Source organism: Verrucomicrobiota bacterium (assembly GCA_037139415.1).
Lineage (GTDB): Bacteria > Verrucomicrobiota > Verrucomicrobiia > Limisphaerales > Fontisphaeraceae > JBAXGN01.
On sequence record JBAXGN010000039.1, the window covers coordinates 1 to 46,133 of the forward strand.

General features: G+C 57.2%; 38 protein-coding genes. 16 read left to right on the top strand and 22 right to left on the bottom strand.

The features are described from left to right. Positions 1–450: 450 nt before the first annotated feature. The 5 genes from WCO56_08830 (at position 451) to WCO56_08850 (ending at position 4,978) form a co-directional block, all read left to right on the top strand. Positions 451–1,548, top strand: coding sequence for a type IV pilus twitching motility protein PilT (locus WCO56_08830; GenBank protein MEI7729665.1), 1,098 nt, complete (start codon positions 451–453; stop codon positions 1,546–1,548). A gap of 81 nt (positions 1,549–1,629) precedes the next feature. Then, entirely contained in the window at positions 1,630–2,835 is a 1,206-nt protein-coding gene (locus WCO56_08835) for a PilT/PilU family type 4a pilus ATPase (GenBank protein MEI7729666.1), read from the top strand. Between the two features lie 11 nt (positions 2,836–2,846). Next, positions 2,847–3,314 carry a hypothetical protein gene (locus tag WCO56_08840; protein MEI7729667.1) on the top strand — a complete coding sequence of 156 codons (468 nt, stop codon included), beginning with the start codon at positions 2,847–2,849 and terminating at the stop codon, positions 3,312–3,314. Next, the gene (locus WCO56_08845) at positions 3,311–4,093 is read left to right on the top strand and encodes a TlyA family RNA methyltransferase (protein ID MEI7729668.1); all 783 of its coding nucleotides are present in this window, start codon (positions 3,311–3,313) and stop codon (positions 4,091–4,093) included. The genes WCO56_08840 and WCO56_08845 overlap by 4 nt, the downstream gene beginning before the upstream one ends. A 3-nt stretch (positions 4,094–4,096) precedes the next feature. Then, positions 4,097–4,978 (top strand): NAD(+)/NADH kinase, encoded by an 882-nt coding sequence (locus WCO56_08850; GenBank protein MEI7729669.1) that lies wholly within the window; start codon positions 4,097–4,099, stop codon positions 4,976–4,978. 67 nt (positions 4,979–5,045) lie between these two features. Here WCO56_08850 and WCO56_08855 read toward each other — a convergent pair whose 3' ends face one another. The 4 genes from WCO56_08855 to WCO56_08870 form a co-directional block, all read right to left on the bottom strand. Beyond that, positions 5,046–6,065, bottom strand: a complete 1,020-nt coding sequence (locus tag WCO56_08855; protein MEI7729670.1) for a sigma-70 family RNA polymerase sigma factor — start codon at positions 6,063–6,065, stop codon at positions 5,046–5,048. A gap of 495 nt (positions 6,066–6,560) precedes the next feature. Continuing rightward, positions 6,561–8,000 (bottom strand): sigma-54 dependent transcriptional regulator, encoded by a 1,440-nt coding sequence (locus WCO56_08860; protein ID MEI7729671.1) that lies wholly within the window; start codon positions 7,998–8,000, stop codon positions 6,561–6,563. Between the two features lie 115 nt (positions 8,001–8,115). Beyond that, complete coding sequence (locus WCO56_08865; protein MEI7729672.1) at positions 8,116–8,481, bottom strand: hypothetical protein; 366 nt, start codon at positions 8,479–8,481, stop codon at positions 8,116–8,118. 90 nt (positions 8,482–8,571) lie between these two features. Beyond that, on the bottom strand, positions 8,572–9,483 hold the full coding sequence (locus WCO56_08870; protein MEI7729673.1) for an alpha/beta hydrolase: 912 nt from the start codon (positions 9,481–9,483) through the stop codon (positions 8,572–8,574). A gap of 198 nt (positions 9,484–9,681) precedes the next feature. Here WCO56_08870 and WCO56_08875 point away from each other — a divergent pair, with 198 nt between their 5' ends. Both WCO56_08875 and WCO56_08880 read left to right on the top strand, forming a co-directional pair. Further along, entirely contained in the window at positions 9,682–10,206 is a 525-nt protein-coding gene (locus WCO56_08875; GenBank protein ID MEI7729674.1) for a 4Fe-4S dicluster domain-containing protein, read from the top strand. A gap of 39 nt (positions 10,207–10,245) precedes the next feature. Beyond that, on the top strand, positions 10,246–10,782 hold the full coding sequence (locus WCO56_08880; GenBank protein MEI7729675.1) for an NADH-quinone oxidoreductase subunit B family protein: 537 nt from the start codon (positions 10,246–10,248) through the stop codon (positions 10,780–10,782). Positions 10,783–10,786: 4 nt separating this feature from the next. Here WCO56_08880 and WCO56_08885 read toward each other — a convergent pair whose 3' ends face one another. From WCO56_08885 to glgP, 5 genes are read right to left on the bottom strand one after another with little or no spacing between them, the layout of a single operon-like run. Continuing rightward, positions 10,787–11,113, bottom strand: coding sequence for a rhodanese-like domain-containing protein (locus WCO56_08885; GenBank protein ID MEI7729676.1), 327 nt, complete (start codon positions 11,111–11,113; stop codon positions 10,787–10,789). Positions 11,114–11,122: 9 nt separating this feature from the next. Beyond that, positions 11,123–12,058 (bottom strand): thioredoxin-disulfide reductase, encoded by a 936-nt coding sequence (gene trxB, locus WCO56_08890; protein MEI7729677.1) that lies wholly within the window; start codon positions 12,056–12,058, stop codon positions 11,123–11,125. 7 nt (positions 12,059–12,065) lie between these two features. After that, on the bottom strand, positions 12,066–12,686 hold the full coding sequence (gene hisH / locus WCO56_08895; protein ID MEI7729678.1) for an imidazole glycerol phosphate synthase subunit HisH: 621 nt from the start codon (positions 12,684–12,686) through the stop codon (positions 12,066–12,068). Between the two features lie 43 nt (positions 12,687–12,729). Next, positions 12,730–13,893, bottom strand: a complete 1,164-nt coding sequence (gene rlmN / locus WCO56_08900; protein MEI7729679.1) for a 23S rRNA (adenine(2503)-C(2))-methyltransferase RlmN — start codon at positions 13,891–13,893, stop codon at positions 12,730–12,732. Positions 13,894–13,935: 42 nt separating this feature from the next. Beyond that, positions 13,936–16,149, bottom strand: a complete 2,214-nt coding sequence (gene glgP / locus WCO56_08905) for an alpha-glucan family phosphorylase (GenBank protein ID MEI7729680.1) — start codon at positions 16,147–16,149, stop codon at positions 13,936–13,938. A 289-nt stretch (positions 16,150–16,438) separates the two neighbouring features. Here glgP and WCO56_08910 point away from each other — a divergent pair, with 289 nt between their 5' ends. Further along, the gene (locus tag WCO56_08910) at positions 16,439–16,669 is read left to right on the top strand and encodes a hypothetical protein (GenBank protein ID MEI7729681.1); all 231 of its coding nucleotides are present in this window, start codon (positions 16,439–16,441) and stop codon (positions 16,667–16,669) included. Between the two features lie 253 nt (positions 16,670–16,922). Next, positions 16,923–18,155 (top strand): adenylate/guanylate cyclase domain-containing protein, encoded by a 1,233-nt coding sequence (locus WCO56_08915; protein MEI7729682.1) that lies wholly within the window; start codon positions 16,923–16,925, stop codon positions 18,153–18,155. A gap of 6 nt (positions 18,156–18,161) precedes the next feature. Here the strand turns inward: WCO56_08915 and WCO56_08920 are convergent, their stop codons facing one another. Next, on the bottom strand, positions 18,162–19,511 hold the full coding sequence (locus WCO56_08920) for a Gfo/Idh/MocA family oxidoreductase (GenBank protein ID MEI7729683.1): 1,350 nt from the start codon (positions 19,509–19,511) through the stop codon (positions 18,162–18,164). A gap of 95 nt (positions 19,512–19,606) precedes the next feature. Between WCO56_08920 and WCO56_08925 the strand changes: the two genes are divergently transcribed. Beyond that, positions 19,607–22,429 carry an FAD-linked oxidase C-terminal domain-containing protein gene (locus WCO56_08925; GenBank protein MEI7729684.1) on the top strand — a complete coding sequence of 941 codons (2,823 nt, stop codon included), beginning with the start codon at positions 19,607–19,609 and terminating at the stop codon, positions 22,427–22,429. A gap of 909 nt (positions 22,430–23,338) precedes the next feature. Here WCO56_08925 and WCO56_08930 read toward each other — a convergent pair. The 7 genes from WCO56_08930 to efp form a co-directional block, all read right to left on the bottom strand. Further along, the gene (locus WCO56_08930; protein ID MEI7729685.1) at positions 23,339–23,974 is read right to left on the bottom strand and encodes a hypothetical protein; all 636 of its coding nucleotides are present in this window, start codon (positions 23,972–23,974) and stop codon (positions 23,339–23,341) included. 96 nt (positions 23,975–24,070) lie between these two features. After that, complete coding sequence (locus WCO56_08935) at positions 24,071–24,466, bottom strand: hypothetical protein (GenBank protein MEI7729686.1); 396 nt, start codon at positions 24,464–24,466, stop codon at positions 24,071–24,073. 494 nt (positions 24,467–24,960) lie between these two features. Beyond that, on the bottom strand, positions 24,961–26,349 hold the full coding sequence (gene glmM / locus WCO56_08940) for a phosphoglucosamine mutase (GenBank protein ID MEI7729687.1): 1,389 nt from the start codon (positions 26,347–26,349) through the stop codon (positions 24,961–24,963). Positions 26,350–26,409: 60 nt separating this feature from the next. Beyond that, positions 26,410–26,805, bottom strand: coding sequence for a CdaR family protein (locus tag WCO56_08945; GenBank protein MEI7729688.1), 396 nt, complete (start codon positions 26,803–26,805; stop codon positions 26,410–26,412). A gap of 4 nt (positions 26,806–26,809) precedes the next feature. Beyond that, positions 26,810–27,661 carry a diadenylate cyclase CdaA gene (gene cdaA / locus WCO56_08950; protein MEI7729689.1) on the bottom strand — a complete coding sequence of 284 codons (852 nt, stop codon included), beginning with the start codon at positions 27,659–27,661 and terminating at the stop codon, positions 26,810–26,812. Next, positions 27,654–28,499 (bottom strand): dihydropteroate synthase, encoded by an 846-nt coding sequence (gene folP, locus WCO56_08955; protein ID MEI7729690.1) that lies wholly within the window; start codon positions 28,497–28,499, stop codon positions 27,654–27,656. Before folP ends, cdaA begins: the two co-directional genes overlap by 8 nt. A gap of 159 nt (positions 28,500–28,658) precedes the next feature. Continuing rightward, complete coding sequence (gene efp, locus WCO56_08960) at positions 28,659–29,216, bottom strand: elongation factor P (GenBank protein MEI7729691.1); 558 nt, start codon at positions 29,214–29,216, stop codon at positions 28,659–28,661. Between the two features lie 474 nt (positions 29,217–29,690). On the opposite strand from efp, the gene WCO56_08965 reads away from it, so the two are divergent. Then, complete coding sequence (locus tag WCO56_08965; protein MEI7729692.1) at positions 29,691–31,181, top strand: oligosaccharide flippase family protein; 1,491 nt, start codon at positions 29,691–29,693, stop codon at positions 31,179–31,181. 165 nt (positions 31,182–31,346) lie between these two features. Here the strand turns inward: WCO56_08965 and WCO56_08970 are convergent, their stop codons facing one another. Next, positions 31,347–32,048, bottom strand: coding sequence for a class I SAM-dependent methyltransferase (locus WCO56_08970; protein MEI7729693.1), 702 nt, complete (start codon positions 32,046–32,048; stop codon positions 31,347–31,349). Between the two features lie 193 nt (positions 32,049–32,241). Here WCO56_08970 and WCO56_08975 point away from each other — a divergent pair, with 193 nt between their 5' ends. Beyond that, the gene (locus WCO56_08975) at positions 32,242–33,186 is read left to right on the top strand and encodes a PmoA family protein (GenBank protein MEI7729694.1); all 945 of its coding nucleotides are present in this window, start codon (positions 32,242–32,244) and stop codon (positions 33,184–33,186) included. A 34-nt stretch (positions 33,187–33,220) separates the two neighbouring features. On the opposite strand, the gene rfbB is transcribed toward WCO56_08975, so the two are convergent. The 4 genes from rfbB to rfbA are packed head-to-tail and all read right to left on the bottom strand — an operon-like array spanning position 33,221 to position 36,556. Further along, on the bottom strand, positions 33,221–34,234 hold the full coding sequence (gene rfbB, locus WCO56_08980; protein MEI7729695.1) for a dTDP-glucose 4,6-dehydratase: 1,014 nt from the start codon (positions 34,232–34,234) through the stop codon (positions 33,221–33,223). Then, positions 34,231–35,115: a dTDP-4-dehydrorhamnose reductase gene (gene rfbD, locus WCO56_08985; protein MEI7729696.1), complete on the bottom strand. Its 885-nt coding sequence runs from the start codon at positions 35,113–35,115 to the stop codon at positions 34,231–34,233. The genes rfbB and rfbD overlap by 4 nt, the downstream gene beginning before the upstream one ends. Before the next feature lie 9 nt (positions 35,116–35,124). Next, complete coding sequence (gene rfbC, locus WCO56_08990; GenBank protein MEI7729697.1) at positions 35,125–35,670, bottom strand: dTDP-4-dehydrorhamnose 3,5-epimerase; 546 nt, start codon at positions 35,668–35,670, stop codon at positions 35,125–35,127. Positions 35,671–35,674: 4 nt separating this feature from the next. After that, positions 35,675–36,556, bottom strand: a complete 882-nt coding sequence (rfbA, locus tag WCO56_08995; GenBank protein MEI7729698.1) for a glucose-1-phosphate thymidylyltransferase RfbA — start codon at positions 36,554–36,556, stop codon at positions 35,675–35,677. A gap of 324 nt (positions 36,557–36,880) precedes the next feature. Between rfbA and WCO56_09000 the strand changes: the two genes are divergently transcribed. From WCO56_09000 to WCO56_09015, 4 genes are all read left to right on the top strand, one after another. After that, the gene (locus WCO56_09000) at positions 36,881–40,648 is read left to right on the top strand and encodes a beta-ketoacyl synthase N-terminal-like domain-containing protein (protein MEI7729699.1); all 3,768 of its coding nucleotides are present in this window, start codon (positions 36,881–36,883) and stop codon (positions 40,646–40,648) included. Further along, the gene (locus tag WCO56_09005) at positions 40,645–42,948 is read left to right on the top strand and encodes a beta-ketoacyl-[acyl-carrier-protein] synthase family protein (protein MEI7729700.1); all 2,304 of its coding nucleotides are present in this window, start codon (positions 40,645–40,647) and stop codon (positions 42,946–42,948) included. The genes WCO56_09000 and WCO56_09005 overlap by 4 nt, the downstream gene beginning before the upstream one ends. 85 nt (positions 42,949–43,033) lie before the next feature. Then, the gene (locus WCO56_09010; protein MEI7729701.1) at positions 43,034–44,989 is read left to right on the top strand and encodes a hypothetical protein; all 1,956 of its coding nucleotides are present in this window, start codon (positions 43,034–43,036) and stop codon (positions 44,987–44,989) included. 141 nt (positions 44,990–45,130) lie between these two features. Next, positions 45,131–46,129, top strand: a complete 999-nt coding sequence (locus WCO56_09015) for a site-specific DNA-methyltransferase (protein MEI7729702.1) — start codon at positions 45,131–45,133, stop codon at positions 46,127–46,129. Positions 46,130–46,133: the final 4 nt, after the last annotated feature.

The following is a 46,133-nucleotide window of genomic DNA, read 5'->3' on the forward strand; positions in this document are numbered from 1 at the left end:
TCAAACCGTTTTTTTAAGAATCTTTATGTAGCGTTATTTATGCGCTGCTGTATAGTTTATCCATGCTCTCATAAAAGGCTGTATTTCCGAGCTTGTACATGGTGGAGTGATAAACAACCACTGACAAACAAGCAACACCCCTCCAGAAATCAAGGCTTGCGTACCGAGGCGGTTGAGCGCTATTAGGCGATTTCATTTCAGCGAAATTGATAGCAGGAAATTGCTTTTTCGCCGCACTTGACACGCTGCGGTCAAATAGAATTGACTTCTTATCTCATTCATAATGACTAAAAAATAAACTAAAAACGACACGAATGTCAAAAAAAATGAGGGAATAATTGGAGACGAAAAGGAAAAGGTCAAAAAAGGGGTTATTTATTGCGTTTGAACTTGCGGTTTTCAAAGAAAACAGCTAAAGGTAACGCGAATTGACAACGATGGTGAAATTTTATGGCAAAAATTGACTCATTTTTCAACTTGATGTTCGAGCAAAAGGCTTCCGACCTGCATCTTTCTTCCGGTAACCCGCCCATTCTACGCATTAGCGGCGAATTGCACCGGGTGGATTTCCCGCCATTGGAAAGTGACCAATTGAAAGCCATGCTCTACGAAATCACGCCAGAGTATAAAGTAAAACAGTTCGAGGAAACTGGCGACGTGGATTTCGGTTATGAGATTCCCAACGTTTCCCGGTTCCGCGCCAACTTCTTTATGCAGAAATATGGCGTGGCGGCCGTGTTTCGTCAAATTCCGTCGAAAGTATTGTCGTTCGAGGACTTTGAAAAATTCGACGCACCGCTGCCGGCGGTACTCAGGAAATTCGCCATGTTGCACAAAGGCTTGGTGTTGGTCACCGGACCGACCGGGTCGGGCAAATCCACCACGCTGGCGGCGATGGTGGACTACTGCAATAAAAACCGCAAAGACCACATTTTGACGGTGGAAGATCCCATCGAATTCGTGCATGAGAGCAAAAACGCGCTGGTCAATCACCGGGAAGTGGGCATTCACACCAAGTCGTTTGCTTCGGCACTACGCGGCGCGTTGCGGGAAGACCCGGACATCATTCTGGTTGGTGAAATGCGCGACTTGGAAACCATCGAACTGGCACTGACGGCGGCGAGCACCGGGCACTTGGTTTTCGGCACGCTCCACACGCAAAGCGCTGCCAAAACGGTAGATCGCATCATCGACGTGTTTCCCGCCGACCAGCAGAACAAGATTCGTGCCACGCTTTCCGAGGCGCTGAAAGGGGTCGTGGCGCAGAACCTGTTCAAACGCATTGACAAGAAGGGGCGCGTCGCCGCGCTCGAAATCCTGGTATTCACCACGGCAGTCGCCAACCTGGTGCGCGAGGGAAAGACGCACCAGATTCCCGGCATGATCCAGGTGGGTAAACGCATCGGCAACCAGCCGCTGGATGACGCCATCATGGACCACCTAAAAATGAAACGGATTTCGCCGGAAGAGGCCTATGACAAGTGTCTCGATAAAAAGAAATTCCGCCCGTTTCTACCGCACCCGCCCGAGGATGATGATACCATGTAACTGGTGGCGGGCGGGCGGCCAGTCCTGCCGAATTGAAACCAGACCGAAACCATTTAACATTCAACCAAATGGAGCCGCTGTATGCGACGCAATGACCTTGATTACATTCTGAGCACGATGTTGGATTCACACAAGGACGTGTCGGACCTCAACATAACGGTGGACAAATCGTTGCAGGTTGAGACCGAAGGGCAATTGGCCCCGGTAGCCATCGATCCAAACGTGGAGAAATTGACGCCCTTTCAGACCGAAATGGTAACGCTCAACCTGATCAGTGGCAACCGCCGGTTGCTTGAGGATTTGCTGCAAAAGGGGTCGTGCGACTCCTCATACAGTCTCACCGGCAGGGCGCGGTTCCGGGTGAACATCTTTAGCCAGCGCGGCAATTATTCGTGCGTGCTGCGCAAATTAAACACGAAAATTCCCACCCTCGCCGACCTGAAAATGCCTGAGATTTTTCTCCAGGTTGCCAAGGAAAAAACCGGGCTAGTATTGGTAACGGGAGCGACTGGTTCCGGCAAATCCACCACCCTGGCGGCCTTGCTGAACGAGATCAATGAAACCAAGTCCATTCATATCATCACATTGGAGGATCCGGTCGAATTTGTGCATCCGCAGAAAAGAGCGACGTTCAACCAACGGGAGATGGGGAACGATTTCGACTCCTTTTCCAGCGGGTTGCGCGCCGCATTGCGGCAGGCGCCGAAGATCATCCTGGTGGGCGAAATGCGCGACCGCGAAACTGTGGAAATCGGGCTGAGCGCGGCGGAGACGGGCCATTTGGTGGTCAGCACACTGCACACCATTGACGCCGGCCAGACCATCAACCGCATCCTGGGCATGTTTGAACCGGAAGAGCAGGAGCAGGTGCGGCTTCGGTTGGCGGATACGCTGCGCTGGATTGTCAGCCAGCGCCTGGCACCCAAGGTGGGCGGCGGCCGCTATGCGCTGCTGGAAATCATGGGCAACAACATCCGCACCAAGGATAGCATTGTCCACGGTGAAAGCGAAGGCAAGAGCTTCTACGAAATCATTGAAGCCAGCAATACGTTTGGCTGGCGGCATTTTGATCATGCGGTGCTGGAAGCGTTTGACAACGGGATCATCACGGAGGAAAGCGCCCTGCAATATTCCACTAAACGCGGCATTGTCAGCCGAGGCATTGACAATATCAAGAAGAAGCGCGGCGAAAGCACCATTGCGTATGCGGATCTGCAAATGAAGCGAACCGAAGAGGCGGCCCGGAGTGCCGCCCCGCCCATTCCGGCAGTTTTGAAACTTAAATAAAGGAGCATCCCATGGCATTTGAATTTGATTTTATCAGCGCCACCGATAAGCCGGCTTTGCTGGCCATCAGTTCACTCGAATGGCAGGTGCGGGCGCTGGCCGCGCTGGATTCGCTTGGCTATAAAGTGCATGTTGCGCAAGGTACGGACGACTTCAGCAACCGTTTCACCCAGTTTGCTTACCAAGTGGTAATCATTGAGGAACTGTTTGATTGCGCCGAGTTCAAGGATAACCGCGGGCTGCAATTCGTCCAAACTCTGCCCATGATTTTACGTCGGCACGCCACGGTTTTTCTGTTGGGCGATAGTTTTCAAAGCTTGCATCCCATGCTGGCGTTCCAGCAAAGCGTCCACGCGGTGGTGCATAGCAATGACTTTGAAAACCTCGACAAGATCATTCAAAAAACCGTGGCGGACAACGATCTTTTCCTGACTGCCTACCGGCACGTGCAGGAGCATATTGCCAAAGGCAAGGCGTGATTCATGCCGAAACCATGCGGACGCCAACGGCAAAACCCGTCCGGCTGGATGTGGCGCTGGTGGAGCGCGGCCTGTGCGATAGCCGTGAGAAAGCCAAACGCGCCATCCTATCCGGCCAGGTGAAGGTGAACGGACACACGGCGCAAAAGGCCAGCGACCTGGCGTCGCTGGCGGATTTGGTTGAACTGATTGCGCCTGAAAATTTTGTAAGCCGGGGCGGTTACAAACTCGAACATGCCTTGGAGCATTTTCAGTTGGAGGTCACCGCCCTCACCGTGTTGGATATTGGTGCTTCCACTGGAGGTTTTACCGATTGCCTGTTGCAACGCGGCGCCGCCAAAGTGTATGCCGTGGACGTCGGGCGCGGACAATTGGCTTGGAAACTGAGGTGCGATTCGCGCGTGGTGGTCATGGAAAAAACCAATGCGCGTTCCCTGAATCCGGCCAATTTCAATCCCGGATTTGTAACCGCTGACCTGGCGGTGATTGACTGTTCCTTTATTTCCCTGCGGAAAATCCTCACGCCCGTCGCCGCCCTGGTGAAATCTGGTGGGGACTTGGTGGCTTTGATCAAACCGCAGTTTGAAGCCGGCAAGGCCGAAGCAGACGAGGGGGAGGGTGTGATCACGGATCCGGAAATTCACCGCCGGATTTTGGTGGAATTGGAAGCATTCGTCGCGGGTCTGGGCAACTTAACCTGGCAGGGTGTCACTCCCTCGCCGCTTTTAGGCCCGGCGGGCAATAAGGAATTTTTAGTACGGCTGCACAAACCAGCCTGAACCATGAACGCCAAATCCAACATCAAATGCGTCGGGCTGCTGGCCAACACCGAAAAAAAGGCGGGGTTGCACGCCGTGGTGACGGCCGCCACGCTGATCCAAAAGGCGGGGGTAAGTATTTGCGCGGAGTCCGCCACCGCGCAGTGTTGCAATCTGGACTGCGAAACGTTTGACGTTCCCGCGCAACTGGCCGCGCGCTGCAACTTGATCCTGGTCTTTGGCGGAGATGGCACCATGTTGCGGGCAGCGCATGACCTCGATGGATCCGCTACCCCAGTACTGGGCATCAACTTGGGCGGACTGGGCTTTTTAACAGGTGCCTCCGTGCGCGAAATGAACACGGTACTGCCGCAAGTGTTGGCGGGACAATACGCCATCGAATCCCGCCCGCTGATCGAAGCGCACACCCAGCACGGCGATCACCCGCAAACCCATCCAGCGCTCAACGAATTTGTGATGGGGCGCAAAACCGGGTCGCGCATGGTGGAACTGGAGGTTTTTGTGGACGGCCAAGAACTGACCCGGTATCGCTGCGACGGGTTGATCATCAGTTCGCCGACGGGTTCCACCGCCTATTCGCTTTCTGCGGGCGGCGCGATTGTGAGTCCATCGGCAGAAGTGTTTACCCTAACGCCGATTTGTCCGCACACCCTGTCCAATCGTTCGATCATTCTCAGTCTGAATTCGGAAATCTCTGTCAAGGTATTGTGTAAAACCCCGGAAATTACGCTCTCGGGCGATGGCGAGCGTTTGCTGGATGTGCTGTGCGGGGATTGTGTCCGCATTGTCCGCAGCCGTCATGCATTTCGGTTGGTCCACCTGGCTGGAAGCTCATTCTTCAAAACACTGCGTCAAAAGCTCCATTGGAGCGGAGCGCATATTTAATCTGGAAGGCGACAAAAAACGGCGTCCAAGCGGACGCCGTTTGAATTGTATCGGTAAATTATCTTCCTCAGGCGGCAACGCGAGAGGCATCGCGCGCCTCGATCATCTTGCGCAATTTGAGGAGGGCCAGATTTTGCAATTGGCGAATCCGCTCGCGCGTCACACCGAACTCGCTGCCAATATCCTCAAGCGACCGCTCGCCACCGCCATCCAGACCAAAGCGAAGCCGCAGAATATTCAACTCGCGCTCCGGCAAACGGTCAATCAGATCGCCCAACATATCGAGCATGGTTTGGTGGTCAATTTGCTCGTGTGGCAGCACCGCGCGCTCATCGGCAATGAGATCGCCCATGCGATTGGAGGAATCATCACCCACCGGAGCATCCATCGAAGATGTTTGCACCCCGGCGCTACGAATCCGATTGATACGCTTCACCGACAGCCCCATTTCGGCTGCTACTTCTTCATCAGAGGGTTCCTGCCCAAAAGCATCGGTCAAATGGTTGACTACCCGGCGCACCTTGGCCATTTTATCCAGCATGTGAATGGGCAATCTCACCGTCTTGGCTTGGTTGGCTATTCCGCGCCGAATGGATTGCTTTATCCACCAAGAGCTGTAAGTGGATAACTTGCCACCCTTGGCGGGATCAAACTTTTCTACTGCCCGCATCAACCCGATGTTGCCCTCATTGATGAGGTCCAATAGCGGGAGGCCGTAGCCTTCATATTCGCGGGCAATCTTCACCACCAACCGTAAATTCGCACGAATCATCTTCTCCCGAGCCGCCGCGTCGCCACGTTTGATTTTCTTGGCCAGGATTACTTCCTCTTGAGGCGTAATTAGTTCAACTTGCCCTACTTCCCGCATGTAGAGGGTCAAACTATCCGCCGACTCGGTGAGACGTACAGGCTCGGGAAATGCCACGGTATTACGTGGAACTTCAGCTATGGTCGGTCTCCGGAAATGATTGACAGCCCTGTTTACTGGTAATACGGACACCCTTCCGTTTCGTGTCCCGCTAGTGGTAACTTTTTTGAGGTTGCCTGCCATATTAGTCCGATTTGCCTTTTTCAATATCCGTTTCATAATCGTATCTATCATCACGCTTTTTTCCGAATGGTTCCCGCCGTTTTCTGCTGACGTTCACCACAACATTTGACAATCGCATAACCTATGCCATGTTGAAACTGGGTAGTGTTTGAAGCTCATTGCGTGTGCTGATTATTTTACGCATGTTACTTATGTCTAGGCTTTTACATCCCACGATTGAGGCCAAATATTTTCTCATCGCGGCGTTGCCTTCCATCGGATATGGCAATACTACTCTATCTTATCTCCAAAATAGTGGAGTTGACTCCACTATTTTGGAGATACTTCATTTATCTATGCATCGAGCAGACATGGATTGTTGCGCTTAGGCGACTGTTTTACTCATAGTAGTCGTATAATCCGAGGTTTTTAGAATAAAGTATCACTTGTATGCCCTGTCAGATTAGGAAAAGCATCCCGATGATAAAAAAGACAACCTCCAAAATATTGGAGACGGAGTAATATTTCCGATTATAAACGGAATCACTCGCACTACCGTTTGATGCGTTCCAAGCCCAGTTTTTTCATGCGGGCTTCGAGCGTCGTTGGCTTTAGCGCCAGGATTTCTGCAGCTCCTTGCGAACCGCGTATGCGCCAGTTGACTTTGTCCAAAACGGCCAGGATATGGTCCCGCTCAACATCCTTCAAGCGACCAGACACAGGATCGGGGTAATTGGCGAACTGCGGCAACTCGACTTGCAAGGCTGGACCGGGCGATAGAATCATGGCACGCTCCACAATATTACGCAGTTCGCGCACATTGCCAGGCCAGTTATATTGCGTGAGCATATCCAGTGCTTTGCGTGGAATCGTTTGAATGCGCTTGCTCATGCGAGTGGCAAACTCCTGCACGAACGCACGCACCAAAATGGGAATATCCTCGCGCCGCTCGCGCAACGGCGGCACGGTAATGGGAAACACATTGAGGCGATAATATAAATCCTCGCGAAACCGGCCTTCGCGAACCGCGCGGCCAAGGTCGCGATTCGTGGCGGTAATTAACCGCACATCCACTTTCAAGGTTTTGGTGCTACCCACCCGCTCAAACTGGCCTTCCTGGAGCACCCGGAGTAGTTTGGTCTGCAGTTCCAAGGGGAGTTCTCCAATTTCATCCAGGAACAATGAGGAACCATCCGCCAACTCAAACCGTCCCGCTGCACTGGTATGGGCACCGGTGAAGGCACCCTTTTCCCGGCCAAACAATTCGCTTTCAATCAGGTTGGTCGGAAGCGCCGCACAGTTGACCTTGACCATGGAGCGCGGCTGGCGCGGGCTTTGCTCATGAATCGCCCGGGCAAGCAATTCCTTGCCGCTGCCCGTTTCGCCCAATACCAATACCGTTGTGGGCGTCCCCGCCACTTGTTTGACGGCGGCCAAAACACGCTGGATAGCTTTGCTGCAACCGAGGATTTCATGATGGCTGATGGTTTTGATCTCCTCGCGAAGATAAACGTTTTCAGCCTCCAATTGCTCCTTCAAGCGTACGATCTCCCGGGTGCGTTCCTTGACCAGAACTTCCAGCCGCTTCGATTTCAAAAACAGCTCGATGAAAAAATCCACCTTAGTTTGTAGCGCCAGCGGGTTGAACGGCTTAAATAGATAATCCACCGCCCCGATGGCGTAACCTTCCTCCATCCCAAGTTGATCCTGGCGATGGGCGGTCAGAAAAAGAATCGGGGTATGTTTCGCCTTCGGATTGGCTCGAATCTGGCGGGCCACCTCGAACCCATCCATATCGCCCAGCGAAATGTCCAGCAAGATCGCGGCATATTCCTTGGCCTGGGCCAAAGCCAAACCTTCCGCCCCGCAACTGGCGGTATCCAACGCCACATTTTGCCGACGCAAAATGCGTTTATATAGCTCCAAGAAGTGGAGGTCATCGTCCACCACCAGCACCCGTGGATCTTTTTCCGAAACATCCGTTTCAGCCATAAGCCATTTTTAAGCCGTCTGCATCGCGTTTATGCCAGGATTCAATCATGTATAGACGGCTGAATGCAATTAAATCCTGCCCGCGCCGGGCAGTAAAGCACCTTTCATCCTGAATTTAGCTCTTAAAGTAGTCTTCAAACGGTTGGAGTATTTTCAGTTTGATGAGCACGACGAGCAGGGCCGTATAAAGCAACGAAACGATCACGTCTTTTTTCCACTCTTGTTTGCAGGCCGCCTTTTCCTCTGGCGATAGCAGAGCTCGCAATCCTTTATGCATGAGAATGAAACCCAACAGATTGGTGAGCCAGTAGCCAACAATGAGAGCGGGACCAAATACCGGGTGATACAACCGGCTCACCACCCAGGCAAACGCATACGCCAAAGGCAGGTTGACAAACGCATCGTTCCACCAGGAAAGCGGCGATAACATGAATCCCACGAACGTCAGCACACCGCCAGGAAATTTTTCTTTCAGGCCCATGATGGAGTCAAAAGGGTTAACGGAAACAATGCGAGCCAGGCGAGTACTGAGCCGAAACTCTCATTCCGCCTGGATGTATTACAAGTCATCTTATTGCACCGCCCCATCACCGGTGGGATAAACTTTGCGCACTTTTAAATATTTTTCCAAAAAGAAGTGCATGTCGTAAACGACTTCCTCGGGCGGTTCGGTAAAATGCCATCCGCGCACCAGCTTTAATTGGGTGCGAACGCCTTTGCTAGCCAAGGAGTAGTGGAGCAGCACGCTTTGATACTGGGGATTAGTCCAATCACGTGTGCCTTGAACAATAAAGAACGGAGCGGATTTATAGTCGGCGTACCGGGATGGATTCGCCACCTGCGCTTCCTCCGGTAAATCTCCTATGGGGCCGCCAAGCAACCGAGCGGGTGCGACATAGGCTGATGCCAGATAGGACTCATTGGTTTTGATCAGACTGAAATTTACCGGCGGCGAAATGGCGCAGACTGCTTGAACCTTGCTGGACGCCCCCGGGTTATCCGTGCCTTCCAATTCCTTAATATCGCCAGTGGTGCCGAGTAATGCTGCCAGATGTGCTCCGCCGACGGCCCCATAAACTGCGATATGGTCGGCGGCCAAATGGTACTGGGCAGCATTCAGGCGCAACCAGCGAACGGCGGCCTTGCAATCGTACAACTGGGCTGGGAAAGGCGCGACCTTGGACGAACGATACTCCACACAGGCCACGACGTATCCAAATTTGGTCAGGTATTTTATCGGACAACGTGATGTGCTGGGGGAATCCCAGTAGGGTGGCAGCCATACCACCACCGGCGCTTCGACATACTCCCCTTTGGGGAAATGTAAAACGATTTTGAGTGGCGTTCCCTCACGCTGCACAAACTCGGCCTTGTTCTCGGTATTGGTCACGGTTTGCGTTGCATGCCAGACGGCGGGCGACTCGTAAGAGCCCCGCTGAGCCCGCACTTGGAGGACGGTCAACCCGAACAGCAAAAAACACACGTGCCAACCTAATATTGCATTACCACGGTTCATCATTACGGTAAAATATACCGACGTTCTATTGAAAAGTCCATCCGATTTCCCAATAGTTTTTAAAGAACTCTCCAGCACAGAAAAAACATTGCATAATCGGCCCAAAACCGGCACGGTGGCCCTCAGCAATTGTGAACATGATGGTAATGATCCGAAAAGGTTTGTATGTTTTCCGCCGCTAAATTGCAGGAAGCGCTCTTGTGTCTCCGGGCCGGCCAGGTCACCCTGCCCTACCCGGCGCAAGCCCGGCCATTGCCCGAACGGTTTCGCGGCCGTCCGATTTTCAATGCCGCGAAGTGCATCGGCTGCGCCGGTTGCGCGAACAACTGTCCGGCGCGCGAAATTTTGGTGTTTGATCCGTGCCAGGAGATTCGGATTCTGAAATATCTCGGCCGCCGCTGCACCTACTGCGGGCGCTGCGCGGATGTCTGCCCCGAAAAGGCGATCACCATGAGCCAGGAATATGAGAACGCCACCAACGCCATCGGGGACATTCAGCAAAATCTGGAATTATTCATGAGCACCTGCCAACGGTGCGGGCGCTGCTTCAAGGAACCGACCCCGCTGGAACAGTTGAAGATGAAAGGGTATCGCTTCGACGATCTGCAAAACGAGCGCTGGGTGTATCGCTCCCGAAGCTACCTGAACAAACCCTCCGAGACGGGCGACATCGAACTCGAACTGGATTAAGCCTTCGCCGACTGACCTGATCATCCAATGGCAACCGCTATGTTGAAGAATCTGTGCCAGCAAATGTTTGGCCGCTCACTCTGGGTCTATCACGCCAACAGTGGCGGCTGCAACGGCTGCGACATTGAGGTGCTGAATGTGCTCACCCCGTATTATGACGCGGAGCGGTTCGGCATCAAACTGGTGGGGTCGCCCCGCCATGCGGATGTGATGCTCTGCCAGGGGCCGGCCATGCGCAGCACCGCCAAATCGCTCAAGCGCGCGTATGACGCCATGCCCGCCCCCAAACTGGTGTTTGCCATCGGTTCCTGCGCGTGCGGCGGCGGCATCTGGTTCGACATGTATAATGTGATGGGACCGGTGGAGAAAGTTTTGCCGGTCAATTTTTACATTCCCGGCTGCCCGCCCCGCCCCGAGGCCATCATTTACGGCGTCGCCGTCGCCGTCGGCATCGTGGATAAAAAGACCGCGCCGGTGCAGTTCAAGCAAATGGAATATCCCATCCCGCGGTATCACCCGGAGGATTTGCGCGGCCGGGATGAGATGGTGGTGTACGAAAAAGTGGAGAAAATCTAGCGCGTCAGTAGCGAGGAGCGCGCGGGTCCACTTCCTGACTCCAGCGGTCAATGCCGCCCGAAAGGTTCTGCACGCGGAGAAACCCATGACGCTGGAGGATGGCCAAGGCGTGCATGCTGCGAATGCCGTGATGGCAATACACCACCAAATCGGCGTCCTTCCAATCCGCCAATTCATCCAGTCGCATGGACAGTTCATCCAACGGAATCAGCCGCGATTCGGGCAGGGCGACAATCGCGTGCTCCTCGGGCTGCCGGACATCAAGCAAGCGGGGCGGCACCCCGGAATTCAGGAGCAATGCCAGTTCCCGGGGAGAAATCTGCAAATTCATGAACGCGGGCTACTGATTCAGCGCCCCCAAATACCGTTCGCAATCAATAGCGGCGGCGCATCCCATGCCGGCGGCGGTGATAGCCTGGCGATAGACATGGTCCGCGCAATCACCCGCCACAAAGATGCCCGGCACATTTGTGGCGGTGCCTGCCACAGGAATGATATAGCCATTCTCATCCTGATTCAGGATGCCCTTGAACAGTTGCGTGTTGGGCACATGGCCGATGGCCACAAACACCCCCGCGCAGGTGAGCGCCGATTCCACCCCGGTCTTGACATTTTTCAGACGCACCCCGATGACCTTGTTCTGCGCCACGTCGAGAACTTCGGTAATGACGGAATCCCACACCGGCTTGATTTTCGGGTTGGCCAAGGTGCGTTCCGCCATGATTTTCGAGGCGCGTAGCGTGTCCCGGCGATGCACCAGGTAAACCACCGATCCAAAGCGCGTCAAGTACTGGGCCTCTTCGCAAGCGGAATCGCCGCCGCCCGCCACCACCAACGGCTGGTTGCGGAAAATCGGCAGCGCGCCATCGCAGGTGGCGCAATAGGTCACCCCGCGTTTATCCAACTTGGTTTCGCTTTCCAACCCAAGATGCCGGTGCCCCGCCCCGCTGGCAACGATCAACGTCTGGGCCTGAATTTTTTCGCCATCCACCGTGAGCGCAAACGGCGACTGCGAAACATCCACCGCTTCCAGCGCACCAGAGTGAACGCGCGCGCCAAAGCGCTCCGCCTGCTGTTGCATGCGGGTCATGAGATCGTAGCCCTCCACCCCTTCCGGAAAGCCGGGAAAATTCTCCACCACACTGGTGGTGGTCAGCAGCCCGCCGGGCATGGGACCAGCCAGCACCAGCGGGTTCAGGCCGGCGCGCGCCGTATAGATCGCCGCCGTCAAACCAGCGCAGCCGGTTCCAATAATGATAATTTTTTCAACACTCATAAATCGTTCAGGATTTTACCAGCGATACAAAATTACGCAACAGTTGCAACCCGACTTTCTGGCTTTTTTCGGGATGAAACTGGGTGGCAAAGACATTATTCCAGGCAATGGCCGAAGCAAACGTTTCGCCATATTCCGTCCGCGCGGCAACAATCGAATCATCCACCGGCTGCGGATAATAGCTATGCACGAAATAAAAGTAGCTGCGATCTGGAAGTTCTTTAAATAGGGGACAATCCGCCTGGGCCAGGGCAACCTGGTTCCAGCCAATTTGCGGCACCTTGATGCCGCCCGCCCCGCTGAAACGCACCACCCGCCCCTTGAATATGCCCAAACCAGCGGCGCAACTGTTGAATTCCTCGCTCTTCTCGAACAGCGCCTGATACCCCACGCAGATACCAAGGAAGGGACGCCCCGTCTGAATAAACGCCCGGCACGCGGCCAGCAATTCCTGCCGTTGCAACGCATGGATGCAATCATCAAACGCCCCCACGCCCGGCAACACCACCGCGGCCGCGTCGCGCAGACCTTCCGGTCGCGTGACCCGCCGTACGTCCGCCCCGACTTGCAGCAGTGCCTTTTCCACGCTGCGCAAGTTGCCGGAGCCATAATCAATCAACGCAATCATGGGCACAAAGTAACGATTTTACGAGTCGCATCAAAGCAGAGAATCATGAAACCGGCGTTGGCGAATCCGTTGAGGTTTTTTCCGGCACCGCACTCCCTGCCATTTCCTTGAGGGCACGCAAACGCAACTGACCACAGGCGGCATCAATGTCCTGCCCCTTTTCCTGTCGCATGCTTACGGTTACACTCTCCGCCTCCAGCCCGCGTAAAAACGCCAGGCATCGTTCCTCCGAGGGACGCTCCCAAGCCAGTTCCGGGACGTGATTATAAGGAATCAAGTTGATCTTGGCGTGGAGTTTTTTGGCCAGGCGGGAAAGCGGCAGCACTTGTTCCAAACCATCGTTGACACCGGCAATGAGAATGTACTCGAAGGTGATCAGCTTGCCCTTGCAGCGCACGTATGCCTCGCAGGCCTCGGCCAGTTTGGCGAGCGGATACTTGCGATTGACAGGCATCAGTTTGGCTCGTACTTCATCCGTGGCGCCATGCAAAGAAATCGCCAGTCGAAACTGCATTGGTTCCCTGGCCAGTTGCAGAATCTGGGGCACCAGACCGCTGGTGGAAATTGTTATCTTTCGGGCGCCAATGCCGCAGCCCCAAGGCGCATTGCAGATGATCAGCGCCTTGAGCAGGTTTTCATAGTTGGCCAGGGGTTCGCCCATGCCCATGATGACCAGGTTGTCAATCGCCCGGTCTTTACCCGGGGTGACCGCCGCTTCCGCCGGGGCGTTTTGCGCATACCAGCGCTCCGCCGCCACCACCTGCTCAACCATTTCATCCACCGTCAGATGGCGCTTCCATCCCTGAAGCCCGCTCGCGCAAAACTTGCACCCATACGCGCAGCCCACTTGGGTGGAAACGCACAGGGTGCGGCGATCACTGGCCTCGCCATACAGGCCGGGACTGGCAGGAATCAGAACGCTTTCGATCAGGGATTGATCCGCGAGCTGCCAGAGGAACTTCACGGTGGCTCCCCGCAACCCCTGGGTGCAGAATAACTTCAGCGGCAGAAGGCCGAACTGGCCGCGCAGCTTTTCGCGGAAGGCCAGTGGCAGATCACTCATCTGATCCCAATCCGACACGCGCCGATGATACAGCCAGCGCTGCACTTGGGCGGCGCGATAGGCCGGCCAACCCCAGGAAGAGAATAGGGACTCCAGCTCGTCGCGAGTAACGGATTTAATTCCCGAAAGCATGATGGTGCGCACCCGCCGGCATGGTGACAAGCCGGCGGGCGCATCGTAAAACTGTTACTGCTGGTGGTAAAACTTCGTGGTGTATTCCTGCACCATTCGCCACGTGGTGTATTTAGGCACCAACGTCACCATCGCCCGGCGGATTTTTTGGATCCACTTGCGCGGTAACCCGGAGGCGTCACGATTAAAGAAGCAGGGAACCACTTCCGTGGTCAACACGCGGTACAGATTTTCGCTATCCCGGCGATCTTGTTCTTCCACACTGTCCGGATGCGTGTCATCGCCAATGGCAAAGCCATTGGTGCCGTCATAACCTTCCCGCCACCAGCCATCCATGATGCTGAGGTTCAAGCAGCCATGGCATCCGGCTTTCTGGCCGCTGGTGCCTGAGGCTTCCAACGGACGGCGCGGGTTGTTCAGCCAGACGTCGCAGCCGGCGACCATTGAGCGCGCGACGTGAATGTCGTAATTTTCGATGAACACCAAGTGACCTTTCAAGTCGCTGAACTTGCTCAGATGGATGATGTGCTGAATAAACTTTTTTCCTTCATCATCACGGGGATGCGCCTTGCCAGCAAAGATGAACTGCACCGGGTGCTGTTTATCCTTGGACAACTGCACAATTTTCTCAAATTGCTGGAAGATGAGCGGCGCGCGCTTATACGTGGCAAAGCGCCGGGCAAATCCAATGGTCAGCGCATCGGTATCCAAGAGCGCGTCAAATTCGATAAAGTCACGTTGCGCCAACCGCTGCCCTTGGAGCAACAGACGGCGACGGGCAAACTCGATCAATTCCCGGCGCAGCTTATAACGCAAGGCCCATAATTCTTCATCGGAAATAAAGGCGGGATCGGCCATCTTGGCCCAGAATTCCGGCGCATTCACCTCGGCCTCCCAAGCCAGTGTGGGCTTGCGGCTCCAAAAGCTGGTGACTTCACCCTCGACCGGGCGGTTCTCCGCCAGGTCGCTGGCGGCCACGCTGGCGGCAAATTTGCGCCGCCAGAACCGACGCATCGGCCCCTTCATCCAGCCCATCAAGTGAACGCCATTGGTGATATATCCAATCGGAACATCCTCGACTTTGCGGTCAGGCCACAAACAGTTCCACATCTTTCGGCTTACCTGCCCGTGCAATTCACTCACGGCGTTGGCCGCGCGCGAACATTTGAGCGCCAGAACCGTCATGCAGAAAGGCTCGTTCGCATTTTCCGGATGCACCCGGCCAAAGGCCATCAGTTCATCCAGGGACACCCGAAGATTGGACATGAATTTGTTGCAGGCATAGTTCACCAAGTCCGGCGAGAAACGATCATGCCCGGCTTCCACCGGCGTGTGCGTAGTAAAGATGCATTCGGCACGCGTGGCGGCCATGGCTTCTTCCAAGGTTTTGCCTTCGCCCAATTTTTCCCGCATCAACTCCAAGGTCAGGAACGCGGCGTGTCCCTCGTTCATGTGGAATACGGACGGCTGCACGCCCATCGCGCGCAGCAAGCGCACGCCACCCACCCCCAACAGGATTTCCTGCATGATGCGGGTGGAGCTATCGCCGCCGTACACGCGCAGGCACAAATCGCGATAATGCAGATCGTTCTCCGGCAGATTGGTATCAAGCAGATACACCGGCACGCGCCCGACGTTGATGCGCCAGGCGCGGAACACAACCTGGCTCATGGCAATCTTGACGGAACACATCAGCGGTTCACCGCGCGCATTCAACACCGGTTCCATCGGCAGATTCTTGGGATTCAGCAGCGTATAATATTCCGTCTGCCAGTTATCCTGGTTAATGCTCTGCTGAAAATAGCCCTCGCGATAGAAGAGGCTGATGCCGATAAACCCAAGTCCGAGGTCGCTCGCGGCTTTGGCGTGATCGCCGGCCAGCACTCCCAAGCCGCCGGCGGCAATCGGCAGCGATTCATGGAAACCAAATTCAGCGGAAAAATACGCCACCGGATTTTCCAGCAACGCGGGCGCATGTTGGGCGGCCCAAGTCGCCTTATCATTCAGGTAATGCTCAAAACTGTGCAACACGGTTTTGACGCGCTCATAAAAATCCGGGTCTTGAAGCCTCACCCGCGCTTCATAATCCGAGACCTCCTGCAACACCGCCACCGGGTTGTGGTAGAGATTTTGCCAGGCGCGCGGGGAGAATTCGGCGAAAATTTCCTGCGCCGGCTGGTTCCAGGTCCACCAGATATTGCGCGCCATTTTGTTCAGACCTTTGATGATTTCGGTCAACTCTCCTGCTGCCAGTGGTACTTTGCTCATAATTTACCTCTACAATGTGATGGATGCCATGCCAGTGGCCCGGGCCGGCCTCTCCTGGCGATATTTTTTTCAAAACAACCGTTGCTTGGGGCGTGCCGCGCCCCCCGCTCGTGCGACGTGGAAAATGAAACAGACCAACCCTTCTTGCGCCCCCCGTTTTGGCCGCCCCATAGTCCCTGATCGCTTGGAACTTGTAACGTTTTCCAACCCGGTACTCAATAAGATTTTTTGACGATCTAATTCGCCCGATGAACCGGATTGGCAGAACTGGTAATGGAATCGAGAAAAAATGATCCATAATCAATTTTACCGTTACGAGTACGGCGGGGATGAGCGGGGGCCAAAATCCTGGCGATTGCTCTACCGCGATGAGGCCGTCTGGAAACCGATGGCAGGTGCTTCCGATTACGGTGCTGCCTTGGATCAATGCAAATTCTTCAGCACCCTGCGCCGGGGAAAGTCACCTTTCCCGACCGGAACCCCGTTGTCGCGTCGCCCAAGGGAGCGATTCCCAAAGTAGGCAACGAGTCTCCGTTTGCAGTTGGGCAATGGGACAGCCGCTTCCAGCTTGCACCAAACCGAGCTTGATGCAGACTGCTGACAAGCCGGCCCCTTAATTTTTCCATGGCATTGTCCAAGAATTCATTTACACTATTGCGTGTGGGTGCATTCATACGTAACTGCTTGGCCACGCCTGGAGAATACGATTCCGGGTATAGTAAGCTTTTATTCGTCCTCGCCTTAAACCACCATTCATCCCTACACTTTTAATTATGGAAGAAGAATTCGACTCGACCACCATGTGGGAAATGCGGCTGTTCCTTGAGGAAATCTGCTGCAACCTGTGCCGCTTCCAGCATGTGGATGAACTGCAAATTGCCCCGGTGGATATCACAATCCATCAAGAAGCGTATCTGGCTCTTCCGGGCGCATATGCCGATATCAGCGTACAGGTTCCCGGTGCCGCTCCGTATTTTGTCGAGGTGAAGTATGGTTATCCCGCCAGCAATATCATCAGCCATGTAGCGCGCAAATATGGTTCCAACGCCCCCCGACTGGTGGGCGCATCCAAGCTGGTGCTCGTGGTGCCGACCAGCGAATACCCCGACTGGCCGGATATTCAGCGCCAGATTGAGTCTCGGCTCCAAAAGGGGTTGAAGCTGGAAATCTGGGATGAGCCGTTCCTGTTTTCCCTCATCCGCAAGCGGTTCAACCTGGAGATTGACGCCTTTTCGGAAGGCAATATGGTCCAACTCAAAGCCGCGCTGGATCATTCCAAGGGGCACTGGGCGTTCGGCGATAGCTGGAAGGCCACCCCGCTGCAATCCGCGCTGCTCTGGAGCTTCGGTTTTTGGAAGCTCAAGCAGTTCCGGGAACTGAATCACCTGACGCCGGAATCCATTTTGCCGCCCGGCATGTACAAGGGCGCCGTGGCAGTGCTCGCGGACCTGTGTTCGTTTTCCAGTTACGTGCGCGACACGCGCAATGACGCCGTCATCCGCCAATGCCTGACTTCGTTTTATTCCAAGGCGCGCTACGAAATCCTGAACAGCGGCGGCATGATTTACCAGTTCGTGGGCGACGAGGTGATCGGCCTGTACGGCATTCCCCGCCACACGGAAGGCTACCAGCAATCCGCCCTGGAGTGCGCCAAGGCCCTGGTGGACCTCGGCAATTCCATCTCCCACCAATGGCAGCGCCAGATTGACCGCATCCAGACCTCGCAGGGCGTTCACATCGGCGTCGCAATGGGGGACATTCAGGTGGTTTCCCTTCAGCCGTTCGGCCGGGCGCACATCGGCGCGGTGAGCGACGCCATCAATATGGCCAACCGCTTGCTCGCCAAAGCCGGCTCGAGCGAAATTGTCGTCAGCAACACGTTTATCCGCGGTCTGGATGAAAAATCCCAGACGCAGTTTCGCGAGATCGACCCGGTGGATGCCCGCAACCTCGGCACCATCCGGGCCTGGAAAACGGGGCCGATCAATGCCCCGGACAAGGAATAACTCGGGTCAGCTCGCCCAGGAATAGTCGTACGGTTTGCGTTGTTCGCGCGCCACCCAGGCGTTGGCGTCCTTGGCACCGTCGCCCGTAAACTCTTCCCGCTCGACGTCCCATTGCAGCTTGCGGCCCAGCCGAAGCGAAATCACTGCCAGATGGCATTCCGAGGCGGAACGATGCCCGGTCTCCACATCGCAGATCGGGTCTTTGCGCGAACGCACACAGTCGAAGAAATTCCCCATGTGATCCGTGCTGACGTACAGCCGCTCGGCAGACGCTGGCAACGGCGTACTCAACAATTCCTCGTTGCTGCATTCGATCGCGCCGCGCCGCACCCAGATCCAGCCGTCGCTGCCCTCGAACCGGATCCCGTTGCGCTGGCCTTCCTTGTTAATGACGCCACCAAAGATGGAATCGTCCTTGGTGGTCTTGAGGTAATGCTTCACGCCGCTCGAATAGGTAAACTGCACTTCGTATTCGCTGAACGCGGTAAAACCGCCCGGGACGGGTGGCACGAGGACTTTGCCTTCCACGCTGTCCGGGCCTTTGAGTCCGGTGGCCCAGAAGGCGATGTCGTTATGATGCGCGCCCCAGTCAGTAATGGTGCCGCCGGAATATTCGAGCCAGAAGCGGAAGTCGCGGTGACAACGCTCCTTCATGTATTCCACCTGGGGCGCCTGGCCGAGCCAGTAATCCCAATTCAGATTGGCAGGGACGGGCACGGGCTTAAAGGGACCGCCGTGCAAACCGGCCGGGAGCCAGACCACGATCTTCTCGAGCTTGCCGATGCGCTTATTGCGCACCAGTTCGCAGGCCAGCCGGAAATTCTTATCGCTCCGTTGCTGCGTGCCGGTTTGCAGCACTGCCTTATTGGCGCGCACCGCTTGCACCAACCGCTTGCCTTCATCCACCGTGAGGGTCAACGGTTTCTCGGAATAGACATCTTTCTTGGCCTTGACGGCGGCGAGATTGTTTAAGGTGTGCCAATGATCCGGCGTGCCGTTAACGACGATGTGAATATCATCGCGCTCCAGAATTTTGCGGAAGTCCGAATAGATCTGCGGCTTCTTGCCATCCTTGGTGAACGCCTTGACGCCCGCTTCGGCGTGCGCCTGGTCCGCATCGCACACGGCGAGGATGTTCCCGAAACGCATGGAATCCCTGGCAACGCCAGTGCCGCGCCCGCCGCAGCCGACGACGGCAATGCCGGGGCGGTCATTGGGGCTGGTGGTCTTGGGTGGTTCAGCGGCCTCGGCCTGATCGCGCTCCAGGAACCAGAGGGGCAATCCGGTGGCAGCGGCAGTCGCCGCAAACGCTTTGGCGAATGAGCGGCGCGAAATAGTCCAGGATCTGTTAATCATAGGGGGATTGAATCGCGGAGACCCGCCCGCGTCAAGACATCAAACTTTTATTGCGTGCTTATTTGACGGATTCGTGGCATAGCGAAACGCAACCGATGTTGACCTGTCAACAACAGACCCGGCTGGCGGCGGTGGATTGCCTGGTGGATCATGGCCATCTCACCCGCCTGCTGTATTCCACGGACGCCTCGATTTACCAAATCGAGCCGTCCGCCGTCGCCTTTCCGCGCACCGTCCAGCAGGCCGCCGCCGTCATTCAAGCCGCCGCCGAACTGAACCTGCCCGTCACCCCACGGGGCGCGGGCTCAGGGCTCACCGGCGGCGCGGTGGGGGATGGCCTGATCGTGGATTTCGCCCGCTTCAACCGCCACATCACGCAGCTTGATCTGGAGGCGCGCACCGTGCGCGTCGGGGCCGGGGTGGTGCTGGATCAACTGAACGAGTTCCTTCGCCCGCACGGCTACCGCTTCGGGCCGGACGTCGCGACCAGTTCCCGCGCGACGCTGGGCGGGATGATCGCCAACAACTCCTCCGGCTCGCACGTGCCCATGTACGGCGTCACCGCCGATCATGTGACCGCGTTGGAATGCGTCATGGCCGATGGGCGCGTGGTGGAAATCGGCACGGCCGCAGATTCTTTAAAGGACAAGCGAGAAATGGTCGAGACGTTGGCCACCAATCACGCCAATGAAATCCTCACCCGCATGCCGCCGGGCATTCTCAAGCGCTGGACCGCCTACGGCCTGGACCGCGTGCAGCGCCACCTCGGTCATCCGCTGGTGCAAGTACTGGCGGGCAGCGAAGGCACACTCGCGGGCGTGTGGTCCGCCCAACTGCGCATCGTCCCCCTGCCCCGCGCCAAAGGCATCGGCATCCTGTTCTTTGATTCCGTCACCGAAGCCATGCAAGCCACCGTGGACCTGCTGGATTTAAAGCCCGCCGCCATCGAGCACGTGGACCACGTGCTGTTTGATCAGACGCGCGGCCAGCTTGCCTTCAAGGCCGCCCGTGATTTGCTCGAACTGGATAAAAAACCGTGCGCCGCCTTCCTGATTGTGGAGTTCTTTGAAGACGTGGCCGAGCGGCTCGCCATCCTGGAACAGCGCCGCATTGGCAAGCGCCGGTTGATCCTCACCGCCCCCGGTCCGATGGCGCTGGTGTGGAACCTGCGCAAGTCGGGCCTCAACCTCGTCACCAGTTGCGCCGGCAACGCCAAACCCACGACCTGCATTGAGGACACCGCCGTCCGCCCCGCGCAATTGCCGGAATACGTCGCCGCGCTGCAAGGCATCTTGAAACGCCTCGGGCTCACCGCCAGCTTCTACGGCCACGCCGCCACCGGGCTGCTGCACGTGCGGCCCGTGCTGGATTTGCACCGCGCCGAAGATGTCACCAAGTTGCGGCAGGTGGCGGATGAAGTCGCCGCCCTGGTGCGGCAATTCAAAGGCTCGCTGGCCGCCGAACACGGCGTGGGCATCGCCCGCACCGCCTACCTGCCGGAACAAGTGGGCGAGCCGTTGCTGGCCGCCATGCGCCAGATCAAGGACACCTTCGATCCGCGCCATCTCTTCAACCCCGGCAAAGTCATCGCCGACGGCCGTTACCGCATGGATACCTTCCTGCGCCCGCTGGCCGCGCATCCGGACGCCCTGCCCTTTGCGCCCCGCCTCGCGTTCGCCCGGCGCGACGGCTCCTTCATCGCGAACCTGGAGCAATGCAACGGCTGTGGCGGCTGCACCAAGCAAACCCCGGTCATGTGCCCGACGTTCATCGCCACCGGCGACGAACTCATGTCCACGCGCGGGCGCGCCAACGTCATCCGCGCCTGGCTGGAAGGCCGCACGGACGGGCTGAACTCCCCAGAGCTGGACGCCGCGCTGAGCAACTGCCTCGCGTGCAAAGCCTGCGCCACCGAATGCCCCTCCAACGTCAATCTGCCCCTGCTCAAAGCCGAACTCGCGCAGGCCCGGCACGCGCAACACGGCACCCCGCTGGCCGCCGCTGTATTCAGCCACGTGGATTGGCTCGGGCAAATCGCCAGCCGCGAGCCGACCCTTGCCAATGCCGCCTTGGGATCAAAACTCCTCCAGCCGCTCATGCATCGCCTGCTGGGGCTCGCGCCGCAACGCCCCTTGCCGCCGTACGCCGCCGAGCGCTTCGACTGGTGGTTTGCCCGGCGGCCCATCCCGCGCCTGGGCGCTCGCGGCAAAGTCATCCTGTGGGACGACACCTTTGCCCGCTACCACGATCCCCACATTGCCCGCGCCGCCGTCACCGTGCTGGAAGCCGCCGGTCATGAAGTCCTGCTGCTGAAAGACCGCGCCTGCTGCGGACGCCCCGCCTTCAGCCAGGGAGATTTAAAACGCGCCCGCGAACTGGGCCGTCACAACCTGGCCTTGCTGGCGGCCATTCCGGCGGGCATTCCCGTGCTGTTCCTCGAACCATCCTGCTGGTCCATGTTCGCCGAAGATTACCGCGAACTCAAATTGCCCGGCGCGGACGCCGTTGCCCCCCGCTGCCTGCTCTTTGAACAATTCCTGGATGCGCTGCTGCAACAAACGCCCGATGCGCTGACCTTCACCCCGGCGACCGCCCCGCGCCCCATCGCCATCCACGCCCATTGCCACGCCAAAGCCCTGACCCAGCCCGCCTACATGCAACGCCTCGCCCAACGCATTCCCGGCAGCCAAGTGACGCTGCTCGATTCCGGCTGCTGCGGCATGGCAGGCGCCTTTGGCATGATGGCCGACAAATACGAACTCTCCGTGAACGTGGCCGAACCGCTGCTGAATCTGGTGAACAAACTTTCCCCCGAAACCATCCTCGTCGCCTCCGGCACCAGTTGCCGCCACCAATTGGAACACCTCGCCGGACGCAAAGCCCTGCACCTGGCCGAACTCCTCGCCCAGGCGCTATAGCATTGATCGCCCCTACGCCAACCGGCGCAACGCCTGGATCAAGGCATTGTTCGTGTTCAAGATCAAATGGCATAAAAGGAAAGTATAAATTAAGGATTAAGGATAAAAAAAGACCAAAGCAGTTTGCCACTTTGGCCTTTTGACTTGGGCATTCTGCCTGGGGTTTAGGTGGCGGCAACGCAGATCGGATTTCGGGGTCAGTGGCTTTGGCAAAATACCAGGTGGGCTGCCGCCGATCCCAGGTGGGTTTGAACCAAACCCAGGTGGGTCTGAGCTGATCCCAGGTCGGTTTCGTCCAAACCCAGGTGGGTCTGAGCCAATCCTAGGTCGGATTGGCCTAATCCTAGGTCGGATTCAGCCAAACCCAGGGCGGATTGGAGAAAAACCACATGGATTTTCGACGTTTTTTGAGGGTTTTGGGGCGGTTGAACCTGTTTTTTCGCCAAACCCATGTAGGTTACATCCTGAAAACAAGGCACTTACGCAAAAAACCGCCAAAAACGTCAAAAAACGGGGGTTTCCAGCTTTAATGGCAGGCGTTAAAGTAAACTCTGGCATCCCTGCCGGGATGCAGTTGGGTTTATTGGGCGGCTTTCCGGAGGTCATGCCCCGTTCCCCTCATGACGCTCCGGCTACATTCTGCCAATCCCATTCGGGATTGGAACCCAAAACCCTGGCCTCCCATGACGTACTCCCTACGGGATAAACCCTGGTCAGCCCGGCAATCCTGAACCGGATTGCGTCACCAGACTCCAACCCAGCGCTGGATGGGTTTCCCTCAATCCGAAAGGATTGACAGCTTGTAGCCGGTCGGTCGCGAGGGGCACGGGGCGCGACCACCGGAAACGCGGAGAAAAGACGAGCGCACCCCGGAGCGGGTGCCAGAGATGCTGAGGGAAGGCTTTTTGATCACTGATCCATCCCCAAATCCTTCACGAATTGTGCGTCCTCCCGATACTCCCCCTCTCGAAGATGAAGCTGCTCAATCACCAACTTTCTGACCAAAGTAGCCACCTGATCCCGCGTCCAGGAAATCGCATTCGACGTAACCGCAAATGGAACAAGCTCGCGTAGTTGCGAATACCGGGCGGGAATGAATGAACAGAAAGGACGCGTGAGTTGGGCGGAGATATAGGCAACCAGCATAGTGCAGGAGGCTGCGAAAGCCCAATGGGATATGGCAATCAACGCGCAAAACGTGCCGAGCGAGAGAATCCAAATGCCCGCTGTGAGCCATCTGGGCCGCGCTAGAGCGGGCCAACGCCTTGCTTGAACAGCGGTCTTGAGATCGTCCCACACCTCTCGCTCTGATCTCCCTGCCGTAAAGGATCGAATGTCGGCAGTGAGGTCCACCTTTCGTCGTGAGACGCCCAAAGTCTGAGTTAATCCCTTGCGAAGGAGATAAAAGGCTCGCTGGGATACGCATACACGCTCGTCGTTCGCTCGCAGCTTGCCGAAAACAAGATCAATCACCGCCGCAGGCGTGCAGCAGGCCTCTGCCTCTGCGTCGGTAATCGCAAGGCCGAAGCATTCTTCGATGGCCATTATCAATTCAACTCCGTCGAGTCCCATAAAGTGTGCGTATTAAAACATTCCAACAGTGTTATTGAACTACCTTGTAATTCATTATTGTTAGGTATCCTAGTGATGCCACTCATCATTGCAAACTCCTTTCTTGTCTTGAGGACGGGGGCAAAACTCAATTACCGAGCAATGGAAATGGTTCGCATTGCTTTGAGCTGTTTTTAAATCTTGGGGAGAAACCGCCCAGAAATCTACGTGGGCACGCCACACACTCCCTGTCCTGCCTGGCACAATCATATTCGTCTCAATGCCTTGGCCCGGAGCCAAAACACCCTCTGGCCAATCGATGTGGCCGCCAGCATTTGCATAGTCCTTATCGCCGACACCTTGCTTCTGTATCACAGCCATCCAGCGTGCGTCTGAGGTTCCGGTATTGGTGATGGCGAATCTCCAAATCGGTTGTGGTGGGTTGTAAAAACTCTCACCAATAGGGCCAATAGCGCGAATCATCATGGCACACTTTGGCGACTTATTAGCTTGAGTACAACTCACGAGTGCCACTGAGACCAATGAAACAATTATTGTAAGCCAGAATCGCATGATGGCCGCCAAGCAGTCTTCCCGAACGCCCTTTTCGTTCGCTGTTACAGGTGGCAGGTTTGTTATCATGGCACCGACCATCCCCAAAAAGGCCCCGGCGGTCAATTGGAAAAGACCGTTGTGATGACAGCCCGCGATGCTGCGGGAATGCGCGGGAGCCGCAGGTTTTGGAGTGCGGCGGCAAGGCGGGGTGATGGGGGCCGCGACGCCGCTTTGGATTGGCGCGCAAGGAACCCTGCGATTATCCCGCTCCGCGGAACGCGGGAATACCGCAGGTCACCATTGGGGAGACTCAGTGGCCTTGCGCGCTATCTCCAGTGGACGGCACAAATCCAAAGCAGTGTCGCCCGCCGCCCCTTTTTCCTCCTTCGGTTGCCATCGCACTCCAAATTTTGCCGCACCGTCCCCTACGCTCCGATCTGGTGTTTGATGGCGTCGCCGATTTGCCGCGCCCATTTTTCCAGCGCAGCGGCGTCGCTGCCTTCCAGCAACAGACGGGCTTTGGGTTCGGTACCCGAATAGCGCAAGAGCAAACGTCCACCGCACGCTTCGACGTCCGCTTTGGCTTTGTTGACCAAATCCATAACGCCAGCCAATTCTTCAAACGGGCGTTTTTCACGGACACGAATATTGACCACCACCTGCGGAAAGCGGGTCCAACACCGGGCCAGCTTGGAAAGGGGGCGTCCGCTGGACTTCATCGTCTGGAGAATTTGCAAGGCCGCCACCAAGCCATCGCCCGTGGTGCCATGTTCGCGGAAGATCAGATGCCCGCTTTGTTCGCCGCCAAAGTTGTATCCGCCGCGCAGCATCTCATCAATGACGTTCTTATCACCAACGCTGGTGCGGACAACGCGTCCCCCGGCGGCTTTGATCGCCGCATCCAAACCGGCGTTGCTCATGACTGTGGAGACGAGCGTCTTTTCCGCCAGCACATTCCGGGAAAGCATATCCAGGGCGGCGATGGCCATAATATCGTCGCCATCCACCAATTTACCCTCTTCATCACACAGCAGCACGCGGTCGGCGTCGCCATCGTGGGCCACCCCCGCATCGGCACGGAATTCACGCACGCGAGCGCAGAGATTTTCCGGATACATGGAGCCGCATTCCTTATTGATGTTGGTGCCGTCCGGGTGGTCGCCGAGGACAATGACTTCGGCACCCAGTTCCCGCAAAACACACGGCGTGGACTTATAGGCGGCCCCATTGGCGCAATCTACCACAATGCGCAGCCCCTCCAGGGTCAGTCCGCGCGGGAAGGAAGCCTTGGCGTGCTCGATGTAACGCCCAAGGGCGTCATCAATACGAACAGCCTTGCCGACTGCGCTGGCAGTGGGGCGTATGCTTTCAATGCGCCCGCTGAACACCAACTCCTCAATGTCAGCCTCGATGCCGTCATCCAATTTATAACCGTCCGAGCGAAAGAATTTAATGCCGTTGTCGTCGTAAGGGTTATGGGAGGCAGTGATGACAATCCCAGCATCCGCACGCAAACTACGGGTGACGTAGGCCACGCCAGGCGTAGGCAGCGGTCCGATAAAGAGCACATCCACGCCCATGGAAAGAATGCCGGAGGAGAGCGCATTTTCCAGCATGTAGCCGGACAGCCGGGTGTCCTTGCCCAACACAATTTTGTGACGCGTGCGGTCGCGCGCTGTGCCGGCCAGGTTCTTGAAGACATGCGCGGCGGCGCGGCCCAGTTTTAACGCGGTTTCAGCGGTGACGGGCTCAATATTGGCGATCCCCCGAACCCCGTCCGTACCAAAAATTTTCTTCTGATTTCCATTGCTCATAATATCTGGTTACTTGTTCTCAGGTTAAATATCCATGCCAGGAAGGCGCACCATGAGGCATCACCGTTGCGGACGCCGGATAGTAACGGTTGGCGGGCGGATTTCGACAACTTTGACGCCGTTCCGCGCGAAGACCTGCACCCGTTTGATTAATTCATTGGCTTCCTTGATGTCAGTAAGGTCCACATAGACCTCGATGTCACTGGAGGAAAGCCCTTCCAGCAACGCCACCGGGCCGCTGACCACCACATCCACATGGCTGGGAGTAACCAGGGTGGCCCGCACATCCTCGGAGGATTTCAGGACGGTAATGGAATGTTTTTCCATGATCCGGGTGGATTCGCTGAACCGCAGGTTGGTCTGGGTGGCAAAAATAACAAACCACAACATGGTGGCCATCACCAGCGACGCCAGTTTTAGCCAGAAATTATGCAGGATGAGATCGCGAAAATGCATGGCCTTATTTCGCTTCCGCCTTTACCGGCGACGGGGAGGGCGGACGGAACCGGTTTTGAATCCGCTGGCGCAAGGTATCCCAGAGCGTTTGCGGTTTACTGCTGGAGATGAACACCGAGGATAGAAACGCGCGCAATTCCTCGCTGGAAACGCCTTTGGTAAACTGACCCTTATAGGCATAGGAGACGGCACCGGTTTCCTCCGAAACGATCACCACCACAGCATCAGTTTCCTCAGCCAGGCCAATGGCGGCGCGGTGGCGGGTTCCCAGCGATTTATTCAAATCCTGCCGTTGGGTAAGCGGAAAAATGCAGGCCGCGAAAGCGATGCGGTCTCCATGCATGACCACCCCGCCGTCATGGATGGCGTTGTTGGGAAAGAAGATGGTCTCCAGCATTTCCGGGGTGGCTTCGCAATCCACCACGATGCCGGACTCGATCACTTCCTGTAATTGAATGGATTGCTCGATGGCGATCAAAGCGCCAATGCGCACCTCGGAAAGGCGCTCACACGTCTGAATGATGATCTCGATGTTCTGGCGTTGCTCACGGGTGGAAGCAAACCAAGGATGACTGCCCAACTCGGCCAGGATGCGCCGCAACTCGGGCTGAAAAATGACCAAGATGGCAATGGCAATGAAGGCAAAAAAAGTCCCCAGCAACCAGCGCAACACCGTTAGTTCGAGCAGGGTGGTGATAATGGTAAGCGTCAGCATCAGCATGATGAAGCCGGTGACCACGGGCGCACCGCGCGTGCCGCGCACAAAAATAAAAACGTAGTAGATCCCCACCGCCAGGATGAGGATTTCCAACGCCGGCCGCCAGGCCATGCTCAACAATTTAAACAGTTCAATCACACGTTTTATGCGCCAACAATGCCTCGGTCATGCGCACCGCCTGCCAAGTGGCCGCCACGTCATGGGTGCGAATGATTGTCACGCCCGACTCGATGGCACGGCAGGCACAAGCCAGCCCACCCGGCAACCGGGACGCCAACTCCACCCCCAGCAATTTCCCAATGAACGACTTGCGCGAGACCCCCAACAACAAAGGCCGCTCCCAAGTTGTAAAACGGTCCAGTGCCGCGAGCAACTGCAAATTATGTTCCAAAGTTTTGCCGAAGCCAATGCCGACATCCAGCACAATCTGGTCCCGATGCATGCCAGCCTGTTGCAACCGCTCCAACCGTTCGCCAAAAAAAGCCTGCACTGCTTGGACCACGTTATCATAGTTTGGGTTCAATTGCATGGTCGGCGGCGAGCCCTGCATGTGCATCGCCACGTAGCCGGCGCCAGTTTCCGCCGCCACCCGCCACATCTCGCCATCCTCCCGGTTGGCGGCAATATCGTTGATCATGGCCGCCCCCGCCGCCACCGCCGCGCGGGCCACCGCCGGTTTGCAGGTATCTATCGAAATCGGCACCGCGACTTGCGTAACGAGCCGCTCAATCACCGGGAGCACCCGCCGCATTTCCTCCGCTTCGCTTACCGGAGCGGCCTGGGGCCGGGTGGATTCCCCGCCAACATCCAGTATCCCCGCCCCTTCCGCCACCAGTTCCAGCGCGTGCGCAACCGCCCGCTGGGTGTCATAATATTGACCGCCATCGAAAAAAGAATCCGGCGTCACGTTCACAATCCCCATGAGGATGGCCGGAGCGGGAAACCGGAATTCAAACTGGCGCGCGCGGAATTTCATGGCGTTGCTGAATAAAAAGGCCCGCCAAAACGGGCGGGCCTTTCAAAAGCACGGGAACTGACAATGACTTTAGCCGACCGTTTGGCAGCTCGCCCTGATTTGGGAATCAAACTCCCGGCGGCCAGTCCGGCCAGCCCAGGATGGCAAAGCCAGCACGGCTTAGGCGCGTTCCATGTATTTGCCAGTGCGGGTGTCAATTTTGATTTTCTCGCCCGTCTTGATGAACAGCGGCACCTGAATTTGAATTCCGGTTTCCACCGTCGCCGGTTTCTGGACATTGTTGGCGGAATCACCGCGAATCCCCTCGGGCGCGTCTTTGACGGTCAAAATCACCGAGGAAGGCATTTCGATAGTCACCGCTTTATCATCCACGAAGGTCACTGTCACTGCGCCGTTTTCCACTAGGTAATTCTTGGCGTCGCCCACCAATTCCGCTGTCATGTTAACCGTTTCAAATGTTTCCGGATCGGTGAACACAAAATCGGTACCATCTTTGTAACTGAATTCCATTTTACGCACCATCATCGGGATGACCTCAATGCGTTCCGTGGAACTAAAGCGGACATCGGAGGACTTCCCAGTGCGAATGCTGCGGAGGGTTGCCTGCACAAAAGCGCGCAGGTTGCCGGGGGTACGGTGTTGCACGTCGAGCACCACACTGATGTCGCCGTTATAATCCACCGCCATGCCTTTACGTAAGTCGTTTGCGCTAGCCATACTGATCTATATATTCTCTCTTCCCGCCCCGGCATCATTAGCCGAACCGACAGGAGCGCTGAAAATACCCTTCAGAATATTGATTGCAAGCTTTGAATTTTATATTTATGTCCCGCGCAACGGTAATTTCAATCCCGCATAACGCTTCAATCTACAACTTGTATGGGACTGTGATTTGCGAGGTGATCGGTTGAGGCGAGGATTAGCGAGTCACCACTATGCTTGACTAATTGTTGCGACTCGCGAACACTGCGAACGCACATTGTCCGGCAAACATGTCGTCAACCAATAATAACCAATACCAACCGGCTTGGTCCCGCACACGGGTTTGCCCCGGCGGCGGGAAAAGCTGGCCCGGCACTCGTAGCAGGGCGGCGTTCGCCTGGATGCAGCACGTGCATTGGTGGTGTCGTCCATATCTGGACTACGTACAGCCGGGGGCAATGCCTGGCGTTTGATGAAAAACGATTCGCAATGAGTTCTTACCGGCAAATTCTCAAGTCCACTTCAATTCTGGGCGGGGCGTCGGCGCTCACCATTGCCGTCAGCATTGTGCGCACCAAGATCATGGCGCTGTTGCTGGGACCGGTTGGGGTGGGGTTGGCGGGCATCTACGACTCGATTGTCAATCTGGCAAACACCATTGCCGAGTGCGGGGCGACCACCAGCGGAGTGCGCCATGTCGCGGCGGTGTCCGCCACAAACAACCCGGAAAAACTGGCCCGCATGATCGTCTGCATCCGGCGGCTGATGCTAACGTTGGCGGTAGTGGGCACCGGCGCGGTAATGTTGTTGTGCCGTCCCATATCCCGGCTCAGCTTCGGTCATGAAGGTTATGCGAACGCGGTCGTCATTCTCGCGCTGGCGGTGTTTTGCGGTTTAGTCCGGGGCGGCCCGCTGATCCAAATGCAGGGATGCCGGGATTTTCTCAGCTTGGCCCGCGCACAAGTGATCGGGGCTTTTCTTGGGTTCTGCATCAGCGTTCCCATCGTTTATTGCTATGGCATTCAAGGCATCCCATTCTACATGGTGGCCGGCGCTGCGATCGTTTGGATTCTTCCGTGGTGGTTTGCGCGGCGGCTGCCGCTGGTGCCGGTGCTGGTATCGGTGACGGAGACCATTGAGGAGTCGCGCCGCATCTTGCGTCTCGGCGTGGTATTTCTCGTTTCCGCGATGTTGTCCGCAGGGATGCTGTACGCCTTGCGCGTGCTCATTGTGCGCCAATTGGGCGAGGCGTCCGTTGGCCAGTTCCATGCCGCAGTCACCCTCTCCACCATCTATGTCAACTTCATCCTGCAAGCGATGAGCATGGATTTCCTGCCTCGACTAACCGCCGTGGCCGGGGAGGACCGTGCGTGTAACCGGATGGTGAATGAACAGATGGAAATCTCCCTGCTGCTGGCGGTGCCGGGCATCTTGACCACGCTCGTATTTTCGCCGTGGGTGCTCCAGTTTTTTTATTCAGCCAAATTCGCCACGGCAGCCGACATTCTCCAATGGCAGATTCTGGGGGTGCCATTTCAATTGGTCGGCTGGCCAATGCGGTATATTCTGGTGGCCAAAAACCGGGGACGCATTTTTCTCGTGAACGAAATCTTCGTCACTTTGGTCTATTTCGGCTTAGCCTGGCTGAACATCTCGGCTTTCGGGCTGGTGGGCGCGGGCATTGCTGGCTTGGAGAATTTTATTATCCAGGCAATGGTCGCTTTCGTAATCGTACGTCGGGTGTCCGGGTTCTCCTTTTCGATTTTCAATCTGCGGTTTCTCGTCATTTCGGTGATGGCCGCAATCACGGTAATCTTCTGCCAGTGGTGGCTGCCGCGAATCTGGGGGGTGACACTAGGTGTGGCCATCACGCTGCTGCTTTGCAGCTATTGCGTGCGGTGTTTGCACAACTTGATCGGCAACCCGCAGATTGCCAAACTGTTCGCCAAGTTTAGATCCGTGCTGGGCGGCAAGTTCTGAAAACCAAGCAACCAGTAAACCTGCGACCGCACCGTAGCAATGAACTCTACCGGTAAACCAGAGTTTTAGGAATCGCCATGGCCAAAGGTCCGTAAGTTGTTCCAGCGCCATGTCACCTGCGCCTCACCCCGACAGGTTGTCCATTTGAACTCCTTGGCGCTTTCGTCACCGGGTTTTGTGTGCCACGATGATCAGATTCATGATCATCCCTGCCGGCCGGGTACTCAACCGCAGATGCGCGAGTTCTTCCGGGTGTCCGGTAACCAGCTTCTCATAGCGCCGGGCGAATCCAAGAAGCCGGCGCAAGTGCATCCGCCTCGCAAAGGTCATTAACCAAGTTTCCTCATAATATTGGTAATGGGTTTTCACTTCTCCAAACACGTCCCCAAACGCCGCCACCAACTCCCTTTCGCCCGGTTCATACAGGTGATACACATTACCAGGGTTGGTCCCCCCCGTGCGCCGCCACGGTACTGAAACGATGACTACGCCACCCGGTTTGAGGCAGCGATGAATCTCCTCGATCCCAGCCCGATAGTCGCCGAGATGTTCCAGGACTTCCAAGCAAACGACATGTGAAAAACTGGCGTCGGGAAATGGCAGCGCCTTGGCGTCGGCTTGTAGTATCCTGGCTTTCGAGCCAAATTCCGCCTGTCCGGACGCCACTGTTTCCGGGTCAAAATCCACGCCGGTCACCGTGCCACAAGTGGGGATCAATTGTACCAGCAAACCGCCACATCCAATGCCAATTTCCAGCACCGATGAGGCGCCGCTCACTAATCCCAAAACAAACTTATAGCGCGCATTGTGGAGCGCAACCTGCATTAAATCTTCCGAATGTCTCGAATCAAGTCGTTCAACGGCCATAAACTGATAGTCGAATGTTCTGCTTCATGCCACACCCGTTGTCGTGCTACGTCATGCGGCGATTAAGTTATGTTGTTTGCAAATACATGCCCTTCTTAAAATATGGGTAGCGACGCTGGAGTCAAGGGCAATCCAAAAAAATCAGAATAAAAATCTCCTTGCACCAAACAAGCGGTTGCCTTGTGATGATGCCATGAACAAGTTAGCAAACATGCTATTACTGATGAGCGTCTGGAGCATGGCCAGCCAGGCCGCTGATCCGATCCCTGACGATCTGATCTGGCAGCGTGATCCCGGTGCGGTGGCGCTGCTCAAAGGGCAGCAAGTGGTCTGGCGCTTCGCGTATGGAACGAACGAGGCCAAACCGTGCTTTCATCCGCTAAAGCTACCCAACGGCCCCACCCTGACCGAGTACCGGCCCGCGGACCATCCCTGGCACCGGGCGTTGTGGTTTTCCTGGAAGTACATCAACGGGGTCAATTACTGGGAAGAGGACGCCAAAACCGGTGTGGCGGAAGGACTGACCGAATGGCAAGGCACGCACATCGAGGCCCGCTTGGATTACTCGGCCCTGCTCACCTTGAATCTCACCTACCGCCCCGCCAATGGCAAACCTATCATGATGGAGCGACGTGAAATCCTAGTGCGACCACCTCAGGCGGATGGCGGCTACTCCATGGATTGGACGCTCACATTCACCGCCGGCGATACGGATCTCAAGCTGGATCGGACTCCGCTGCCCGGCGAACCGGACGGCAAACCGCACGGCGGCTACGCCGGATTATCCGTGCGCTTTGCCAACGCCCTCTCCGACGCTCGGGCCACCAGCACGACGGAACCCGTCGAGTTCAAAGCGGACCGTTATCGCGGCAAAGCCACGGCGATGGATTATTCCGGGGTGATCGAAAACCAGGAGGCGGGTATTGCCATCTTGGATCATCCAAACAACCTGAACGCACCCACTCCTTGGTATGTGATTAACAGTAAAATCATGAAATACTACAGTCCGGCGGTAGTGTGCTACCAGCCTCATATCTTGAAGGCTGGCACCCGCATGACCCTGCGTTACCGGGTTTTTGTGCATCCAGGCCGCTGGGATGCCGCCCGGCTGGAAACTGAATACAATCGTTATAAATAACCCAAGCCGAAAAACGATCGGGAAAGCGGGCCGTTTAATGGCTGGCCTTCACTTGGTCCACCCAGGCTTGGTTGTCGAGGTACCATTTGACCGTTTCCCGGATGCCGCGCTCGAAGGTGTATGCCGGCGTCCAACCCAGTTCCCGTTCGATCTTGGAGGCGTCAATGGCGTAGCGGCGATCGTGGCCCAAACGGTCTTTCACAAATGTAATCAGCTTGCGTGATTGTCCGCCAAGCTGCGGGGCAAATTCGTCCACCAAATCGCAGATTAATTCCACGATGCGAATATTGGGCCATTCATTATGGCCGCCGATGTTGTACGTTTCCCCATCGCGGCCTCGGTTCAATACCTGCCAGAGCGCCTCGGCATGATCCCGCACATACAACCAGTCCCGCACATTCATGCCGTCGCCATACACCGGGATGGCTTTGCGGGTCAGTACACTCTGAATCACCACTGGAATGAGTTTCTCTGGAAATTGGTAGGGCCCATAATTATTGGAGCAATTGGTGATTACCCCGGGCAACCCGTAGGTGTGATAGTAGGCGCGCACCAGCATGTCGCTGGCAGCTTTGCTGGCCGAATACGGCGAGTTGGGCGCATACGGCGTGGTCTCAATAAAATGGCCGGTGGCACCCAGGCTGCCAAATACTTCATCGGTGGAAACGTGATGAAAGCGTTTGCCAGCCCACTGCCCGTTCCAAGCGTCGCGACACGCCTCCAGCAAATTGAACGTACCAACGATGTTTGTGTGGATGAAATCACCGGGACCGCTGATGCTACGATCCACATGCGATTCCGCCGCCAAATGCATCACCTGCGTGATGGCGTGCTGGCGCACCACGGCCACCACCGCTGGCTTATCGCGCAAATCCACTTTTTCAAACACATACTTTGGATGGCGCGCCACCGACTCGAGGTTGGCCGGATGCCCGGCGTAGGTAAGGCAATCCAAATTGACCAGCTTCTGGATTTCCGTTCGCTGGATGATGTGATGAATCAGATTGGAGCCGATAAAACCGGCCCCGCCGGTGATAAGCAGGTTCATAGTTGTTTATCCAACACCATTCGCAAGCTGTCCTCCCACGTTGGAAGCACGAGCCCGAAGGTATGTTTTAATTTGTCACACGATAGCACCGAATAGGCGGGCCGCCGGGCGGGCGTCGGGTAATCCGCCGTGGTAATGGCGTCCACCTGTCGGCACTTCTTACCTTCCTCCGGCATGAGGCGGACGATCTGGTCCGCAAATTGGTGCCAACTGGTGTGCCCGGAAGAACAGAGGTGATACACCCCTTTACGCCCGTTGAAATCTTTCTGGCCAAGCAGTTGCTGCACAGCCAACGTGGTCGTGGCGGCAATCATGCGAGACCACGTGGGGGAACCAAACTGGTCGCTCACCACGCGCAGTTGTTCGCGCTCGCGCGCCAGACGCATCATGGTGAGCATAAAATTCTGGCCACGCGCGCCATATACCCAGCATAACCGGAAAATTAGATGCGCACCGTCCACCTGTTGCACCGCCAGGTCGCCGTCCAGTTTGGTGCGACCGTAAGCGCTCAGCGGCCCAGTGGCATCCGTTTCCACATACGGCTCACGCTTGGCTCCGTCATAAACATAGTCGGTGGAATAATGAACCAACAAAGCACCAAGTCTTTTCGCCTCCTCCGCCAGGATACCGGGTGCCAAGGCGTTGATTTTAGCGGCTAGGTCCAATTCCTTTTCCGCCTTGTCCACGGCAGTATAGGCGGCAGCGTTCACAACGATACGCGGGCGCACTTCCCGCATCCAGTTGCGCAACGAATCCGCCTGCGAAAAATCTATCTCCGGGTAATCCACCGCAACCACTTCGCCGAGAGGCGCCAGGGTTCGACGCAGTTCCCAGCCGACCTGGCCGTTTTTACCGATGATGAGGACTCGTGGCCGATCCATGCGTATGCCTTAATAGAGACGTTCGACGGGTATATCTTTGAGCAATGGTGCTTGGGCATCCCGCTGGGAAAGAATGGGCGTCTTGACGGGCCAATCAATAGCGAACTCGGGATCATTCCAGCGAATCGCTTGCTCATCCTTGGGCGAGTAATAGTCGGTACATTTGTAATGGAACAATACCGTCTCGCTCAACACCGCAAAGCCGTGGGCAAAGCCAGGAGGTATATAAAACTGGCGTTTATTTTCTGCGGAAAGCACCAAGCTAAAACAGCGTTTAAAGGTCGGCGATTGACGCCGGATATCCACCACCACGTCAAAGATTTCCCCCTGCAACACCATCACCAGTTTGCCTTGGGCGGCCGGGTTTTGAAAATGCAACCCGCGCAACGTGTCTTTGCGGGAAAAAGAAACGTTATCCTGGACAAAATCCTCAGTAATCCCCGCCGCCCGATAACGCTGTTGGTTCCAGGTTTCCATGAAAAAACCGCGTTGGTCCCCGAATACCTTCGGTTCCAGCACCAGCAGCCCCTCGAACTCATTGCGAATGATATTCATGCCATCAAAAACCCGTTTGGCTGAGCCGGAAGAGGTATTCGCCATATTCGTTCTTGCGCAGTGGTTCCGCCAACCGCTGCAATTCTTCCTTGGAAATCCAGTTTTGCCGGAAGGCGATTTCCTCGGGGCAACAGACCATCAAGCCCTGCCGTTTTTCCAACGCGCCAACGTAATTCGAGGCTTCCAGCATCGCCTCGTGGGTCCCGGTGTCCAGCCAGGCAATGCCCCGCCCCATCATTTCCACCCGCAACTGGCTTTGCTTGAGATAGAGATTATTCACATCGGTGATTTCCAACTCGCCGCGCGGGGAGGGCTTGAGTTCGGCCGCCAACTTCACCACTTGGTTGTCGTAAAAATACAAGCCGGTCACCGCGAAGTTGGACTTCGGCTGTTTGGGTTTTTCTTCAAGACTGATGGCCTTCCCGTGCGCGTCAAATTCAACCACGCCATACCGTTGCGGATCGCGCACGTAATACGCAAACACCGTTGCCCCGCTGGAGCGGGCGGCCGCTGATTCCAACAGCCCCTGAAAGCCGTGGCCGTAAAAAATGTTATCGCCCAAGACTAGGCAAACATTTGAGTCGCCAATGAATTCGCGGCCAATGATGAACGCCTGGGCCAAACCGCCGGGATTCGGCTGCACGGCATACTGGATGGATATTCCCCACCGTTTACCATCGCCCAATAGCGCCGCAAAGCGCGGGGTATCCTCAGGGGTGCTGATAATTAAAATATCGCGAATTCCCGCCAGCATCAGGGTGGCGAGCGGATAATAGACCATCGGCTTGTTATAGATGGGCAGCAGTTGCTTGCTAACCACTGTGGTCAGTGGGTAGAGCCGTGTACCAGAACCGCCTGCAAGAATTATGCCTTTCATGCGCGTTATGATGCCTCAGTCGCTGCTTGAATGCAAAACGAAATTTTCCCTTCCGAGGAATAACTTTGGACGCGGCGTTTCAAAGTTCCAAGTCCAACCCTTCAGGGTGTTTTGGAAGAACCGAAACGGTTGCCGAAACTGCCGCTGGCCAAACAACTTAAACGCCCAAAGCGAACCGGGACACAACCCGGAACACTACCACCCGCAATTCCAGCAGTGTTAAAATGTGCCCGATGCGCGGAGTTTTGGGTGTTTCAGCTTGCTGCATGAAGTTCCTACCGATACTCTAATTTCCAGAATTAGCGCGAACGGCTGGTTTGTTCAGCGCAATCCATGAAAGTAACGTTTGTTTATCCGCGGTTTGAGAAATTCCTCTCCAGTTTGCCGGAACTGGATCAAGGACTCATTAACTATTTCCTGGGTGATTTCACCACGCCACCCTCCCTGGGCATCCCCCTGCTGGCGGCGATGACGCCGCCGGAAATCGATGTGGAATTGGTGGATGACAACAGCGGGCAACCGATTCCCTATGACGCTCCCACCGACCTGGTGGCCATCAATTGCTTCACGCCGCAGGCGGCCCGGGCGTTTGAAATCGCCGATGCCTATCGCGCCCACGGCAAGAAGGTGGTGATGGGCGGACTGTTCCCGACCTTCATGGCGAGCGAATGCCTGAAGCACGCGGACGCCGTGAATGTGGGTGAGGGCGAACCAACCTGGCACCAAATTCTCAAGGATGCGCAAGCTGGCACACTGAAGCCGCGCTACATGGGGGGAGCCTCGACGAATATGGCGCAGGTGCCAGCGGCGCGACGGGAGATTTTCTACCAAAACAACTTCTACGACTGGGATGAGGACCTGGTGCAGGTGATGCGCGGCTGCTCCTATACGTGCGCCATGTGCGCCCTGCCGGCACAAATGGGGGGCCGCATCCGGTTCCGTCCCATTGAGCGGGTGGTGGAGGAGATCAGCCGGTGCAAGCATGAAAACGTCTATCTGGCGGATGATATGCTGTTTTTCCAGCACCGCCGCATCAATGAATATGCGCGCGAACTGTTCACCGCCCTGGAACCGCTGCAGAAGAAGTATTTTGTGTCGTCCACGATGGCATTGAATACGGACAATGCGTTCCTGGATCTTGCCGCGCGCGCCGGGGTACGGAATTTTTACTGCACGCTGAATGTGGACCCGTTTTCAATCAAAGCACTGCAGGGCGAGGCGCGGGAACGCCAGATGCTGATTGATCTGGTGAAGTCCATTGAGGACCGAGGCATCCGTTTCTTCGCCTCGTGCGCGCTGGGGCGTGATTGGGATGATGAACGCATCGCGGACCAAATCCTGACCCTCTTCGATGCGGCCAAAATTCGCACCGCCGAGTTTTTCATCTTCACACCGTACCCGGGCTCGGTGCATTGGGATCGCATGTTGCGACAGGAACGGATCTTTGACTTCAACTGGCGGCATTACAACGGCGCACATGTGGTGTCCAAGCCGCAGAACCTGACCCCGGACCAATTGCGGAAACAGTTCGTGAAAGTCTGGCGGGAGTTTTTCAAGATGCAGAAGGCCCAGCACGCGGCACATCTTGAACCAGCGACGTGGCAAGACGGGGTGCAGGTGCTGGGCAAGCCGATGCAACGGCAGGGCGCGCGCACGCAGGCGGTAGTGACGGGCGTTGGCATACTAAGCCCAATTGGAAATGATCCGGAAACCGTGACCGAGGCGCTGCGAACGGGACGCCACGGCCTGACGGCGGTTTCAAAATATGACAGTCGGCATTTCCGGACGAACCTGGGCGGGGAGATCAAGAACTTCAACCCGGCCGACTGGCTCAGTCCGGCAGAATTCCAGGAATACGACGATCCGTATTTGCATTACGCCATCGCTGCTGCCCGTTTGGCATTGCGCGACGCGGGATTGGACTGGAAGGAATTGCGGCGCGACGTCGGCCTGGTGCTGGGCACCTGCAACGGCGGGCTTTGTTCCGCCGAGGCGGAATATGCCTGGAAGCACGGCCGCAGCTCACGCGCCTTTGATGAGCGCATGAATTTGCACGCGCAGTTCTTCGGCTTCGGGAAAGCGATGGCCAACGCGCTGAAGATCGGTGGGGAAACTTATGTGGTCACCACGGCCTGCTCCTCCACCACGGTGGCGCTGGGATTGGCGCAAATGCTGATTCAGCGCGGCTATTACGATACCGTGCTGGTGGGCGGCGCGGATATATTGTGTGTGGCCAACGTCTCGGGTTTTGACGCACTGAAAGCCACCTCCAGCGGCCGCATCGCCCCGTTTTCGCAACCGTGCGGGCTGAACATAGGCGAAGGGGCCTGTTTCTGGGTGGTGGAAACGCTGGAGAAGGCGCTGTTGCGCCACGCGCGCTGCCGGGGGCGCATCGCCGGCCATGCCACCAGCGCGGATGCGTATCATCCCACCACACCCGATCCCCGTGGGTTGGGCGTCTGCCGCACGCTGACGAATGCGCTGAGTGATTCCGGGTACAGCCTGGCGGAAATTGGCTGCATCAACGGGCACGGCAGCGGCACCGAAGCCAATGACAAGGCGGAATCGCGCGGCGTGGCCAAGTTCATTGACGGCCAGCCGATTCCCCTGGTGTCCACCAAATCGTATTTTGGCCATTGCATGGGGGTGACCGGGATTCTGGAAGCCACCAGCCAGTTGCTGGCCATGAACCATGATTTCATCCCCCCCACGCTGAATTTCAGCGAACCGCGCCCCGGCTGCGCGCTGGATTATGTGCCGAACGAAGCGCGCCCGAAAAAGTACGAGGCGTTCATTTCCGCCAACTACGCCTTCGGGGGCAACAACGCGGCGGTGGTGGTCACGAAATGGGATGCGCCGCTCAATCCCCCCGTGCGCGCGGCGGAACGGGTAGTGATCACCGGCCTGGGAACGGTGACGGCGGCCGGGCTCGGCATCCAAAAGACTTTGGAACAACTGCGTAACAATGCGGTGTGCCTGAGCCCCGCCCGGGGTTTCCCGCTGAATGGGGCGCGGGCGAAGCTGATCGGGCATGTGCCGGAGTTCAAGGCCGCCGAGGTGGATCGCCGCATTGATTTTGCCAGTCTGAATCTGATCAGCCGCTTTGCGGTGGCGGCGGGGCGACTGGCGCTGGATCATGCCGGGCTGAAAATCACGCCGCAGAACGGGGATGACGCGGGGGTGGTGATGGGCGTATGCAATGGCCCTTCAGAGATGGGGCACATGGACCGGGTCTTTACCTCGGAAAATTTTGCGGCGGATGTGACGAGCTTCTCCAACATCACCTCCAATTCCACCGCCGGATGGGTCTCCAACACGCTTTACCTAAAAGGCGTGAACGCCTCGCTGGCGTCGGGACCGCACGCGGGCTTGCAGAGTCTCGCCTATGCGTATGATTCACTAGTGGAGAACCGCGCGAAGGTGATCCTGGCCGGCGCGGCGGATGAAGCGTACGCCCAGACCTTTTACAACTACGACGGCATGGACTTCCTGTATGCGGGCGAGGAAGAGTCGGATTACCGGCTACGCACCACAGTGGAACGGCGCAAGGTGCTGGGCGAAGGCGCGGCGATGATCTGCCTAGAGACCGCCACGCACGCCACCTGCCGCAATGCCAATATCCTCGCGGAAATGCTCGGTTACGGCATGAGCATGGACGGTGACGGATTCACAGCGGCGAATCTTCGTCCCGAAGGGCTCATCCACGCGGTGCAACTGGCGTTATCCCGCGCCAGTGTCGCCGCCCGGGAAATCGGCCTCCTTGTGTGGGCGCCGCAAGGCAACCGCCAGGATTTGAAAGTGCTGGAGGCAGGCCGGAGCGTGTTCGGCGAGCGCTTTGCGCAAATGCCGCTGGCCGCGACCACGTTCAATACGGGCTACATTGAATCCGCTTCGATCCTCGTCAGTCTCGCCGCCGCACTGCAATCATTGCACGCTGCTGAAAGCACGCTCTGGCCGCAGCGCACCGGCCTGCCAGAGTTGGACGCACGCGCCTTACCGCAACCGCCCGATTACATTCTGGCGATGGCCAGCACCGATTTGGGATACAACTACGCCGCCGTGTTCCGGCGCAGATGGAAAGCCGCCGCCGCCGCCGAATGAGCCAACGCGTCGTCATTACGGGCATGGGGCTACTTTCCAGCGCGGGTGCGAATCTCGCCGCCGCCCGCGCGCAGTTCATTGCTGGACAATCCTGCCTCGCGCCCATTCCAGAAGCGCCCGCGATGGGATTGCGCGCCCGCTTTGCCGGGTTGCTGGCCGAGTTTCCAAGCCTTCCTGACCTTCCGGCGGAGCTTCAGTCGCAGGATAAACATGTACTCATGGCCATTGCCGCCGCGCGGGAGGCCCTGACGGCGGCAAACGCGAACCCCGCCGGTTATGGCCGGCGCATAGGGCTGATTTTCGCCACCTGTTCCGGGCCGATGCCGCGCATTGAAGCCCATTACGAGCGCATCATTCAAGGCGATCTACGCCTGACCAAAGATGAACTGTTCGCCAAACGGTATCACGTCGGCGCGCGCGTTTTGGCTCATGTGTTGGGCATTCAGGGTTACAGCACCACGGTTGTCACGGCGTGCTCAGCCAGCACGGCGGCCATCGCGGTGGCCGGTGATTTGATCCGTTGCGGCCTGCTGGATGCCGTCTTGGCGGGTGGCGCGGACGCATTCGCATTGAGCACGCTCGCGGGCTTCGATGGCCTCAAGGCCACCAGTGATGCCCGTTGCGCCCCTTTCTCCAAGCCCAGTGGTTTGAACCTGGGCGAAGCAGCGGGCTTTGTGTTCCTGGAAACGGCGGATGCCGCGCGCCGCCGCAACGCCCCCGTGCTGGCCCACCTGCTGGGTTCGGGCATGAGCAACGACGCGTTTCATTGCAGCTCGCCCGACACTGGCGGACGTGGCCTCGCGGCGGCGATGACGCGCGCCTTGCGCCACGCCGGGATCACTCCCGAACAAATCACGTACATCAACGCGCACGGCACCGGCACCGAGGCGAATGACAAGGCCGAATGCAAGGCGCTGCGCAAAGTTTTTGGCGACGCCGCCGGGCGGGTGCCGATGAGTTCCACCAAATCCATCGCGGGCCATTGCCTCGGCGCGGCGGGCGCATTGGAAGCCATTGCCAGCCTGACGTGCGCCGCAGCGGGAGTATTGCCGCCGACGGCCAACTTCACCAGCTTGCGCGATGGCTGCGCCCTGGATTGTGTGCCGGACGCCGGGCGGGCGTGGCTCGGCACGCGCACCTTCCTCTCCAATAACTCGGCGTTTGGTGGACATAACGCCAGTGTGGTCTTCACCGCCGGTGATGCCCCGCTCCTCCCCCAGCCGGCACCCCCCAGCGCTGAACCGATTCACCTCACCGCCTGCGGCGTGGTCAGCGCGCTCGGCTTGGGCGTCCACACCTTGTTTGAGGCCGCCGACCAATCCGGCATTCGCGCCGTCAACTATCCCGATCTCCCGCCAATCCACGCGGGTTTGGTGGATGCCGCACTCCTGGAACACCACGATCGCCGCCTGGATTTGCGGCACATGGACGCCGCCAGCCGCTTTGCCACTCTGGCGACCCGCCTGGCGATTCGCGAAGCGGGTTATCCCGAGAAACCCAACTCACTGGCCGAACTTGGCTTCCACCTGAACCAATCCGCTGGCCCGTCCGAGGCCGAATCGGCGTATCTTACCTCCTTCCTCAAGCACAACCGGCGTGTGACGCAACTCATGGCGTTCCCGTACATCGTCCCCAGCTCCGTGGCGGGCAACGTCTGCCGCGCCCTGGCCTTGACGGGCCACAATTTGACGCTCAATGGCGGACCCGGCGCGGGCCTGCTTGGTCTGGCCCCGGCCATCTGCGCCTTGCGCGCCGGACATGTGCAAGCGCTGCTCACCGGGGCGGTGGATGAACTCTCTCAACGCATCCTGACCGACCAACAGATGGCCGGACTGCTCCCCCTGGCAGCCAACCTCCATCCCGGCGAAGGCGCCGTCACGCTCCTGTTGGAAACCGAAACCCACGCCCGCGCCCGTGGCGCCCGCACCCTGGCCACCGTTTGCGGCATGGCCTTTGGCACCGAAAACCAACACTGGCATCTGGCGGACGACGACCTTTCCGCGCTGCAAGCAACCGTGTTGGACGCCTTGCAACAAGCCAATCTCCGCCCGCAAGACATCGGTGCCGTGTGCCCTGCCCTCCCGGCGGCGCGCTTTGCGGAATTGGCCGCCGCCCTCTGCCCCGCGTGGCGCGAACGCACCAGCAGCATCGCCACCCGCACCGGCTGGCTGGAAGGCGCGCAACCGTTGCTCGACCTGGCCTGCGCCTTGCGCCAACCGGCCAACTCCGAATACCTCCTTTCCATCACCAGCTCGCAATTCGGCACCAATGGGGCGGTGCTCTGGCGGCGGGCGGGCTGAATAAACGGTGCCGCTGGAACATGGTGCAGCCATGGCTGGTCTTTATGTTTTGAAAGCCCGACGGAAAAAGACTATCTTTGGGGGCATGAGATGGTCGCAATGGTTGCTGCTGCTGTGCCTGTGCCTGTGCCTTGTGGGCAACAGGGGCCAAGCGACTGCATTAAAGGACATGGCGGTCCAGGTCAGCGCCTTGGTGCAAACCAATCCCCCGAAGATTACCCTGCAATGGCCTGTTGACTCCTTGGCGACGAACTACACCGTCTATCGCAAAACCCGCGATGCCACCAATTGGGGTGCCGGGTGGGTGCTCGGCACGAATGTATCACGCTATGAAGACACCAACGTCTCCGTGGGCTGCGCCTGGGAATACCGTGTGCAGAAAGGTGGCTGGGCAGGCAGCGTGCCCATCCCGTACGAAGCGGATGGCTACGTCTATGCGGGCATTGAAACCCCGTTGACGGAGAACCGTGGCAAACTGATTTTGCTGGTGGATCAAACCGTAACCAATGCCCTGAGCGAGGAGTTGATCCGGCTCAAGTGGGACCTGATTGGCGATGGATGGCAGGTATTGCGTCACGATGTTCTACCCACCGACTCCGTCACCAATATCAAAGCCATCATCCAGGCGGAATACAATACCGACACCAACCAGGTCAAAGCGGTCTTCCTCCTAGGCCATGTGCCGGTGCCGTATTCCGGCGACATGGCCCCCGATGGTCATCCCGATCATACCGGTGCCTGGCCCGCAGATGTCTTTTACGGAGATATGCACGGCGTTTGGACCGACGCGATCACCGGCACCAACCAGAGCGCTTACCTGCGTATTCGCAATCTTCCCGGGGATGGCAAGTATGACCAGGATTACCTGCCCGCCAGCGTGGAATTGCAGGTGGGCCGGGTGGACCTTTACCAGATGCCCGCGTTCTCCTTGAGCACCGTCGAACTATTGCGCCAATACCTGCGGAAAGACCATCATTTCAAGCACCGTGATTTCACGGCGGAACGGCGCGCATTCATTGACGATCAGTTTGGGCTGGTCTGGTGGAGCAGCACCAATTACGAAGCCTTCGCCGCCAATGCCTGGCGGGATTTCTCCACGTTCTTTGGCCCGAGCAACTGTGCACCCGGCAGTTGGTTCGGTTTGCACGCCGGCCAGACTACCTTGACCAACCAGAGTTTCCTCTGGGCGTATGGCGGCAGTGGCGGCTATTATACCGGCGCTTATGAAATCGGCAGCACCAGCGATTTTGCCACCAAGGATTCGCAAGCCGTGTTCACCATGCTGTTCGGCAGTGAGTTTGGCGATTGGGATTCCGCAAACTGCTTTTTACGCGCCCCGCTCGCCGCCAAATCGTTCGGCCTGACTTGCGTCTGGGCCGGGCGGCCCTGGTGGGAATTTCATCACATGGCACTGGGGGAAACCATCGGGTTCAGCACGCGGGTCTCCCAGGAGAATCCGTACCTGTACGACGCCAACGGCGACGCCGTTCGCCTGGTCTCCGTCGCCCTGATGGGCGATCCCTCCCTGCGCATGCATCCCGTGGCCCCGCCCGGACCGTTGCTGGTGGCCTCGAACGCCACCGGCGGCTTGGACCTCTCCTGGCGTCCCTCGCCGGATACCGTGGCGGGTTACCACGTGTATCGGGCGGTTTCCAACGGCGGCGCATTCCTCCGGCTCACCACCGCGCCGATCAGCGGCACGAACTTCACGGATTCCCTGGCGACCACCAACCTCTACATGGTGCGCGCCATCAAGCTGGAAACCTCCGCCAGCGGCACCTATTGGAACGCCAGCCAGGGCGTGTTCCAGAATGCCGCGCGCACCTTTGGCCTGCCCCCGATTTCCGCCATGGCGGGCATGACGAATGGATTCCAGATCGCCTGGCCGGCGGTGTGGCCCGCCATCCTGCAACAATGCAGCAGCCTGACGACTCCCGGTTGGACCGCCGCCACCAACGCGATCACCGCCACCAACGGCAACAACCGCGTCATCCTCCCCCCCAACGGCCCGCTCCAGTTCTACCGCTTGGCGGAGCCGTGAGCCGGGCGTGAAACAACCCAGTAGAAGACGACGTAAGGAGACTCCAATTTAAACCGTAAAGCCCCGCAAACATCCGGAATGTTTGAGTCTCGTGACCTCGACACCTACGACTAAACCCCGCCGCAACCGACGGAAGGAGCTTTGCCTGCCAGTGATGTTTGGCTCGACCACAACTCTATCGCAGCATTGACCCGGCGCGGCGGTTTCCTTTACTCTCGCCCCATGGTCAAGCAAGCGAAGTCAAAGAACTCCACCGAAGCTCCCCCGGAAACCCCGGCGGACAATAAGCCTGCAGGTCGGCCTTCCGCGCTCGTGGATACCCGTGTCGTCTATTGCGGCGATAACCTCGAACAGTTGCGCAAGTTGCCCGATCATTGCGTTGATTTGATCTACATTGACCCGCCGTTCAACTCCAACCGCAACTACGAAGTCTTTTGGGGCGAGACCAAGGAGAAGCGCGCCTTCGAGGACCGCCACGCCAGCACCCAAGCCTATATTGACTACATGCGCCCCCGGTGCTTTGAACTCGCCCGCGTCCTCAAAAAGACCGGTTCCTTCTTTTATCATTGCGACTGGCATGCCGCCCATTACGTCAAGGTCATGCTCGATCAGCTTTTCGGGGAGAATAATTTCGTCAATGAAATCATCTGGAAGCGGCAATCGTCGCATAACGATGCCAAGCAAGGCTCTAAACACTTAGGCCGCGTACATGATACCATTTTCTTTTACTCTGGAAGTGACGACTACTATTTCAAGCACCTGTACCGCCCTTACGACCAAGACTACATCGAAAAGAATTACAAACACGTTGAACCCGGAACGGGCAGACGTTATTCACTTGGTGACCTGGGCGCACCGGGTAACGACGCTCCAGAGAAAGGAAATCCAATTTATGAGTTTCTTGGGACTAAACGCTCTTGGCGGTTCAGCAAGGAAAGAATGGAACAACTTCAAAAGGAAGGGAGAATCGTCCAAACAACACCAGGCTCTACTCCACGGCAAAAGCGCTATTTGGATGAAATGCCCGGTGTGCCTGTCGGTACTGTGTGGGATGACATCGGACTAATTCAGAGCCATAGCGAGGAAAGTCTAGCCCCAGTTTACGAGTTATTTGAAGGGTGCCTCGGAAGTTATTGTTAACCTG

Excerpts from the sequence above, each read along its gene's own strand:
- glgP (MEI7729680.1), bottom strand. The coding sequence starts at position 16,149 with ATGAGCAAAGTACCACTGGCAGCAGGAGAGTTGACCGAAATCATCAAA.
- glmM (MEI7729687.1), bottom strand. The coding sequence starts at position 26,349 with ATGAGCAATGGAAATCAGAAGAAAATTTTTGGTACGGACGGGGTTCGG.
- rfbC (MEI7729697.1), bottom strand. The coding sequence starts at position 35,670 with ATGAATATCATTCGCAATGAGTTCGAGGGGCTGCTGGTGCTGGAACCG.
- WCO56_09000 (MEI7729699.1), top strand. The coding sequence starts at position 36,881 with ATGAAAGTAACGTTTGTTTATCCGCGGTTTGAGAAATTCCTCTCCAGT.
- WCO56_08860 (MEI7729671.1), bottom strand. The coding sequence starts at position 8,000 with ATGGCTGAAACGGATGTTTCGGAAAAAGATCCACGGGTGCTGGTGGTG.
- WCO56_08920 (MEI7729683.1), bottom strand. The coding sequence starts at position 19,511 with ATGATTAACAGATCCTGGACTATTTCGCGCCGCTCATTCGCCAAAGCG.
- WCO56_08975 (MEI7729694.1), top strand. The coding sequence starts at position 32,242 with ATGAACAAGTTAGCAAACATGCTATTACTGATGAGCGTCTGGAGCATG.
- WCO56_08925 (MEI7729684.1), top strand. The coding sequence starts at position 19,607 with ATGTTGACCTGTCAACAACAGACCCGGCTGGCGGCGGTGGATTGCCTG.
- efp (MEI7729691.1), bottom strand. The coding sequence starts at position 29,216 with ATGGCTAGCGCAAACGACTTACGTAAAGGCATGGCGGTGGATTATAAC.
- WCO56_08875 (MEI7729674.1), top strand. The coding sequence starts at position 9,682 with ATGTTTTCCGCCGCTAAATTGCAGGAAGCGCTCTTGTGTCTCCGGGCC.
- WCO56_08915 (MEI7729682.1), top strand. The coding sequence starts at position 16,923 with ATGGAAGAAGAATTCGACTCGACCACCATGTGGGAAATGCGGCTGTTC.
- WCO56_08965 (MEI7729692.1), top strand. The coding sequence starts at position 29,691 with ATGAGTTCTTACCGGCAAATTCTCAAGTCCACTTCAATTCTGGGCGGG.
- rfbB (MEI7729695.1), bottom strand. The coding sequence starts at position 34,234 with ATGAACCTGCTTATCACCGGCGGGGCCGGTTTTATCGGCTCCAATCTG.
- trxB (MEI7729677.1), bottom strand. The coding sequence starts at position 12,058 with ATGAGTGTTGAAAAAATTATCATTATTGGAACCGGCTGCGCTGGTTTG.
- WCO56_08945 (MEI7729688.1), bottom strand. The coding sequence starts at position 26,805 with ATGCATTTTCGCGATCTCATCCTGCATAATTTCTGGCTAAAACTGGCG.
- WCO56_08850 (MEI7729669.1), top strand. The coding sequence starts at position 4,097 with ATGAACGCCAAATCCAACATCAAATGCGTCGGGCTGCTGGCCAACACC.
- WCO56_09010 (MEI7729701.1), top strand. The coding sequence starts at position 43,034 with ATGAGATGGTCGCAATGGTTGCTGCTGCTGTGCCTGTGCCTGTGCCTT.
- WCO56_09005 (MEI7729700.1), top strand. The coding sequence starts at position 40,645 with ATGAGCCAACGCGTCGTCATTACGGGCATGGGGCTACTTTCCAGCGCG.
- folP (MEI7729690.1), bottom strand. The coding sequence starts at position 28,499 with ATGAAATTCCGCGCGCGCCAGTTTGAATTCCGGTTTCCCGCTCCGGCC.
- WCO56_08855 (MEI7729670.1), bottom strand. The coding sequence starts at position 6,065 with ATGAAACGGATATTGAAAAAGGCAAATCGGACTAATATGGCAGGCAAC.
- WCO56_08830 (MEI7729665.1), top strand. The coding sequence starts at position 451 with ATGGCAAAAATTGACTCATTTTTCAACTTGATGTTCGAGCAAAAGGCT.
- WCO56_08970 (MEI7729693.1), bottom strand. The coding sequence starts at position 32,048 with ATGGCCGTTGAACGACTTGATTCGAGACATTCGGAAGATTTAATGCAG.
- WCO56_08880 (MEI7729675.1), top strand. The coding sequence starts at position 10,246 with ATGTTGAAGAATCTGTGCCAGCAAATGTTTGGCCGCTCACTCTGGGTC.
- WCO56_08910 (MEI7729681.1), top strand. The coding sequence starts at position 16,439 with ATGATCCATAATCAATTTTACCGTTACGAGTACGGCGGGGATGAGCGG.
- hisH (MEI7729678.1), bottom strand. The coding sequence starts at position 12,686 with ATGATTGCGTTGATTGATTATGGCTCCGGCAACTTGCGCAGCGTGGAA.
- WCO56_08930 (MEI7729685.1), bottom strand. The coding sequence starts at position 23,974 with ATGGCCATCGAAGAATGCTTCGGCCTTGCGATTACCGACGCAGAGGCA.
- WCO56_08885 (MEI7729676.1), bottom strand. The coding sequence starts at position 11,113 with ATGAATTTGCAGATTTCTCCCCGGGAACTGGCATTGCTCCTGAATTCC.
- WCO56_08865 (MEI7729672.1), bottom strand. The coding sequence starts at position 8,481 with ATGGGCCTGAAAGAAAAATTTCCTGGCGGTGTGCTGACGTTCGTGGGA.
- WCO56_08935 (MEI7729686.1), bottom strand. The coding sequence starts at position 24,466 with ATGATGATTCGCGCTATTGGCCCTATTGGTGAGAGTTTTTACAACCCA.
- rfbD (MEI7729696.1), bottom strand. The coding sequence starts at position 35,115 with ATGGATCGGCCACGAGTCCTCATCATCGGTAAAAACGGCCAGGTCGGC.
- WCO56_08835 (MEI7729666.1), top strand. The coding sequence starts at position 1,630 with ATGCGACGCAATGACCTTGATTACATTCTGAGCACGATGTTGGATTCA.
- WCO56_08840 (MEI7729667.1), top strand. The coding sequence starts at position 2,847 with ATGGCATTTGAATTTGATTTTATCAGCGCCACCGATAAGCCGGCTTTG.